Below are 54,264 nucleotides of genomic sequence, written 5' to 3'. Positions count from 1 at the left end.
AGGAAAGCCCGGTACTCGCGGCCATTCAAAAAGGCGTGACGAACAGAATCCTGAGCGAATTCGAAAAGCTCGCCCAAAACGACACCGAACGCTATCTCAAGATCTGGGAGAGCTTCGGGGCCGTTCTGAAGGAAGGGATTTACGAAGATTACGCACGCCGTGAGACTCTGCTCGGTCTCGCACGCTTCAGGTCGACCGCGGGGAGCGATTGGCGCTCGCTCAAGGACTATGTGGCCGGGCTCAAGGAAAACCAGACCGCGATCTATTATGCGGTGGGTGCCGATCTCGATCGCCTGGCCTCCTCCCCGCAACTTGAAGGCTTCCGCGCGCGCGGCATTGAGGTGCTCCTGCTGGCCGATCAGGTCGACAGCTTCTGGGCCTCTTCGGGCGTGGACTACGAAGGCAAGCCCTTCAAGTCGGTGACCCAGGGCCTATCCGACCTCAGTCTCATCCCGCTGCCGGAGGGCGAACAGGCTTCCGACGAAACCTCGAGCGAAGTCGCCTCGTTCATCGACTTCGTAAAAGAGGCGCTCGGCGACGCCGTCTCCGACGTCCGCGCATCGGAGCGTCTGACTGAAAGCGCCGTCTGTCTCGTCGCGCCCGACACCGGTCTGGACCGCCAGCTCGAGCGGTTGCTCGCCAATGCGGGCCAGCTCGGTCAGGCGAGCAAACCCGTGCTTGAGATCAATCCGCGCCACGAACTCGTGACGCGTCTCAGCGCGCTAGCGGAAAGCGACAAGGACTTGCGCGAGGACGCTGCCCACCTTCTGTTTGATGAGGCCCGCGTCGCGGACGGCGAACTCCCGGTCGACCCACGCGCCTTCTCGGCACGGCTTGGCCGCATTCTTCTGCGTGGCATCAGCGGGTAAGCGGTTTGGGGCTGGCAGCATTGATCACCCGCCAGCCCCCCCGTCTAGCGACCGCCTCAGGTCGCCGTGCAATCGGCTAACAGGTCGCGAGACCATTGCTCGATCTGATCCCCGACGAGGAGGCAAAGCCTCTCAATCCGGGCCACCTCATCGCGAGGCGCGCTGTCGGATCTCGCGCGATCGAGTTCGGCCGTGAGACGCGAAAGCTCCTGCCGCAAATATCCCAGGAACGCGTCCGGCATCGTCAGCCCGTCCCGCTGTCGAGATTGCGCAGAGCATCCATGACATCGCTGAGCCGTAGCGGGCGCGAGGCCTCTGGCGGTTGGCGAAGGTCGGGGCGACTCTCGACCGCGTTCGCATCCGATGCCCAGGACGCAAGGATCGCTCGCTTGACCTCAGGCTCGAGCTGTGGATGGCGGACGACGTCGAAGGGACTGTTGAAATGGGAGAGGGTCATGGAAGCATGCCTCCTTTCTTGCATTTCCTCTTCCTGATTGCGATTGGTCGGCCGCAAGGGTGCGACCGCGGATAGGCTTGCCGGTCCGCCGGAAGCGAGATCGGCAAGCCATGGTTTTTTGGGATCAGGCCGCGTCGCGCGCCTTGTCCTTAGGACCCTCGATACGATCATTGGCCGGTCGGCCGCCAATCTCGATGCGCCGCGGCTTCATCGCCTCGGGCACGACACGTTTGAGAGCGATCGTGAGCAACCCGTGCTCAAAGCTCGCCGCTCCGGCCTCGATGAAATCGGCAAGCTGGAAGCGGCGCTCGAAGTCGCGCGTCGCGATACCGCGGTGAAGGTAATCGCCCTCAGGTTCTGCCTCCGAGCGCTTGCCCGCGACCGTGAGCAGGTTCTGCTGAGCAACGATCTCGATCTCATCGGGCCGGAACCCAGCGACCGCGAGGGTGATCCGATAGGTGTCCTCGCCGTCCTTGACGATATCAAAGGGCGGATAGCCCTCGACCGTGTCGGCGCGTGAGCCCGTCTCGAGAAGGTCGAAAAGGCGGTCGAAACCCACCGTGGAACGCCGGTAGGGGGCAAAGTCAAAGTTCGTTCTCATTTCCAAATCCTCCGCTTGAAGCAATTCGGACGTGAGATGCACCGGAACACAGAGCCGGTGCCCTCCATGTCCACCGGACCCGAACGAGGCATCCGGCAGCCGATAGCTAATTTTGATGAGGTGACTTTCAAGATCCGCGATGCAGTCCATCAGCAAAAAATTGCCGGCCGACCGCATTGCCGCTGGCGGCTCTCATCGGACTTCATTCGATCGGAAATCTCCTCCTCAGTTCACCTGCTCGCCAAAGGCCGATCTCGTGCGTCAGAATGTGCTTTGTGAGCGCCGTGCTCCCAAATCCCAATCGGTAGGCGCGCTCCCAATTCGAGCGCCAGCGACACGGAAACTCCAGGTCCTGCCAGGCGTTAGCACTCGTCGCACAGGCAATGGGTGAAACAGAGTGACCGACGTTCGAGATGGGCGGGGCTTGCTGATCCTAGCCATAAAAGATCTCGCGGACGCTGAGGCGGCACAAGTCGAGCGCCTGCCGCGGGTGCGCGAGCATGCTCGGGATCCCGCATTGGTTCAGTTCATCGAACGGGACGAAAGTCGGAGCAAAGATCAGCGGCAAGCTTTAATCTCGATCGCTCGGGAGATGAGCGCGGAAGCAGAGGGCGTTCGCAATATATGGATGCGAGCGATCCTCGACGACGCTGACAATGATGCCAAGACCATCATAACCGGTCCTCTGCTCGACATTGCGCTCGCCGGCGCCCTGCGAAAGGGAAAGCAGTCTGAGCGGGTCAGCTACGAGACGGCTATCGCTTTGGCGAAGACACTGAAGATGAGTAGCTCTGCAGAGGCCCTCACCGCTATCCGTGACGCGGAGAACCAGGCCGATGAGGACCTTTCTGTAATCCTGACGCGCCTCTGCGGTGATCTTTGCAGCAAATAGTCGGGATCGGACAGGCAACGATTTCCAAGGCCGATGGATCAGGCAAACCAAAGCTTTGGGCACGGCGGTCCCACTGGCATGGCGCTCTGCTGGGGCCGCTCTGACGGCGGATAGCAAGCCCTCTCCGCCGGGCTCGGTGGCTTGGATGGGCAATCGCCGAGATTACCCGACACCGCGTGATTGCTTACGAGCATTGGCAACGGCCGCGCAGCCTGCATAGAGCAGGGCGACTTAGCGCACAAAGTCCCGGACATGGGATGAGCGACAGAAAACCTTGATCGCCTGGAGCAGGGCTATGACGCCTTGTCTAGAAGACCTTTGTCGTGCCGCGCTTTGCGATGACGAAGCGCGTCCGCGGTGCGCCTGTCGGTGACGGAGCGCGCCGATTTCTTGCGAGCGCTGTTACTCGCGAACTGAAGCCGCGCCGGCAGCGGGAACGCAAACTCCGTCACCGCCGTTTAGCGAGGCGAAGGATAGCGCCATGACCCGACCGGTGATTTCCAGAAGCATTGCTGCGACCGACTGCGGTGACGAAATGTCCAAGCGAAGATTTGCGCGGCGCCACGGTCTTTCCGCCACCCAGGTCGATGACCTGTGCCGACGCGTCGGCAGCGGGCAAGCGGCGCTCGAAGCGGCTCTGGAACTGATGAAGCTATACACCGCACCAGCGAAGGCATGCGCCTGATCGAGCGGCGCGCGGGAGGCCTTGCCTGATCGTCACGGCCTATGACGTGACCGTCAGGCAAGCTGGCTCTTCTCGTAGACCATGGCAATCTCACGACCATCCCAAACATAAGCGAGATGCCGCTCCTGACGGCAATTTGCCAGTAGGCGGGGTCGGAACACCGCGGCGCATTCGCCCCCACCGTGCCGCACGCTCGCGTAGACGATCCCGTCGGATCCGGCCGCTCGAAGTTCGCAAGCGAGCTCCTGCGAGAGCGCATAGCTCGTCTCGTGATAATAGCCGGGATGGCTTTTTCTCATGACGCGAATGTCGTGGAGATCGGCGGCGAGATCGGCGGCGTAGACGCGCATGTCGAGATCCTGCGCGGGCTCGTCGGTCGCGGCCATGAAGCGTTTTCGATGGAAGCGCGTCTCGGCGATCGCCGTCTCAAGCGAGTCCCCGGCGTAGAACACGCCGTAAGTTCCGTCGGTAAAGCGGTCCCCAACAGGATTGAGATGGGTGAAGGCAGCCATGATTGGCGAGGTTCCAGGACCCGATATACGGTCTTCTGGCGCAACGAGCCCGATGTCACCGGCCTCCTCGCGCAAGCGGTCGTTGGTCATCGCCTCGATGGCGAAGACCGCCTCGAGGTCGGCCGGGTCGGCGACGGCTTCGAATAGGGCGATCGGCGGAAAGCGGCTGGGAATGATCCGATAGCAGGGCCGCCACCGGACGGCCATCACGGGCGGCGTCACGGTCAGCCGCGCTGGGCGTCGACGTACTGGCGCACGACATAGAGGTCGGCGACGTTGCCAGACACCATCCTATCCAGGGCCGAGCGCCCGCCAAACGGCGCGGCCTGGTTGGGCCGGCGCACCCATTCGTCGGCGCTTTGCGGCAGAAGAATGTGCAGCCCCTTATAGATGCCAAAAACGTAGGAAATGCGCTCTATGGCGTCCTTGGGAATGGCCGCGACCGCGCCGCGTTTCCACGACTGGAACGTCGAGCGACTGTCGAGCCCAAGGAGGCGCATCTGTTCGCGCTCCTTCAGGCCCCAGGCCTGCGCAATGCGGAAGAACGTGCGCAGGGCCGGTCCACTCAGATCCCGGCGCTCTGTAGTCGTGACCTTCGAGGCGCTCCCCATAGGTTTACTCCTTGAGCAACAATCTGTTCACTTTGCACTCAAATGTCAATATATGTTCAAAATATAAACAATGACAGGCGTGGCCGAACCTGGAGATTTCGCCCAAAGCGGCCTGCCTGAAGCGCGAGAATTGTCCACACTTGTGGCAACGTTCTTTCGGCTGAGCCCTTGCAGGCGGCAATGGCTTCAAAACCGATTGTCGGGGAACGCTGCCGGCTTCCGAACGATACTGTTGCCATGAAAGCTCAAGAGGAAGCGGCGGACGAGATCAGCGAAGCAGGCGTGATCGTCGATGCGCAGGAGGCCGCCGAAAATGCGGGCCTCTTCTATGTAACCGACGATAGTCCCGGGATCACCCGGCAGACCTTTCGCGGCAAGTTCCGATACCGTGACGCGAAGGGCAATGCCGTTGCGGACGCGAAGACGCTCCAGCGCATTGCGTCGCTCGCCATCCCGCCCGCCTACACCGACGTCTGGATCTGCCCCAAGGCAAATGGCCATATTCAAGCGACCGGACGGGATGCCAAAGGCCGCAAGCAATATCGCTATCACGCCCGGTTCCGCGAGGTGCGCGACAGCACGAAGTACGAACATATGCTCGATTTCGCCAAGGCGCTGCCGGCGGTGCGCGAGCGGATCGACGCCGACTTGAAAAAGCGCGGGCTACCGCGCGAGAAAGTTCTCGCCGCCGTGGTGCATTTGCTTGAGACGACGATGATCCGCATCGGCAATGCAGACTATGCGAGGAAGAACAAGAGTTACGGCCTAACCACGCTCCAGGACCGCCACGTCACCATCGACGGCGCCGAGCTACGCTTCAACTTCAAGGGCAAGAGCGGAAAACGGTGGAAGCTCAAGCTCAAGGATCGACGGATCGCGAAAATCGTGAAGGCGAGCCAAGATCTGCCAGGGCAACATCTCTTCCAGTATCTGGGAGATGACGGCGAGCAGTATGAGGTCACGTCGGGCGATATCAATAGCTACCTCAAGGAGATCTCCGGGACCGACATCACTGCCAAGGACTTCCGTACCTGGAATGGGACGGTGCTCGCCGCCCTCGCCCTGGCTGAGTACGAGAAAGTCGACAGCGAGGCTGCGGCCAAGCGTAATGTCCGTGCAGCCATCGAGGCCGTCGCCTCGCGTCTTGGCAACACGCCGACGGTCTGCCGCAAATGCTATATCCACCCGGAAGTCTTCGAGAGCTACTTGAGCGACGAGCTGGTGCTCGAAGCGAGGGACGCGGTCGAAAAGGAGCTGCGGGAAGACGTCTCACGGCTCCGCCCCGAGGAAGCCATCGTCCTTGCGTTTCTGCAGCGCCGGCTTGAGGACAAGACCAAGGTTCCAGCGCTTTGAATGCCCTAGTTATGCCCTCGCGACAATGATGCGCGAAGTTGCCCCGCTCTCCCCGGGAACGAGACCACATTTCCCGAATTAAGCGACTCTAGCCAAGGAGAAGCGCATGGCTGCCCGCCCCTATTGGAAGGGTCAGATCCGACTGGCCCTGGTATCGATCCCGGTCGAAGTCTATTCCGCGACGAAAAGCGGAGCGACGATCGCCTTCAATCAGATTCACGAGCCTTCGGGCAAGCGGATCAAGTACGAGAAGGTCGTACCCGGCATCGGCCCCGTGGACGTGGACGAGATCGTCAAGGGCTTCGAATATGCCAAGGGCGAATACGTGCTGCTGGACGAGACCGAAATCGAAGGCGTGAAGCTCGAGAGCAGGAAGACGCTGGAGCTCACGCAGTTCGTCGATGCCCAGGACATCGACATGATCTACTTCGAGAAGCCCTATTACGTCGTGCCGGCCGACGACCTCGCAGAAGAAGCCTTCATCGTGCTGCGCGAGGCACTGCGCCGCAGCCGCAAGATCGGTCTTGGCCAGCTCGCGATGCGCGGGCGCGAATATGTCGTGTCGATCAAGGCTTGCGGCCGCGGCCTAGTCATGGAGACGCTGCGCTATGCCGATGAGGTACACAAGGCCGCGAGCTACTTCCGTGATATCGCCGATAGCGACCCCGATGAGGAACTGCTCGACCTTGCGACGACCCTGATCGACAAGAAGACTGGAAAGTTCGACGCGAGCGAATTCCACGACCGCTACGTCGATGCGCTCAAGGAGCTCATCGAGCGCAAGAAGAAGGGCAAGACCCTCAACATCGAGGGAGACGACGGCGAGAAGGAGACGCGCGGTAACAACGTGATCGATCTCATGGCGGCGCTCAAGAATTCGCTCGGTGCCGGCGACAAGGGCAGCGGCGCGAAGAAAACTGCGGCGAAGCAGGCCGCGAAAAGCACCGGCAAGACCGCGGCGAAAAAGCCGGCATCCAAAAGCACCGCTGCCAAGTCGCCCGCCCGGTCCACTGCCCGAAAGCGCGCATGAGGGACGTGAGTTCGGCGAACGATGCAGACGACGACGCGGCTTTCGCAGAAGGGGCCATCACGCTCTGGGGAAATCTCCTGACATTGATCGGACTGCAACTTCTCGAGAGCGGCACGGCGCGCGAAGACGTGCTGGAAATGCTGACGATGCTCCACGAGACGAACCAGGAGACCCTGCGCTCGCCGCGCGCGCGAGCCTCTGCCTCTCGCCACCTCATGTCGGTCTACCGCGCGTTAGCCGAAGCGTGATGTGTTCACGCATTGGGTCCGAAGCGTCGGCGCTCGGGATCCCGGCGGCAGCGGAAGCGACCTTTGATCTGAGTGTTGAAGAAAGCGCCCACGGAAACCGCCTTGCACAAGGCGTCGAAAACTTGCGCCGGAACATCATAGTAGACGTACTTTCCGGTTTGCTTGAACGAGAGGCACAGGCTCTGCGCGTCCTCGTCATAGGCGGCTCTCTCTATCATCGACGATTGCTTGAAACGGCAGGCGCGCATGCCCATGCAGCGAAAAAGCGACTCGAGCGTTCCCGTGCCGAGCGGCCAGCCGAATCGATCTCACGCCCAAACGAGTCGGAGGTGGATGTCGGAGAGCCCGGCCCCGCAAAGGTGACGCATGGCAGATGATATTGCCCAAAGTCTGAAGGAGATGGCGAAGCACCGCGGGTTCAAGCTCGTCAAGTCCCGACGCCGCAAACCCGGGGCGGGCGATTTTGGCAAGTTCGGCCTCACCGACGATAAGGGCAAGGAGCTCATCGGTTTCGGGAGGGAAGGTTTGTTGACCGCCAGCGCCGAGGACATCGAAAGCTATCTGCGGGTGGGCGCCTTGAACACTTGGCAACAATCCGCACGCATCACACCCGACAAACCATCGCCCAGAGCCAAGCGTGACCTCGTCGCCGAGGAAGCGCGGCCTGCGATCCGCCCCCGCGCGAAGCGCGGCACCGCACCCGCCCCGCCCCGCGCCACCGCGGCATCTTCGAGCCAGACGCGCCCGAACGCGAAGTCGGGTACGCCGCGTGGAGGGCACGAGGGGCCGCCGCGCACAAAGCCCAAACTTGAGATCGTCCGCAGTGCCCCGGTGCTGGCTCTCCGTCCCGCCAAACCCAGCGATGCCGCTCAGGTAGCGCGGCTGCTTTCCCAGCTTTCGGGGACCGCTCCCGATGCAAAAACAGTGGCACGCAACTTGGCAAACTTGCGCAAAGCCGGTGGCGATATGCATCTGGCCGAGTTCGGCATCGTTGCCGGCTGCATCGGCTGGTCCGTGATCGTAACGCCGCATCGCGGAAATATCGGCCGCATCACTCTGCTCGTCGTAGACGAGGCTCATCGCCGGCGCGGCTTCGGCGCGAAACTGCTGGGCCTTGCCGAAGCCACACTCGCCAAGAGAGGGTGCATTCTGCTCGAAGCCATGAGCGATATCGACATTCGCAACTCGCATAATTTCTTTCGAGCGCAGAATTTCGACCAGACCAGTTACCGCTTCGCGCGCGCCATAGGAAAGCCGGCCAAGGCGCAAACCGAAAAGGCCTGACCAAGTCCGCGGCGGCGCGAGCGGGAACTGGCGACTTGGCTTGCCGTTCTACCTTGGCAACACAAGGAACGGCACGATGGACCGAGATCCCAGCGAGAACCACCTCGATCCCGTCGAGCGGCAAACGCCCTCCACCGGCGAAAACGACACCGGCGATGTGGGCGATGAAGCCGCGCGGATCATGAACGAACGCCGCGAAAAAGGCACCGAGCCCAAGCAAGCGCACCAACCGGTCCAGACCAAGAAGACGCCGCGCCCCTGAGCAGGGGTCAGTTCCTAGCGGATGAATCCACCACGGAGAAACTATGGGCGGCGATAGCGAGTGCGAGGCCAACGGCACCGGCGATATCACCTGCACCACGCGTACACCCTATCGTCGCTAGCCAGGCAGTCGACAGGTCGCGGCAGAGAGCAGGTCTAGAGCGACGTAGCGGCACTGCGGAGCCGGTGGAAGATCGCCGTCGAACTTTGTTGAAGCGCCGCATGAAGGTGCACCCGACATCGCTTCGACAAGAGACGAGGCCCGCAACGACGCGCATCCTCATGAGGGCTAATGGTTCAAGAGCTGTCGCCGGACCAAGACCATTCGCTAGAGCCTGACGCCGCTGAGCCGCTCAATGCCAGCCAGGCTGGTTGATGCTGAAGTGCATCCTCAGGCGTGCGCCTGGAGCGCTGTTTCGACCGCGTTCAGGAGACTGACCTCGCCGAAGGGTTTGGCGAGAAATATTGTCCCCGGCGCATTGGCGGCGGCTTCGGCCGGCATCCGCCCCGAGGCGACGATAACGCGTTTGGCCGGCCACCGGCGGCGGATTTCCGAGACCAGTCCCAGTCCGTCCAGCGTACCGGGCATGATGACATCGGTGATGACCGTGGCGATATCTTCCCTATGCCGCAGCACGCCCAGTCCCTCGTCGGCCGAGCCGGCCGTGATCACGGGGAAGTCATGGTCACTCAGCATTTCAGACACGGTGATCCGGACCAGCGGGTCGTCCTCAACAACAAGAATGGTCGGCCGAACCGACATTTGCTTCTCTCCCAAGGTCTTATGTCTTCTGAACTCTAGCGTCTTGGACATGGATCCGGATCTAACGGGTGTATGGTTGGAGCGAGACGTGAGACGATGGATAGAGGCGATACACCCAGCAAGCTCATTCCTATTCGCGGACAACGCTCTCGGATCGCCAGCCCGCATCCCGTGCCGGGTCATCAATCTGGTAGCAGCCCGCCCCGCGCTCGTTGCACAGCTGGCGGCTCGGTTGGCGCCCGCAGTCCGTGGAACTCCCCACGTGCGTGGCGCCGGCTGGGCGGAAGTCTTGGGCACCGACGGTCTCAAGGGTCTTGGCGCCCCCTGGTCAGGTGAAGCGGTTGGCGGCCGGTGGATCGCTAGCGGGATAACTTTCATCGCTGGCCTGGTCGACCTTGTCCCATTCGGGAGGGTCGCTTGCCATGGCCTCGGGCCCTGCATTTCGCACTTCCACGGGTCCCGGGGTCGATTCCCCCGCAGCGAAAGCGGCGCGCAGCGGCTCTTTTTCCCGGTTGATGTAGCGGTAGATGCCATAGGCGACGGCAGTTGCGAATGCGATTTTGAACAGGGCCATCGAACCTTCCCATTATCGGTTGTCCTCCCGAAACGCAGTCATGGCCCGAAGGTTCGCGAGAGCGCTCTTTCGCCTGCGACATTTCCTGCTCTCCCGGATGCTGGAACGCTTGCCGCGCTCCCCGGTTCGTAAAGAGCAAAGTGCGCCGATGGAGAACGGTATGGGTCCCGGACGACAAGCCCCAGGAACGAATGTGTCGGCTTCGCCAGACTTTCATTCGCCGTACCGCCACGGGTTCGTTCGTGTTGCCGCTTGCCAACCACTATGCGCGGTCGCGGATCCTGCGTTCAATCTCGCCGAGACGCTGAAGCTTGCCCAAGCGGGCGATGGGCAAGGTGTCGCCCTCATGGTCTTCCCCGAACTGGGGCTCAGCGCCTATGCGATCGATGACCTGTTTCTTCAGCAAGCCTTGCTGGACGACGTCCAGGCCAGGCTCGGCGAACTGATCGAGGCGTCGAGAAATCTCAACCCAGTGCTCCTCGTCGGGGCACCTATCCAGAAAGCTGGACGCGTCTACAATTGCGCTGTCGTCGTTCACCGCGGCACGGTGCTGGGCGTTGTACCCAAATGTCATCTGCCCAATTATCGCGAATTCTACGAAAAGCGCTGGTTCGCCTCGGGCCGCGAGGCCTCGGGAGAAATCAAGGTCGGCGGCAGGCTAGCCCCCTTTGGAATGGACCTCCTCTTTGCCGCCGACAGCCTTGAGGGTTTCGTCTTTCACGTCGAGATCTGCGAAGATTTGTGGGCGCCCGGGCCACCCAGTGATTTCGGAGCGCTCGCGGGCGCGCTCATTCTCACGAACCTCTCCGCGAGCAACATCGTCGTCGGCAAGTCGGACAGCCGCCGGCTCCTGTGCCAGACCCAGTCCGGACGCTGCTGGGCCGCCTATGTCTATGCTGCCGCCGGCTACGGCGAATCCACCACCGATCTTGCCTGGGATGGGCAGGCATGCATTTACGAGCTTGGCGAGAAACTCGCCGAATCGTCTCGCTTTGCGATGACCTCGCAGATGATCGTGGCGGACATCGACACCGAACGCCTGCTTCTCGAGCGCGCGCGTACCGGCACCTTCCATGGTGCCGCGGTGTTCCACGACAATCCCGAGCGGCGCTTCCGCCGGATACCCTTTCACTTCGATGTACCGAATGGGGTCACCGGGCTCGTGCGGGCGCTGGACCGCTTCCCCTTCGTGCCCGACGATCCCGCGCGGCTCGACGAGGACTGCTACGAGGCTTTCAACATTCAGGTCAGCGGTCTCGCCAAGCGTCTCGAAAGCGCCGGCATTGAGCGTGTGTGTATCGGCGTCTCGGGTGGGCTCGATTCGACCCATTCCCTGATCATCGCAGCGCGCGCTTTCGATCTCTTGGGACGCGACCGCACGGATATCCTGGGGTTCACCATGCCCGGCTTTGCCACGGGCGAGCACACCAAAGGCAACGCTCTCGCGCTGATGGATCACCTTGGCATCACCGCCGAGGAGATCGATATTCGGCCGCTCGCGATGGAAATGCTGAAGAGCCTCGGACATCCTTATGCCTCGGGCGAACCCGTTTATGATGTGACGTTCGAGAACGTACAGGCTGGCCTGCGCACCGATCTTTTGTTTCGTGCGGCCAACCAGCGCCAAGGCCTTGTCCTGGGCACCGGTAACATGTCGGAAATCGCTCTGGGCTGGGCCACCTATGGCGTCGGCGACCAGATGAGCCACTACAATGTCAACGCCGCGGTGCCCAAAACGTTGATCCAGCATCTGATGCGCTGGGTGATCGGTCATGACCTTTTCGGCAGTGCGGTAAATCAAACGCTCCAGAGCATCCTCGACACGAAGATCTCGCCCGAACTGGTGCCGCAGGCCGCCGAGGGTCTTCTTCAGAGTACCGAGGACAAGATCGGGCCTTACGAACTGCACGACTTCTCGATCTTCTATCTCACGCGCTTCGGGCTCAGCCCGTCGAAGATCGCGTTCCTGGCGCACCAGGCTTGGCGGGACGCCGCGAACGGAAGTTGGCCGCCGGGTCTTCCCGAGAATCAGCGCCGCGCCCATGGGCTCGGCGCCATACGGAAATGGCTCGAAATCTTTCTCTACCGGTTCTTCACTATCAGCCAGTTCAAGCGATCCGCCATGCCCAACGGCCCGAAGGTTACAACGGGCGGATCGCTTTCACCCCGCGGAGACTGGCGAGCGCCATCCGACGGCAACGCGCGGCTCTGGATCGACGAACTCAAACGCAATGTTCCGTCTGAAGACGGCGACAAGGAATCCGCCGGTGATGCGCCTACCCAAAGCCTTGGCAAGCCAATCGTGCGGTGACGCTTCAATGTACGTGGTCCGCCTAGTGCGCCGGCAGCGCCGGTGATCTAGATAGACACGGGCAGCTCAACCCGACCACCGGACTCCATCAGCTTCCGTTCGCTCGCTGAGTGTCCTCGTCGTTCAGCTCTTTGCGCAACTTGCGGGCACCTTCGTCGGACCGCTTCTTGTCGCGAGCGCTTTGCTTGCGTGTGCGAATCGTCACGAAGATGATCACAGCGAGGAGTATTGCAGGGCCGATTATGTTGAAGGATGCATAGAGCGCTTCCATGATTGTCATCTCCTTTTCCAAAACAAAGATCGGGAAGAGGAGAGCGTTCCCCCACTGCCCGACATGTGTTCGTCACACGGGACGGGCGTTGGGCGTTCGACATCTGGCAGCAGCGCCTTTCGAACGCGTTCGGCGGCTTGACTCGAGGATGAAGGCAGCGAGTTACACCGAGACTGCGGTGTCGCTGCAGGTCACCCTCGTTTCCTATCGATTTGAGGCCGCAACGGCCGCTGCTTGCGACCGGACCGAGATAGCCAGGGGGCATGGCATACCCAAAGCGACGCCTGCATCGTCTCGCTGGCCGCCTATCGCGCCGCCATCAAAGCCCCCAGCCGCTTGCCCCTCGCCCAGTAGAGATGGCACGGCGGTATATTCCACCATTCGTAGCTCGAGCGCAGGCTTGCGAAATGGCGTTTCAGAAGCGGCCGGATAGCCCTGCGCATTTGATAGGCTGCCAAAACACCGGAAGATGACAAGGCCCGGGCTGACTCGCGCATGATCGCGTCTGCCTCGTCCGGCTCGAGGGTCGAGAATGGCAGACCGGTTAGGATGCAGTTGGCCTTCTTGAGACCTTGCTCGGCGAGGTGGCGATTGACGTCTTGCGCCGTACCTCGCACGACGATCAACCGATGATCATCGCAGCTATTGCGAAGCGCCTCGACGAAGCCTTCTCCCGTCTCGATCGCGAGAAGTGTGGCATCGCTGCGCATTCGCTTCAGCGCTTCGAAGGTGAAACGGCCTGTTCCAGGCCCATATTCCACCAGAACCCCGATCCGATGCCAGTCGAGCGGGCCCAGCATGCGCCGAACCATGCGCGCGCTCGCCGGGACGGCCGAACCGACCATGTCCGGACGGCGAACGAACTCCGAAACGGCAACCCAAGCAGAACCCTGCGTCATCGATCTCTCCTTGATAGCAGGATAACGATGCGCATGGTCGGAGGTTCGCGCGGCAAGCGGAGATGATCTCATTTGACCAGGAGAATCCCGCTGCGCGGCCTCGCGGCCCACTTTGCGCGTTCCTACACTCCATCCACGACGTTGTGGCCTTGTCTTGATTGGGAGCAGGCCCGGACATCCATGACGAAGGCGGGGCAGGCTTTGTTCGAATGCAAGAGCTGAAGATCTTTTCGCCCAGGTTCCGTCGCGTGGCGACTGCGTAGTGACATCACGACGGTGATTGCGCGGGATAGCCGCCCTGCTCCTGCGTCATATCGCTTGGCGGTGATTGCCGGCGTGCGCGATCGTTCAAAAATTTACAGTCCGCTGCCCGGGCGCACTTGGGGAACGGCTTGGTCAATTGCCCTCACCACCTTTGGTAGATCTGACGAGGCTGAGACGGCGATATCGCATGTCCGGCAAGATCTCAGAAAAATGGCCGGTCTTGCGCTGGCACGCGATTTTGCGGGATCGCCTGCAGGCGGCGTCCCGACTGCGCAGGCCTGCTCGCACATTGATGCGGATTTCTCCGGCCGAGCCTTGGCACGAAGATCGGTCAGGCTCGTTTTTGTGATGCCAGGCTATGCCAGACCTTAGAAGGACGAAGGTCCCGAATGAATAGGCGAGATGCTGACAGCGAGATGGAGCGAAGGCCATGCAGACCCGAACCGGGGACCAAGACAAGGCGCCGCTGGCGCCTGCACGCGATCACGATTGCGGCCGAAGCGCACTTCTGATCATCGATATGATCAATTGCTTCGACTTTCCTGGCGCTGAGAAAGTTCAAGCCAAGGCGATCTTCGTGGCCGAAGCTATTCTTGGCATCAGGGCGGCTTTCGAGCGGCGCGGACAGCCGGTCATCTACGTGAACGACAATTTCGGAGAATGGCATTCGGAGCGATCGCGTCTTGTCGAAAGAGCTTTGTCACACCCCAACCCCGTGGTGGAAAAGCTTCAGCCGAGGGATGAAGATTACTTCGTGCTCAAGCCGCAATTCTCCGGGTTTTATGCGACGAACCTTCCCGTCCTCCTGCCGAAGCTCGGCGTCGACCGGCTGGTTTTGACCGGCATCGCCACGGATATTTGCGTGCTGTTCACGGCGGCCGATGCGCACATGCGCGACTACCCACTCTGGGTTCCGCGCAATGCCGTTGCCGCAGAAACGGCGAAGCACGACCAATGGGCACTTTCCATTATGGAAAAGAGCATGGCCGCGCAGACGGCATCCACCCAGGACCTCGATGTCGAAACATGGCTCGACAAGGCATGGACGTGACCGAACGGCGGCCCTGGTATGTCGAGATTCGAGCACTCTTCAACAAGCCTCGGCGCTGTTGCCGACCGTGCTGACGGCTTCATCGAGCCGGCTCTTGGCGCCGCTAAAACTTTTTGTCCCATATGCGATCGGCGGGTCTTAGCCGAGCGCAATGCGAAGCAACCTGTGGGGCGCGGGTGCCTAGTCACCATCCATGACAAAAATCTCTTCAGACCCGGTGATCGTGAGGGCAACCTCACTCACAGTTTCAACCGCAGCATCTCCACTAGGGGCCAGGGTGGCACGACAAGTCCCACGCGCGCTGGAACGAGTATCGGCGTGGAGGCATTTCCCCAGGATGAGTGCCGAGAATTCACCGTCCAACGGCCCCAAGCGCCGCCGGGCCGACCGAATTACTGATCGGGGCTCGCGGCCGCCGGCGTTTCGGCCGCCGCAACTCGCATCGCTGGTCGATACCGTTCCCGCCGGAAACCGCTGGCTTCATGAGATGAAGTATGACGGTTATCGCATTCTGCTTGCGGTGGGCGGCGGCGAAGCAAGAGCCTACACACGTTCGGGGCTCGACTGGTCAGACAAATTTTCGGGTTTGATCGAGGCGGCTGAAGACCTCGGCGTTCGTACGGCTTTGATCGACGGCGAGGCGGTCGTCCTCGATCCGGAAGGTCGATCTAATTTCCAGGCTCTGCAAGGGGCGCTGAAGAGCGCCCCGGAAAGCATCGAGTTCTATGCTTTCGACCTCCTCGAACTCGATGGCGAGGATTTGACGCCCTTGCCTCTGGTCGAACGCAAGAAGCGCCTTGCCAAGGTCGTAACCGGGGCGAACAAACGCCTGCGCTATTCCGATCACATCGTCGGCAATGGTGAGAAACTGCTCGCCGGTTTTTGCGAGGCGGGACTGGAAGGCGTTATCTCGAAGCAGGCAGAGGGCCGCTACGTCGGTTCCCGCAATGGTGGATGGCTCAAAACCAAGTGCACCAAGCGCCAGGAATTCGTCATTGTCGGATGGACGCCTTCCGAAACCTCGCGCTTGTTCCGCTCGCTCATCCTGGCGGTGAATGACGAGGGAGAACTCAGGTATGCCGGCAAGGTCGGCACGGGCTTCGGAATAGAAGAGATACAGCGCCTTATGGCCATCATGAAGCCGCTGGAGCAATCTGCCCCGTCGGTGAAGGCGCCGCGGGCCGAAGTTCGCGGCGCCCGTTGGCTTAAGCCGAGACTAGTCGCTGAAGTCGCCTTCACCGAGATGACGAAGGAGGGAACGCTGCGCCATCCGAGCTACCTGGGTCAGCGCGAGGACAAGAAGCCTGAAGCGGTGGTGATCGAAACCGAGGCTCGCACGTCGAGCCTGCGGCCAGCGAGCGCCAGCATCAAGATCAGCAATCGCGATCGGGTCATCTTCCCCGAAAGCCAGATCACCAAGGGTGAACTCGCCGACTACTACGCCGCCGTTGCACCGATCATGCTGCCATGGCTCGGCTCCCGCCCCATGAGCCTTGTTCGCTGCCCGCAAGGTCGGGCAAAGAAATGCTTCTTCCAGAAGCATGATGCAGGCAGTTTTGGCGAGGCCGTAAGGCAAGTTGGCATCGCCGAGAAGGACGGCCACGAAGAGCCCTATCTCTACGTCGACACGCCTGAAGGCCTGCTGACCTGCGTCCAGATGGGCACGATCGAATTTCATGGATGGGGCGCGCGGATCGAGGACGTCGAGAAGGCGGACCGGCTGGTTTTCGATCTCGACCCCGACGAAGGCCTCGACTTCGAGAACGTGCGAAGCGCAGCCTTTCAGTTCCGCGACATTCTCAAGTCGATCGGACTCGAGACCTTTCCCATGATAACGGGCGGCAAGGGCGTGCACGTAATTGCGCCATTGGTGCCAGAGGCGGAGTGGCCTGAGGTCAAGGATTTCGCCCATCGTCTGGCTCAGGCGGTCGCGCAGGCCGATCCTGCCCACTTCACCGCCGCCTTGCCCAAGTCCCAGCGCAAGGGGCGTATCTTCGTCGATTATCTGCGCAATCAGCGCGGGGCCACAGCCGTCATGCCCTATAGTGCGCGTGCGCGAGAGGGCGCGCCAGTAGCGGCCCCGATCAGCTGGAAGGAAATGAAAACTATCGATGCACCCTCGCATTTCCGGGTCGGCGATGAGAAGGAACTGATCAAGCGCGCGGCTTCGAAGGCTCTGTCCGGATGGGGCCGCGCCGACCAGGTTCTTCCGGACCTGTGATCGCGCGTCGATGAAGATCGCCACTTACAACGTGAACGGCGTCAACGGTCGCCTGCCGGTGCTGCTGCGATGGCTCGGCGAGGCGGAGCCCGATATCGTCTGCCTGCAAGAGCTGAAAGCGCCCGACGAGCGTTTTCCCGAGGGGGCACTTCGGGAAGTCGGCTACGATGTGATCTGGCAGGGCCAGAAGAGCTGGAACGGCGTCGCGATCCTCAGCCGCCTAGGCGAGATCCACGAAACACGCCGCGGGTTGCCGGGGGAACCGGAAGACACGCACAGTCGCTACATCGAGGCCGCGGTGAATGGCGTACTGATCGGCGGGCTCTATCTGCCCAATGGCAATCCCCGGCCAGGGCCGAAATTCGAGTACAAGCTGCGGTGGTTCGAGCGGCTGATCTCTCATGCCCGTGAGCTTCTCGATACGGGCCTCCCCGTCATGCTCGCTGGCGATTTCAATGTCATGCCGACCGACTTGGATGTCTACAAACCAGAGCGTTGGCTCGACGACGCGCTTTTCGCCCCCGAGGTCAAGGCCGCCTATGCTCGCTTGCTCAACCAGGGATGGACCGACGCTTTGAGGACTATGCATCCGGACGAGAAAATCTACACGTTCTGGGATTACTTTCGCAATGCTTACGCCCGAGACGCAGGCCTGCGTATCGATCATCTTTTGCTAAGTCCGCCTCTGGCGAAACGTCTCGTGGCGGCCGGCGTCGACAGCCACGTTCGCGGATGGGAGAAGACGAGCGACCATGCACCCGTCTGGATCGAACTTGCCGACAAATCCTCGCGAAAAGGGCGCAAAGCTTGAGATTGAAGTTGCAGGCTGGGGGATACTCACGACCGACATTTTCAAGGATTGCTCCTGTTACGGAACCGCCAAGGCCATCGCTCTGTTGAGTTATCGAAGGAGAGCGAAAATGTCCGACGACAAGACCAAAGCGGGCCGTGACCGGGAATTCGTGGCCGGCGGCGAAGAGTACGAAGTGCGTTACTTCGCGCAAAAGCATGGTATTTCCGTCGAGCAGGCCGAGCGGCTGATCGAACAGCATGGCAACGGCCGCGAGAAGCTCGACGAAGCCGCCCGGGCGCTGAAGTCGTGACCGGCGGCGGCGCCAAGCCCGGCGCGGGCACGAGCGAGGAACCAAAGCCTGCCCCGGCGCAGGCTCCAGCCGAGGGTGATCGCGATGCCCTCCCGGACAGCCTGAAACCTGGCGAGGGCAGATCCGGCGAGACCGACGACAAGTCACAGTAGCCGGTTCGGCGCAAGGGAGCAGTCATGCCAATTTCCGAGCTCACCGCGCTCGAACGGATCGCACGGGTGCTTGCCGCCGAACACCTCAGTGCCAATGCCGAAGGTTACGAGCCTTCTGTTGCCGACGAGGTCGACGCCGAATGGATCAATTATCGCGCGATGGCGCTCGCCGTGCTCAAGACGATGCGCGAACCCGACATCGTCATGGCCAATGCGGGCGACACCGCGATCTGGACGCGCATGATCGAGGCCGCGATCGACGATTACGACGGATCCGGGTCGAATTGAAGCCAGCGGCCGAAAACATTGTCTGAGTCACAAGTTGCTGATTTAAAAAGCAATAGAGGATACCGACAATGGATGACATCGATCGCGTCGTTCGTGACGCACTCACCGATTGGCCTGATGACGACAACTTTTTCGTGGAGTGGCACAGGTTCATTCACGGCCGGCTTGCGCCGGCGAACTGGCTCCAGAGCAAGCCGAACCAGCGGGCGCTGGGCATCAGGCGCCGGCGGCATCGGTAAGGCCCTGGATGATGCTAAGGTCGAAGCGGCAGGCTTGGGCGCGGACTGCCCGCGACGATAGGCTGCGCGGACCAGAAACCAGATGGATGCCAAGCTGTGCCGTCGCCGCACCCCGCCATGCGACGGCCGCTTTTTACGTCTCGCATCATTTCGGCGCTCGCCCCGCGGGATCCTGAACGCCGCCTCACTGGCGAACCTACATGATCGGACATCTTTCGTTACGACACAGCTGCGCCGCGCCTCCGGCGCGTCGCGGGTAGGACGCAAGAAGTACGCTTTCATGCGGACAGCAGCGGATCTCGATCGGCCAAACCAGGCGCCGCTCGATCGCCACGGGCAGCAGTCGCTTGTATGCACGCCGCCTCTGATCTGAAACTCGAGGAGCCTTAAAAAAAGCCCCCGCAAGCGCGGGGGCCAAGGAACAGGGAGACGCTGAGACGGCGGGCGGACACGCCCCCGACATCTAGCGATGGCAACAAGACGCGCGATTGCGCCTTGGGTTCCCGATGCAAAAGGCCTCCGCCCATTCGGGCGAAGGCATTGGTTACGTCGTCATCGCATTAGCGGTTCTGGTCGGACCGCCCATCACCGTCCTGCTGCCCCGGTTGCCCGGATTGCTGGTGCTGCTGGCCCTGGCGATCTGCGCCGGCGCCTTGCTGTCCGGCCTGGGGAGGCGCGAAATTCTCGTCGAATTCATTGGCAAGGCCGGTCTGTTCGCTGCCCTGCCCGGCCTGCTGGTTTTGCTGCCGCGCGTCGACGGCGCCGCCTTGCTGGCCTCCCTTGGTCCCGCCTTCGGGCGCGGCGCCCGGACCCTCCTGAGTGCTGACGCGGTTACCGGCCTGCTGCTGCTGGCCGGCGTTCGATGCGCCGCCCTGCTGGCCCTGGCTCGCCTGCTGGCCCTGGCCCATCTGCTGACCTTCGTCCTGGCGGTTGGGATTGTTTTGCTCGTCCTGCCTCTGTTGCGGCTGGCGGTTCTGCTCGTTCTGGTCGGTCATGTCACTCTCCGAGGGTGCCGCGTGATGCAGCTTCTTCTGAAACGCTCTCAAGGTGACGGATATCCAGGGCTTTCCCGCATTTTAGCGCGACGAGACGCGGCGTTCAACGGAACGCCCCGCCGGGTCGATCAATTCGGGCAAGAGCGCCGCATATTGCGCATGAGCACATGTAGATGAACTGGTCGTGGAAAGATGGACCGTCGGCGCTTTGAACTGCCCAAGAGAGCCTATGTCGATGCCGGATATTCGCCCAATTATCACGTCACCATTGAGGATTTCGATGCCAGGTATCTCACGAGTAAACGCCTTCGAGACATCGTGAACAAGCTTGGCAGAGCGCGGATCCAGCAGACCGCTCGCCCCTATTCGACTCTGCTCATCGGTCCCGCGGCTCAGCTTTGCGCTTGATTTCTCCCCGGCCCTTGAAGACCGGGCGGCGGTGCATCGAGCTCGTCAGGATCGCGGCCGTGGCTGCGGTCGAGAGAACGCATCAGGGGTGTTACGGTCAGTCCGTGGAGAAGGATCGACAGCAGGCAGACGAGGCCCACGATCGCCCAAAGCCGCGAGGCTTCCACCACCTCGGAATGATTGATCGCATAGGCGAGATAATAGAACGATCCCACTCCGCGAATGCCGAAGAAGGCCAGCATGAGCTTTTCACGCAGCGATGCCTGTAAACCCTTCAGCGCGACCATCCCGGCGATCGGCCGGACCACGAGAATGATGGCGGCCGCCGCAAGCCAATCCTCCCAGCGGAGCGGTCGCAGCAGGCCGCCGACGATGGCGCCGCCAAAGAGGATGAGCACGACCATCATAGCCAGCCGCTCGACCTGCTCCGTGATCGCGTGCATTTTGTAGTTGAAGTCGTGATCACGGTGCGATCGGCGAAGCGCAAGCGCGGTGACGAAAACCGCGAGGAAACCGTAACAATTGAGGATCTCGGTGACGCCGTAAGACACGAAGGTCGCTGAGATCGCGATAAGACCGTCCCCGGTCCTGGCTAGCTTGGTTTCGGCGGGGACCTTGAAGGTCAGCCAGCCGAATAGCCTGCCGATGAGCCAACCCAGCCCGACGCCAGCGGCTACTTCCCAGAGCACGCTGTGAAGGACCCATTCCTGCAGCCACGGCTTGCCGCTCGCGGCCGATAGGCCAAGCGCGATCGCGAGGTTGACGAAGGGGAAGGCAAAGCCGTCGTTGAAACCGGCTTCCGACGTCAGGCCGAAGCGGACCTCGTCCTCTTCGCCGGTTCTGGGCGGGCCGACCTGTACGTCGGCGGCGAGGACCGGGTCTGTTGGGGCCAGGCTCGCGCCTAGAAGGAGCGCCGTCGTCCAGGCAAGACCAAGCGCCACACCGCCCAAGAGCGTAATAGCGCCGATGCTGAGCGGCATCGCGATTATCAAGAGCCGCCACGTCACGCCCCAACGGCGCCAGGCGAAAGGACGGTCGAGCTTCAGTCCAGCGCCCATAAGCGCGATGATGACGACGAATTCGGTGAGCCGCTCGGCGACCTGGGGGTAGACCCGCGGCATCGGGCGTAGTGCTACGTCGGTCAGCGAGAAGATGCCGGCGCCGATCGCTATGCATATCATCGGGAGCGAAAGCGGCAGGCGCTTCAAGGCCAGCGGCAGCCATGCGACGAGGGCAATGAGCAGGCCAGCGCCCGTGAGCCAGAGAATGTAGGGCTCGGGCGCAACCAATCCGAGCATGCTCAGCGGTCAGACCTGCGGTGCGGAGCGATAGTAGCTGGTGACGCGGTCCGCGTACGCCTGATCGAAATCGGGCGGATTGCTCGACCAGCTTGGGCCGCCTTCGAGCAGACGTCGGTCGAGCGTCAGCACGTAATCGTCTTCGGGAAGGCCATAGACGAGAACGTGAAACGGCACGGGATAGTAGCTTTTGTTTAGGCCAAGGAAACCGCCAAGGCTGAGCACGGCATAGACCGCTTGCCCGCTCTCCTTGTCTACCAGAAGCGATTTGACATGGCCGAGCTTATCGCCGTCGCGCGAACGGACATTGAGACCTGAGATCTCGGCCTCGGCAAGCTGTCTCGTGGCTTCCGGCATCACTCTCTCCGTTTCTCATCCCGTTTGACGAGGTCCGGACCCAGACGGGCCCGGACCTCGCGGGATCACGCACCCATCGAGTGCTTGAGCGCGCTCATCTCGTCGTGACCGGCCTTGACCGACTGCCAGGCCTCGTCGGCCGCCGTGCGGGCTGCGGGCGAGAGGTCACCTTCGGCCAGGATCGTCTCGAACTTACCCTTGAGATAATCCTCGCCACGCTCGATCTCGGAAACTATCGCCTTGTCATCGCGGCCCATGACCGTTTCCTTCAGGCTCTGAAAAACGCGATGCGCGCCGCCGAGCAGCGTGCCGTCGTCCTCAGGATTTCCGCCTGCTGCCGCTACCGCCGCTTGCAGCTTCGTCACCGCCGACTGGCGTTCGCGGGCGCGCGCGTTGAACTTGTCGGCGAGCGCTTGGTTGTCGATGTCACCGGCGGATTTCTGATAGCCGTCGATGCTATCCAAAAGAGTTGCGATCAGCGTATTGAGCGCCGTCACGTCCTTGTCGTTTGCCGTCATGGGGGTTTCCTCGCTTTTGGGGGAGCCCTTTGAACGCCGAAGAATCGCGCCCGTTCCGCAGGTGCCCGGGAAATGCGTCCAGTTGAACAGCGGACTGAGTCGCGCCTGGATGATTTGGTGACGGAGCAATCAGGCCGCAGCAGCGAACAGCTAATGCAGATGGCTTGGTCGTTTTTTTTGAATAGCCAGCAGTCATGCGAGAACCCCTGCACGAGCGGCTGTCTTGATTGGTCCTTTGGAGCCTAGCGCCGCACCGTTGGGGGGAAGATCGGTCCCCGAGACGGTGATCCCCTGCCTGAGGCAGTGATAAACGGCCCTAGCCCGCTCGAACTCCCTCGCTGTGGCCACAATCCCCCGCCGGCTGACCGATCGACTACCGTACGGACGAGCCGCCCCTCGCGAGCGGTGTGCTGTTCACTTGAAATAGCTGGCGCCATTGTATGAGGCAAATGTCTCACAGATAAGGGCGCGTCGCATCGCGCCCCAACCAAACACCCCCCCATGGCGGTGCGACTCAATAATAGAACCCTAGCAGTATCCTTCACCCCGCATTTTTCGCGGGGTTTTCTTTTTTTAGCGGGAATGGCGGTCATTCGAAAGCCGCAGTTCGCGCTCGCTGCGGCAGATCGATAGCTGGCACGGGCGGGAATGCCTCTGCAGGGGACGACACGTGCTGCTTCCGGGCCGGTAAACCGCGATCGAGTGCCGCCCATTCCGATGATTGAACTTGTTTTCGCGGAACGGCTCTATCCGAGCAGCACAATCATCGTATCCAACGGCCGAAAAGTCGGCAGTCACAGGCCGTCATTGCCTCAGACTGTCGGGTACCAAGCCGCCGTTCTCGGCAAGCTTTTCGATAACCGCGCGGTGCAGCGCGATATTCTGCTCGGCGCTGCCGTCGGTGCCGGCATCCACTCCGAGCTCATCGCCCAAATCCTTGCGCGCCGCCAGGCTGGAATCGAGATCGAGCAGTTTCAGCAGATCGACGATCGACGTCTTGTAGTTGCCCCCGTGATCACTCTTCATCGCGGCCATGGCTTCCAGGACGGCACCGACATCGACAGGCGTGTCCGCAGGTGCGGTTTCCCCAGGCGGCGGTGCGGTCGGCGTGGCTGCTGAGGTTGCTGCGCTCGGCGCGGGCGCAGGGCTCGCCGACACCGCGCTCACGGGAGCGGACTTTGCGCTGTCGTGATGGAAAATCTTGTCGAGGATATTGCCAAAGATGCTCATGTCCGCGCTCCGGAAGATGTCGTGTCGAACTCCCAACGCTCGAGCACCGCAAAAGGGCACGGAACGGGTAAGGGCTGTCGCTCGTTGAGGATTCGACAGCCGCGGGCCCCGCGGCGAGAGGAGCTTCTACGACATGAAGAACACCCTGATATTGGCCGCATCGCTTGCGACCCTCGCGCTTGGCGGCTGCGGCAAGAAGGACGAGACCCCGACCGTCGCCACCGATGGCGCGCCCGACGTAGCGGCGACCGACCCTATGGCCGGCGCAACCGCAACGCCCGCTGCGAGCCCTGCGCAGGCTTTCGTCGACGCTGCGGCCACCAGTGACATGTTCGAAATCGAAACGTCCAAGCTTGCCGCAACCAAGGCGGGCGATGCCAAAGTCAAGACCTTCGCCGAACAGATGATCAAGGCCCATACCGAATCCACCGCCAAGCTCAAGACCGCCGCATCGGCGGCCTCCCCCGCGATCTCACCGATGCCGAGCATGACTGATATTCAGCAGCGGACGCTAGCAGATCTGCAAGGCAAGTCGGGCGCCGAGTTCGACAAGGCCTATGCGGCCGCACAGGTCGACGCCCATCAGATGGCACTCGACGCGCTCAAGGCTTACGCGGCGAGCGGCGAGGTTCCCTCGCTCAAGAGCTTTGCCGGTGAACTGGGGCCGATCGTCACCGCCCACCTAAACATGGCGAAAGCGCTCTAATCCGGCGAGGCTCGGTCACGCTTTGCGCGAGCGTTGTCGGGCGAGCGTTTTGGTACAAGAGGCGTCATGCCCAGGCGCTTCGATATCGCTTTCATCGGTTCGTGTGGTTAGCCCCGCGACGGTGACGCTCATGGTGCTGCCGAGCAATGGATGCAAGCGATGAGCACGGTGCTGGCTAAGCCTGCGACGGGGGATGGCCTAATCTGCAGCGGGGACCACGGCAGCAAGGGGAATGACCGACAGCTTCCGGCGGGTGGCGGATGCCCGCCCGCTACTGTTTCGGTGTTAGCTCTCCAGCTTCTTGGCCTTGCGATCAGCCCAAGTTTTGCCAGCATCGCCGCCCCAGAGTAGCCAAGCGATGAACCCCGCCGAGGGATCGCTGTCGGAATTCCACTCGTGGGTCTTGGTGTCCCTGTCGATCGCATGGCGCGCGAAGAAGCTGCGCATCGATTTGACGTCGGCTTCAGACAGCTCGCGCCGTTCGGCGAGCTGATGCGCGCGGTCGACGCCAACCCGCGTGCCGCCGCGATCGAACTTTACGCGCAGGCGAAGACCCCGTCGCGCGGCAGACGCCATCTTGAGCGTGGGCTTGAAGCTTTGCGAAGCCATAATCAATCTCCTGTCAGACGCCGAATGGATAGGTCTCGGGCATGCCGCGAGGGTGCCCGGGTCCGAGCGGGGTCACAGCACGCGTTTCGTCGAACCAGACGAACGCATCGAACTGCTCGGACAAAATCGACTGGCTGTAGTGGCTCCAGAGCTCAGTCTCGGGCCGATAGATGACGCCGATGAAGCGTTCGAGCAGTGGCTCGCGCAGCCGTCGCCGCACGGCGGGATGGGCCTCTGCGCTCAGGTCGAGCAGAAACCGCTCGACGCCGCTGTCGTGGAACTGGCGTTCATAGCTATCCCGGCGCGAGGGGTTGACGCGTTTCAACTCCATGTCGCCGTCCCAGTCCGTCGCCGCGGCGACGGTGCCACTATGCGTCCCGAAGCCGATCAATGCGACGGCATCCCCCCAGCGCTCACGGGCGAGCTGACCGATATTGAGTTCGCCGCGGCTCATTCCCATGTCGGTATGGCGGGCGTCACCGATATGGCTGTTGTGCGCCCAGACGATCGCCTTGGCGGCTTCCCCTTTAGCTTCGAGCAGATGCGCTAGCGTTTCGAACATGTGCGTATCGCGCAGGTTCCAGCTCTCTGCGCCCCCATAGTACATTATCCGGTAATAGCGCTCCGCGGCGGCGATCAGCCGGGCATTTTGCGCCGCATCGAGGAAATCGTCGCCATCATTGGCCGCATAGTCGAGCCGCCGGCCGAGAAGTTCGCGGCACTGGTCGATCACCGCCTGCTCGCAGGCCGCGTAGCCTCGGCTGAGCGCAGCACGGCCATAGGTAGCCGGGTCACGCTGCCAGGGGGTGAGGCAGCCATAGCGTTCGCGCGCTACTTTCGCCGCGTCGGGATCGATGTCGTCGAGATAGTCGAGCACCGCCTTGATTGACCCCGACATATTGTAGATATCGAGACCGTAGAAGCCGGCCCGCTCCGCGATAGGTCGGTGCGCGTTGCGCGCGCGCAGCCACTCGGTCAGCGCCTGGATGTCGGTGTTACGCCACATCCAGGTCGGGAAGCGCTGGAACGGCAGCTCGGTCGCGACTCCGTTCTCGCGGTGCCGGACATAGCGATCGACTGCCGCGGCATCGGGCCAGTCGGCCTCGACCGCGACGATGTTGAAATCGTGATGCTCGACGAGATGGCGCGTTATAGCGGCGCGCGCGCGATAGAATTCGCTGGTGCCATGGCTCGCTTCGCCCAGCATCACCACGCGCCGGTCAGCAAAGCGATCGAACAACTGGCCAAATGCCGGATCATCGAAGTCCGGCAAGAGTTCGGCGGCTTCAGCGATCGTCTCTGGCAAGCTAAGGCTCTGCGACATGCCCGGCACATGGTTGCTCGCCGCCCGGCTGCCATCCTCGCGCCAACCCTCAGCGCCGATCAGCGGCACGAACCTCACCGCGCCGAGGCTCTCCTCGTCGAACCGGTCGCGGGCCACTCGCGTAACCTTGCAGAGCTTCTGATCGCCAGGATCGCCGACGGGCACCACAAGGATGCCACCTACCTTGAGTTGGCTCTTTAGGGCCTCAGGTACCGTGGGCCCGCCCGCCGCGACCAGGATCGCGTCGAACGGCGCGTCCTCTGGCGCGCCGCGCGTGCCGTCGCCCACCCGCACTTCGACATTGTCATAGCCGAGCCTTGCCATCCGCGCGGCCGCAAGCTTCGCGAGGCTTGAATGGCGCTCGATAGCGATCACCTGCTCGGCGATGCGGCCGAGCACCGCTGCCGCGTAGCCCGAGCCAGCCCCGACCTCGAGCACATGATCGCCCGGCTGTACTTCGGCGGCCTCGATCATGGCGGCGACGATGTAGGGCTGCGAGATAGTCTGCTCCGCCTGGATAGGCAGGGCAGAGTCCTCGTAGGAGAACACTTCGAGACCTTCACGCACGAAACGTTCGCGCGGGATTGCGCGCATGGCGTCCAGCACGCGCGAGTCCCGGATTCCGCGACCGGCAAGGTGCGTGTCGACCATGCGGTCACGCAAGGCCGAGAAGTCAGCCATGACCCTCGCCTTCAACTCACCGTGCGCAGCGCGGCCGGGCTATTGTTCGCGTATCCTCGGCCCATCATAGCGCACAAGGTGGCACCGTGGGCGGTGGTGACCAGCGTTTGGGTGCGATCACCACCGACGTCCGGGTAAAGAGCGGTCGTCTTGTCGATCGACATCAGGCGTTTCCCTGCTTGCGCCGTGTTTCCCAACCCTTCTTCGCCGCCGCCGAGCGCTTCTCGGCGCTTTGACTTGAGCCGCCCTTACGGCCTCCGTTGCGCGAGCTTTCGTGATTTTCTGCCTTGCCGCGACCCGAGCCCGATTTCTTGCCGCCGCCCGATTCCTTGTTCACCGTTGCCCAGGCCCGCCGCTCGGCTTCCTTCTTGCCGACCCCGCGGTCCTCGTAACCTTCCTCGATGTGCTCGGCCTTGCGCTTCTGCTTGTCGGTGTAGCTGGACTTGTCGCCACGAGGCATCGTGCTTCTCCGTTGCCCCCCTATTCTCTCAACGCCGAATAGGCCGCAAAAGTCTCATCGCTTTGCTCACTCCACCGCACCAACCGTTCCGGCCAGGACACTGTCGCAGGTTTTCGACGAAGCCACGCTCAGCCAGCATCGTTCTGATCACCAATAGGCCTGACCGAATGACCCGATGCCCCTCAGGGCCTTCGGCAACACCTTACTTATGCCTGATCTCACCCCAGACCATCAGCAAGCCTGCATCGGCCGATGCGCCCACCAGCCATGGCGCTAGAGCTCTGGTACCGATCCCCGCCCGATTATAATCTGCGGCGCCGCATGCCAGCAGAATTGCAATGTCGTCAGGTTCGGACTCCACCTTTCAATCTCGCGGGACCGTGCTGGAGCGTTGTCAGGACGTGCGCGGCTTGTGGGCCTTGCGGCCGCGTGAAGGAAGAGACGGGGGTATCCTTCTGGCCTCGGCCCGAGCCCGACTTGTTGCCCCCGCCGCGTTCCTTATTGACCGTCGCCCAGGCGCGGCTCTCGGCCTTCCGTCTTCGGCACGCCGCGATCCTATTAGCTTTCCTCGATGTGCGGCGCCTTGCGCTTCTGCTTGTCGGTATAGGCAGCGTTGTCGCCGCGCGGCATCATCTCCTTGCCCCCGGAAACTTACAGCATCAAGGTCGGGTTCGGAAGCGATCACTGCCACGCCCCCGCACGTCGCGATCGCATGCCTATCACCGCGATCCATCGTCAGACGACGCGCGATCGCGAGCGTCCTTGGGTTCGAGCCAACGTTTTTCGATGACGCGCAGCAGCGTCAGCATGATCACTGCAACGAGAACGGCAACCGTAACCAGAGGCCACTGTGCCGCGCCGCAGGCTATGCCGATCATCGCCGCTAGCCACATGTGCACGGCGGTGGTGAGATTATGGACCTTCACCCCGCTGGTGACGATGAGGCCCGCCGCAATGATGCCGACGAAGGCGCCGGTCCCCTCCATGATGCGTAGCGGGTCCATCCGCGATTTCTCGCCCTGCCCCAGCTGCATGTAGAGCCCGAGCACGATGACGGTCATCATCGCCGCGCTGAAACATATGATCCCATGGGTCCGCATACCCGCAGCATGACCGCGTAGCTCGCGGTCCAGCCCCAGCAGCAGGCCGAGGACGGCGGCCATTCCGAGCCGCAGCAAGATTTCCAGATCCAGCGCATGAAGCGGGACGGAAGGGTTGAGCTGCATGATCAGGCGGCCTTCGGTGTCTGGTCTATGCGCTGGAACGGCTCTTGCGCCCAATGACCGCGGCGAACATCCGGCGCAGCGGTACGTGCCTCATGACCCGCCAGGATAGGGCTTCGACTTGAGCAGACCGGCAAGGTGCGCGGCGTTGCCCGCGACCATGGCTGCCGTCTCCTTCACCTTTTTCGGCGTCTGCTTCAGGTCCTTGAAGTCGGTCGATCCCATCGCTTCGCCCACCCAATAGCAGGCCGCGACGGCCGGGATGGTCCAGCCCACGTCGTTCAGCGCCTGGAACAGCTGGGCGGACGAGAAGTGGGCGCCGTCCTCGTTGCCGACGATCGCCGCGACCGCGACCTTGCCGTAGCTCGGCATGCGGCCCTGCGCGTCGGTCTCGCTCAGAAACGCGTCCATGCGCTCGAGCACACGCTTCGCGACCGAGCCGATCTGCCCCATCCAGATCGGACCGCCGAAGATCAGGATGTCGTGCGCGAGAATCTTCTTTCGCAGGGCGGGCCAGCCGTCGCCCTCCCCCTCGTCGGAGGTGACACCCGGCTTGATGTCGAGCGCTGCGACCCTGACGGTCTCGCTGATCGCGACATCGTTATCGCCGAAAGCCTTCGCGAGGACCGCGATCATCGCATCGGTCGAGCTCTCCTCGCCGGCATCCGCCTTGAGCGTGCAATTGAGCGCGAGGGCTTTGAGCGGCATCGATCGTCTCCTTCGGTTTCGGCGGCCGCTGAGATGCGATCCGTATCGTTCCTCATGAGAACTCACCGCGCGCCGATGGGTTCTGGAAAAGATCAACGACGCGCAAATGCGCCCGTCCGATCGAAGAGCCGCGATCCAAACCGCGGCTCGTGCGTTGTCCCCTTGGCAGTGAACGCCGCCGCGTGACCGGACCGCTCCGGCATGACCCGGCGGAACCTCGAAGGACTTCTATGGACGCGCATGACGGTTTTCCAACCTCGCGCCGCACCGTGCTGGTGGGCGGCATGACCTCGGCGGCAGTCGCCACGCTCCCCGCCCAGGTAGACGCGGAAGACCGGACAGGCGGGTCGCCGCCGCCGAAGGCCCGGATTTCGCTGACGGTCAACGACCGACCCCGCGATCTCGAGGTCGACACGCGCACGACGCTGCTCGACCTGCTGCGCGAGCACCTGAGGCTGACCGGCACGAAGAAGGGCTGCGATCACGGCCAGTGCGGCGCCTGCACGGTCCTCGTGAACGGCATGCGGATCAATTCGTGCCTGTCACTCGCGGTGCAGCACGGCGGCGACGAAGTCATCACGATCGAGGGTATCGGCAATCCTGGAAAGCTGCATCCGATGCAGGCCGCCTTCGTCAAGCATGACGGCTATCAGTGCGGCTATTGCACGCCGGGCCAGATCTGCTCGGCCGTCGGGGTGATGCGCGAAATCGAGCTGGGCATTCCGAGCCACGTCCAGACCGACCTCGGCGCAAAACCTGAGATCACCGCTACCGAGATGCGCGAGCGCATGAGCGGCAACCTCTGCCGCTGCGGGGCCTACTCGAACATCCTCGATGCGATGACCGAAGTCGCGGGGATCAAGGCATGAGAGCCTTCACTTACGAAAGGGCTACTTCGCCGGCCCAGGCCGCGGCCGCCGTCGCGCGGCAGCCCGGCGCCAAGTTCCTCGCGGGCGGTACGAACCTGCTCGACTTGATGAAGCTCGAGATCGAGACCCCACGACATCTCGTCGACGTCCAGGACCTGAAGCTCGACACCATCGAGCCGACCGATACCGGCGGCCTGCGGATCGGCGCGCTCGTCACCAACACCGCCCTCGCCGCCGATCCGCGCGTGCGGCGTGATTACGGTGTCCTGACCCGCGCGATCGTCGCGGGTGCCAGCGGCCAGTTACGCAACAAGGCGACGACGGCAGGGAACCTGCTCCAACGCACGCGCTGTCCCTATTTCTACGATACCAACCAGCCCTGCAACAAGCGCAAGCCCGGCTCGGGCTGCGCCGCACTCGGCGGCTATTCGCGACAGCTGGCCGTCATCGGTACCTCGGAGCAATGCATCGCGACCTATCCGGGCGACATGGCGATTGCCCTGCGCGTGCTCGACGCCACGGTCGAGACCGTTGCCGCCGACGGCCGCACGCGACGGATCGCAATCGCCGACTTCCATCGGCTGCCCGGCGACACCCCGCAGCGCGATACCGCGCTCGAGCCCGGCGAGCTTATCACTGCGGTGACCCTGCCCAAGCCGCTCGGCGGCCGCCATGTCTACCGCAAGGTCCGCGATCGCGCGTCCTATGCCTTTGCCCTCGTTTCGGTCGCCGCGGTGATCCAGCGCGACGGCACGGGCCGTGTCGCTTTCGGCGGCGTCGCGCCCAAGCCCTGGCGCGTCGAGGCAGCCGAAGCCACGCTCCCCGAGGGTGCGCGCGGAGTCAGCGCACGCGTCTTCGCCGATGCTCGCCCGACCGAGGACAACCGGTTCAAGATCCCGCTCGCCGAGCGCACGCTCGCCGCGGTGATCGCCCAAGCGAAAGCCTGAACGATGAAATTCGACACCCCCGCCGGTACCAATCCGATCGACCGGCTCCAGGTCGTAGGCCAGCCGACCGATCGCATCGACGGCCCGCTCAAGACCACCGGCACCGCGCCCTATGCCTATGAGCGCCACGACGTCGCGCCGAACCAGGCATACGGTTACATCGTCGGCGCGGGGATCGCGAAAGGCCGCATATCGAGCATGGACACGCGCGAGGCCGAGCGGGCGCCCGGAGTGCTTGCGATCGTTACCACGCTCGAACATGCCAAGCCGCTGCCACTCGGCAAGATGAACGTCGCACACCTGTTCGGCGGTGCCGAGGTTGCACACTACCACCAGGCGATCGCCTTGGTCGTCGCCGAGACCTTCGAGCAGGCACGCGCCGCAGCCGCCCTGATCCGCACCACCTACGCCCGGTCGGATGGCCGGTTCGACCTCGGCAAGGCCGCGCTTTCCGCCCGCTACGAGCCGATCGACGACGAGGCTCCGAACCCGCAGGACGTCGAGCGCGTCGGCGACTTCGCCGCCGCTTTCGCCAAGGCACCGGTCACGATCGACCAGGCCTATACCACGCCCGGCGAGAGCCACGCGATGATGGAGCCTTTCGCGACGATCGCCGCCTGGGAGGGCGAGAAGCTGACCGTCTGGACCGCGAACCAGATGATCGCCTGGTCGAAGGCCTCTCTCGCCAAGATCCTGTCGATCAAGCCCGAGAACCTGCGGATCGATTCCCCGTTCATCGGCGGCGGCTTCGGCGGCAAGCTGTTCGTGCGCGCCGATGCCGTGCTCGCGGCGCTCGGCGCCAAGAAGGCGGGTCGCCCGGTCAAGGTCGCGATGCAGCGCCCGCTGATGATGAACAATTCCACTCACCGTCCCGCGACGATCCAGCACGTCAGGCTCGGGGCGACACGCGACGGCCGGCTGACGGCGATCCATCATTCGAGCACGAGCAGCAACCTGTCCGGCGGCGGCCCCGAGGTCGCGGTGCAACAGACCAAGCTGATCTACGCCGCAGCCAACCGCGAATACTGGCTGAAGCTCGCCGTCACCGACCTGCCCGAGGGCAATGCCATGCGCGCGCCCGGTGAGGCGCCGGGGCTGATGGTGCTCGAAATGGCCATGGACGAACTGGCCGAGAAGCTGGCCATGGATCCGGTCGAGCTGCGGATCGTCAACGACACCCTGGTCGATCCGGCCAAGCCCGAGCGCCGCTTCTCACAGCGCCATCTCGTTGAATGCCTGCGCACCGGCGCCGACCGTTTCGGCTGGTCACGCCGCCAGGCGAAGCCTGCGCAGGTCCGCGACGGCCATTGGCTCATCGGCATGGGCATGGCGGTCGGCTTCCGCAACAATCTGCTCCAGAAGTCGGCAGCGCGGATCAAGCTCGGGCGCGACGGCAAGTTGACGGTCGAGACCGACATGACCGACATCGGCACGGGCACCTACACCATCCTCGCGCAGACCGCGGCCGAGATGCTCGGTGTTCCGATCGGCGACGTCGTGGTCAAGCTCGGCGACAGCGACTTCCCCGCTTCGGCCGGCTCCGGCGGTCAGTGGGGCGCGAACAATTCGACCGCGGGGCTCTATGCGGCCTGCGTCAAGCTGCGCGAGGCCGCGGCGCAAAAGCTCGGCTTCAATGCGCGCGATGCGACCTTCGCTGACGGCCAGGTCAAGGCGGGCAACCGCTCGCTGCCGCTCGCCCAAGCGGGCCCGCTCACGGCCGAGGACGGGATCGAATACGGCACGCTCGACAAGGAGTACCAGCAGTCGACCTTCGCCGGGCATTTCGTCGAGGTCGGCGTCGACATCTATACCGGTGAGACCCGCATCCGCCGGATGCTGGCGGTCTGCGACGCGGGCCGCATCATCAATCCGAAGTCTGCGAGAAGCCAAGTGATCGGCGCGATGACCATGGGCGCAGGCGCAGCGCTGATGGAAGAGCTCGCCGTCGACAAGCGCTTCGGCTTTTTCGTCAACCACGATCTCGCGAGCTACGAAGTGCCGGTTCATGCCGACATCCCCCACCAGGAGGTGATCTTCCTCGACTATCCCGACGACAAGTCGTCGCCGATGAAAGCCAAGGGCGTGGGCGAACTCGGCATTTGCGGCGTCGGCGCGGCGATCGCCAACGCGGTCTACAACGCGACCGGCGTGCGCGTGCGCGACTATCCGATCACGCTCGACAAACACCTGGAGGAACTGCCGGCGATAGCCTGACCGGATCGAGCCAATCCGGCGTCGGTCTATTGCATGACGGCAAGAACGCGTTTGCCGCCTGGGTGCTCCTGCTTCGCACCGCGAGCCGCGCCCTCGATACCCATTACTGCAGCTGGCACGACAATTTCTCCGAGGCGCAGCTGTTCGCAAGAGATCTCTTTGCCGCCGGGCGCGGCAAGCAGATCCGCTTGCTGCTCGACGATGACGGGCATCTCTACCTCGATGCGCGGCTTAGCGCGCTTGCCGAACTCGAAAATGTCGCCTTTCGCCTGTTCAACCCATTTCCGATCCGCCGGCCCAAGGCTCTGAGCTGGCTCCTCGCCTTTCGCAAGGTTCAATCGCCGCATGCTCGCCAAGAGCCTCGCCGCGCCCGGCCTGGCTCAACACCGAAGTGGGAATCGTGATCGACAGCACCGATCTCGGCGGACGCGTGTCCGATGCCTTCAAGGTAGCGGCGGACAACAGCTAACGCCTCGCGATCAATGCTCAGCAACGGCTTAGCTGGACCGACGAACGAGATGACGGTCCGGACCCGGAGTTCTTGGAACCCGCGACCACACGCTTCGGCCGGCCTTCTCGACGGATTTCTGTCTGGTTTGCGAATCGAGCGCCACCTATAGGCCGCGACGCGAGGGTGCTATCGTAGGACCTGTGCCGCCAGCGAACGGCAGTCGGCATCGCCTGCAACGGGCCCTTGTTTGCCCGCAAGCGCCCGGCCCACGGCCTTCAGAACATTACCGAGTGATTTGACGTCTCGGGGAAGGATGATCGACGGTTCTCGGATAGAGCCCAATACCGACACGGAACCGGGCAGCCTGAGCACGGAGTTCCGCTTAGGCCCGCCGGTGAGCGTAAGGGCAATCCGTTCTTCGGGAAAAGTGACGGAGCCGGTTGCCCGGGTCTGGCTTTCGCTGGTGTCGACGATCGCAAGGGAAGCCGTCCCGACACCGCGGCGCATCTCGAGGCGGATGGCAGCGCAGCGCAACCTGGCTTGCTGGTTCTCGCCCGTGAAAAGTCCCTTGCCGACATCGAAGCCGAGAAGCCGGGCCAGCTTGGTTGGAAGAACCCCATCATGCGCGACCACGCCGATCGTGCCGTCCGATCGTCCTACGGCCTCGCGTAGGGTGCTTCCCGCACCTTCAAGGCGTAGACGACCATCGACCCCCGCATCGACGGCTCCCTCTCCCCCGGCAAGAGCATCGATGCTGCTGTCGCGTAGATCGAGGGCGATCCAGACTTTCGGCTCAGCCTGCGCCTTGCGCTGATCGACGCGGATCTCTCCGCTCAAGGTGCCCCGGTTAAGATGCAAAGTGAGCGGCTTGGCGATTAGGAATTGGTGATCCATCGTCAGAACACCTTCAACGCTCCGCAGTCCCGAGCCTCCGGCGCCGATGATGTTGTCGATACGAACCGCAATACGGCCGTCGGTATTCTTGATCTTGCCTATGTTGATGCGAGTGGCGGGAACAATCTTGGGACCTTCGGCACGGACGAGCGCCGCGGCTTTCGCCTGCCCGGCGTCGGTCGAGAGATCCGCAAAGTCCAGGCGCACGAAACGCAGGTCGCCGTCGAGCTTCGATCGGCCGCTGCTCTTGTCGACGGTCAGGTTGCCGGCGAGCTGGCTTTTGCCGATCGTGCCCGCCAATTCCCGGATGGTCCAGCGCTTGTTCCGGTGGCTCACGTTGGCGGTGACGTTGACGGGCTGCGTCCCGAAAAGGCCCGCCTCCACTACCCGATCGACGAGCTTCAGATCGTTCGCGCGCGCCGACATACGCAAGGTCATGTCGGAGGTGTTGAACGGCCCCGTGGTCGATCCCGAGGCGCGCATATCGATCGCAGGGCCGACGATACTCACTTCGAACGGCCAGGCTTCATGTTTCGCCCTGATCGGCCCCTTCAGTGATAGCGCCACGGGATTTCCTTCGATCTCGCCGTGGCCGGTCGCCTGCAGTCCGCGGCGCGGGTCGATCGTGATGGCGAGCGACATCGAGCGCTTCTGCAAAGCGTCGCGATAGTGCACATGGGCATCGACGCGGTCGATCGCCGACAGAGAAATCCCCTCGCCCTGCCCACGATCCGCAGAATCTCCATCGCGCCAGTTTACGCGCCGGTTCGCGTCGCGCACGAAGTCCAGCCTTACGCCCTGGGCAGATAGAAGTTCAGCATTCACCTTTCCCACGATGACGGGAAGGATGGCAATCCGGATCCGGAGAGTATCAATTGACGCAAGCTTGCCCGGCCCCGCCCATTTCGCCTGCGGTACCTCCAATCCGCTGACCTGAAAGACCGGAGCGAACGAGAAGGCGCTCTCCCGGCTTACAGAGCCTATGGTGACGGGCCTGCCGATGCGATCGCTCAGCTCACGCTCGGCGATGCCTTTCACCCACTCGGCCGGGAAGGCGGCGAGGCCTATGAACAAGGTACCGAATACGACGACGCAGATTCCTATCGCGACTTTCGCGCGCCGCCCGATGTTGGTCATCGCGTGAAAATGCCCGGACGATCGGAACGTTCCTGAGCAAAGACGATATAACCTGGTATTGAGAAGCGGAACGACCACCCTGAACGATCGGGGGTTCCACGACCAAACGCCGGTATAAGTGTGACGCACTCTTCGCGAAATCGTCAAAATTGTAGGTCAGGCCGCTCACCGGATTGATCGAGAAGCGGGCCGCAGGCTCGATCACTCCAGTGCACCAGCGCCCGTGGGCGACCCGGTTGGACTTTAGGCACGGCTTGGGGTTGATCGTAAACGCCGAGCTCGTGGCAACGATCGCTTTATCGAGTTCGCCGGGCAGAATTCGCAATCGATGGTGTCGTCTTCAGCGTCGTGCACCTCTGCCGGTGTCGCGCTAGGATGACAGCGTGATCCGGCGTCGAACCGTGCTAGAACGCAGCATCAGCGTCCGCCCGCGCGGGAAAAAGAAACCCGAGACGGACGCGACCTCGACCCGACGCCCGGAAGCGTCGAGCTAATCCAGCATAATCGCACAACCGTTGCCGATACGACGCCGAGTGCCTTGGCATCGGCGCACTGTAAGGCGGGCACACGGTGCTTGATACGAAACCGGTTGCGCCCCCGGCCGCCATCGCGCTTTGCCGGCAAACGCGATGGAGATCGTCTGTGGCCTGATCGTCGAGCGCGCTGACGAATTCATCCGATTGCGCGAAGCGCGCCGCGACGAGGTCTATTTCCACCTTTGCCTAGACTGCAGCAGGCAGCGAATGCCGGTGGGGCAGACCTGTGGCGAGGGCTTCGAGCCGGAGCTTGCGAGCGGCCTGCCGGATTACCCAGCCGGACTCGCCGCTGGAGGATCTTGCTTGAACAGCCTTTCTGCCCCTCTGCATAGCTCGGCTTCAAAATCACAACTTCGCAAGCTGGCGCATGTTTCGATCTGGGGCTCTCGATTGCTAAACTAGCAAGCGCACGATCACCGTCATTTCAGCTTGGGAAGCAGTTCGTTCTCGGCGAACTGAAGGAACCCCGCCTGGTCGGGTCCGATACCCAGCAAGGCGATATGGTCGAAACCTGCATCAATGTATTTGCCGATCGCCTTGAGGTGCATTTCAGGATCGGGACCGGCAGGGATTGTCTCAGCCAGGTCTTCCTCGCGCACGTACTTTGTCGCGGCCTCGAAGCCTTCGACCGAGGGCAGCTCGGAATTCACCTTCCAGCCCAGTGCAGAAAAGGCGAAGCGGTCCTTAGCAAGCTTCCGACCTTCCTCCTCGCTCGGCGCATAGGCCAACGAAACTTCGCCGTATATCGGTCCTTTCTTGGTGAAGCTTTGAACCAGCTCCTTGTTCGGCTCGGTTGCCATGATCCCGTCGCCATGTTGGTGTGCCAGGGCGACCGACTTTCCCCCACTCACACCGACGATTACCGGGATTGGCTTTTTCGGCAGGTCGAAAAGCTCGGCGTGGTCGAGCACGAAATAGTCACCTTCATAGGCGCGGGCTCCCCCGTCCCAGAGCTCGCGGAAAATTTCGATCGCCTCGCCCAGCATAGCGTGGCGCTCGGCGACCGATGGCCAGGGCTGCCCGCCGACATGCTCGTTGAGCCGTTCGCCGGCGCCGACCGCAAGAGTAAAGCGGTCCTCGCTCATCACAGCGATCGTCGCAGCCGCCTGGGCGATTATCGCCGGGTGATAGCGAATGATCGGACATGTAAGACCGGTGGCTATGCCAATTGTCTTCGTCGCGTGGGCGATTGCCCCCAACACGCTCCAAGCGAAAGGTGCGTGGCCTTGCGCGCGAACCCAAGGGTGGAAGTGATCGGAAATGCCGACGAAGTCGAAACCCGCCTTCTCCGCAGCAACCGCATTGTCGACCAGCGCCGAAGGGCCATGCTCCTCGGTCATCAACTTGTACCCGAACTTCGCCATTTCGATCTCCTCTGCCCCCTTGAAATCAAGGCGGCAGAAGATCGTTCCCTCCGTTAGGACGAGGATGACCGCCCTCGGAAGCCCCGAACATCATCTTTGCGCACGTGATACCCAGACCATAGGCTCCGCCCCACTTGGCATCGATGCCGGTGGTCAGGCCGTAGGTCTCGCCGCGCGCCCAGTCGCGCTGCAGTTCGAGCAGGTACTGGAGCGAGGTGATCGGCCGGGCGCCCGCCTGGATCATCCGCTCGACCGCCCGCTCGTGGGCTTCCTCGGAGATGTCGCCGCTGGCGTCGGTGATGACGTAGACCTCGAAGCCCTGTTCGATCGCCGAGAGTACGGGACCGACCATGCAGACCGAGGTCCACAGGCCGGCGAAGACCAGTCGGTCCTGGCCGATGCGGTTCACTTCCTCGATCACCGCGGTGTCTTCCCAGGGGTTCATCGAGGTACGATCGAGCAGCGGCTGGCCCGGAAAGGCATCGGTGATCTCGGCGAACATCGGACCCGAGAAGCTCTTCTCGGCGACCGTGGCGGGGATCGTCGGGACCGCGAAACCGGCGGCAGCGTTCGACACGAGCGCGGCATTGTTGCGCAGCAGTTCGGGCGCGATCGACCTCGTGGCGAAGGCCATCTGCGGCTGGAAGTCGATGAGGACGAGCGCGTGGTTCGTCGGCGAAAGCAGGCCCTTGGCGGGGGTCGGGGTAGCGGTGATGGGCATCGTGTGAACTCCTTCCTGATCTTGCGAAGCCCGATGCGCTCGTCTTGGGACGAGGTTTAGGGCGAGGCCACTTGGCTAAACAGTCAGATAAATCTAAGCGACTGTTCAGAAATTCAGAACAAATGCCTATATTGCCCGATCCACTTGGCCACTATTGGCTTGAATTTCAGAAAACTGCGGAAGCGAGCAGCGATCACTTCGACAAGCGCCTCGAGGGGCAAAACGACGGGCAAGTAGCAGGTGCGCCGACGGCTTTCAGGCCCCGGTCAACGGCCGATGGGGCTTGGCCAGGCATGCGGTTTTCATCGTCACCCAGGCGAACGTCATTGCACGAGCCATTCGTGGCCGCGTCTTCAAGGAACCGCGGGAAATGTGCTCGGCGACCTGCCTTTCGGCTCGGCCGTACGGCGACGTGCTAGGTAAACTTCACGTATTAATACATATGCTGCTTCGCTCGACTGCTGCGTTTTTGGTAAGGGCGCGCCGCAGGTGAGCGGGGGGCCGATCGCCTGACTGTGCGAATTTCGCCATGGAGGCGTGGGATGAAGGGCTTTGTGCTGCGCAGGCTGCAGCCGCATGCGGGTGTGATCAAGCAGAGGTATGCCGAGGGCGAATCATTCGCCGATCTGGCCGAGCATTTCGATTGTGGCTGGGGAACGATCCGTCGTTTCCTGATCAGCCACGACGTGCCGCTGCGTCAGGAGCCGCGCAAGCGCAAGCTCGACGCCGTGGGCCCCGACGTGCTGGCGGCGTTTCGCGGCGGTACCGACATCAGCCTGATCGCGGCGCGCTACGAAGTGCAGTTGCAGACCGTGCGCAACTATCTGGTCGAACGCGGGGCACTGGTCGCGGCCAATTTCGGCCGAGGATCTCGACGCGGCCTAATCCGCGTCGTTGCCTAGTCTGCGTCGCCCAGCGTTCCATGCTGGCGCGAATCGCGCATGGTCACCGCGGTGACCAGCGCCAGCGCGCTCATGCCTGCCGCATACCAGTAGAACAGGCTCTCGCTGCCCGCCGCCTTGAAGGCGAGCGCGACATATTCGGCCGAGCCGCCGAACACCGCATTGGCCACGGCATAGGAAAAGCCGACGCCGAGTGCGCGCACCTCGATCGGGAACAGCTCGGCTTTGAACAGGCCCGAGATCGAGGTGTAGAAGGACTGGATCAGCATCGCCGCCGTGATAGGCGCTGAGGCCCGTCATGGTGTTGCTGACCCAGGAAAGGCGCTCGAACATGACTTCGAGCGCCTCCCGTCAGTCTCTGTTGAGGGGGTGAACCATAGGGCGGATCGCCAGGGCGTCTCCAACCTAGGTTAACCGTGCGAACAAAAGCCTCCACCGCCGAGATTGTGGATGCGGTGTCAAAAAGAAGCCCCCGCCAAAGCGGGGGCAAGTCTATCGGGAGAGACCGCGCGAGCGGGTGAGCGTGGAGTGGGTCGCGGTCAACGAATCCACTACGCTGCTCGCAGCGGATTGGTTCCACCTGATCAAACAAGTCTTCTAAATTGCCCACGCGGGTCCTGTCGGAGCGCGACCGTGTTCAGTCCTGACCAAGCTCGCACTTAGCGCATGCCTGAGGGGATAGCAGGCTCCTAGGCATTTTCGGGTTCGGTTTCTTCGTCTCCGCTTGGCGGCAAGCTCGGTCAGACGAGAGCGTTCAGCCCGCCCAGTCGCATCGCACCCGCTACTGATCAGCGAGGAAGAGAGGTCGGCGGCATCGCTCTTGCGTTTGGCTACGACTGGAGCGAGCGCGATAGCGGCGAGCTGGGTTTGACGCCTCTCGGCGATCGCTTCAGGCATGAAAATGAAGTGCAGATCCATGCCTCCGTCGGCGGCGGCGGCTCTGTTCTGAAACGCGGCGTCGGGAGCGGCAGACCTTCCTCTGCGGTCAGAGGCATCCTGATCGACCTCGCCCGCGCCTTTGCGTGACTTTCAAAGTCGCCGTGCCGCTTATCCGCCCGCGATATGCGATGCTGGCACAGGAATCCCGGGAAAGAATTTAGTCTGGTCGGAGCTTTCTGACCCAGCACAGTGTTTGCCGAGCCTCAAGTCCGGTCCCCACCATAATGAAAGGAGCCCCGGGTGATGGCTCGGGGCTCCTGTGTCCATCCACGCGAGCTTCCCCGTCCTGGCGAACTACAATCCAACGTCGGATTCGGTGCTGGAGTTCCCGCACGTGCGAGGAAATTCACGTGCAGACAACCGATGAGCGGTCGAGGCCAACCGACTGAATGGGGGCATACGAGGAGTTAGTGGATGCAGAGCCTGGCATGCCGCCCCTGCCGCTCGAACTGGTGTCTTCCCCGATAGTTACACTCGCAAGCTCGACATGCTCGTAGGCGGTCCACCTGCTGGTCAAGGTCGGGCGTTAGCTGAGCGCCCACAATCGCGCGAGCGTGGAACCGCCCCTTCGCATTTCGGTTGACGGTGAAAAACATATCTCAAAGGAATGACAGTGCACCGCGAACACAGTAAAGTGCCAGAGCAAGCGGATAGCGAATTGAGCGACTTCTTCGAGCTGTGGCGCGAATTCACGAACGGGCCATTGTCGCAGGCATCCGACTTTCCTGCTGCATGTCCTATGCGAACGCTCGGGCTGCCGAGGCACCGTGACGACCGTTGGGGCGTTTCAAGATCCTAGTAATGACGCAGGCTGAGACTTAGGAAATCCGCGCGCCACCCGTACTTCAATGAGGTTGAAAAGGTCCTGACGCCGTCGGAGGATTGTCCGACCTCGGGGCCGACCGAGCCATGCGGGAAGGCATGTCCACGATAAAGTCGCCGCCGTGAGCCACCAAACCAACAGCCCATCGCCTGCACGCTTCAACCCAACTGTTACCGGAAGCGTTGCACGGTGCTGACAGCGCCACCTTAACATAAGTTCGTGCGTCGGTGAAAAATCACGCTCAACATGATCAATTCCTCGACGGGAAATCTCCGATGAGAAATCGCTGAATTCCTGGCCGAAATCCACCTCGCGGGGGGGAATTGCGAAATGCAGGAGGAAGGAGACAATGGCCACCCAACCCGGATTCAAGCCCGACACGATTGAACCACAATCGCCTCCCGAAACGCCGGCTCACCCGGCCGTAGAGCCTGGCTTCGAGCCCGTTTCGCCAGTCGAGGCGCCCCCGGTTGCACCGGATCAGGACAAGCCCGATCCTGGCCCGGATGAAACGCCGCCCCCTTGTTAATGCCTCGTTCCGCTTATAAAGAAGGGCGGAATTCGGGAGGCCCAACCCCGGGGCTCGTCGCTGAGCTCATTTTAGGTAGTTGGATGACACCATTTTCACGCTCCCAGGAGCTCGTGCGCAACATTCTGGCTTTGTCTGGTGTCGAAATCTCGGCGGAGCTGGCGGAGCAGCTCGTTCGGGCGGTTCTCACCGCACATCGAGAGGCAACGATCTCCATGTTGGAGGCCGGCCTGTCGTCCGCCGAGCGAGAAGCCCAACGCCTTAAGCTATCCGCCTGCCAGGGAATCTGGCGCGCCATGCTGAATGCTGCCCTGGACGAGACATGAATTTCGAGAATCCCGTCGAGCGAGCCTTTGAAATCGCGCGGTAGGGAAGCTGCGTCAGCGTGACGGAGATAAAGTCGCAGCTGAAACGAGAAGGATACCTGCGCATCGAGGAGCATTTCGACAGCCGAAGCCTGCGCCGACAGCTCCTTGCTTCGATTGGGCAGCGCCTCGCAGGTCATGAGGATGGCGCCGTGGACTGATTGAAACCCGCCTATACTGAAGGATTTCAACCTCGTATCGATCGTCTCGATCGCCGTCGCCACCGAGGCGGCGATCACCTTGCCCACCTCGTCGAAAGCTCGCTGGGACACGGGAGCCACTCTTTGCTGACATCAGCCAGGCATTCCGGTTCGCAGGTCTTGCCCCAACTTTCGATCGGCCGGAACCATACGAATGCTGGCATCCCCACCAGAGGCCCGAAACCGACGAGATGAGCAACTACAAGCCGGCAAACCTCGTTGGGCAGGCATTGCCAGAAAGCTACCCGAACATGCGCAACGAAATCGCCAGATCTGGCATCTGAGAAAATCGACCGCACGATCTTTTGAAGACATCGGCCGTGAATTCGGGATTTCGGAATCTTGGGCGAGATCGATCTTCGAGCGAGAGGATCGCCGCGTGGTTGCTCGTGCGGCACGGCAAGAAACCAGCAAAACTTCCGGCTGATCGGCAGCACGATGGCCGCGCGGAAGCGCCCCTCACCTTGCCGAAGGACGGAACAAAGGCTGACGCCTTCGGTTATCTCGTGATCAGGCCGCCTGGCACAAGTCCCATGGTGCTCTCAACTTGCACCGGGACCGTTTTTGAAGGGGAACGACATGAGCTTCCGGAAAATTGTATTTGCAGCCTCTATCGCTGCTCTCAGCCTCGGCCTCGCAGCTTGCGACAGCAAGAAGGAAAATGCCGCGGAAGATCAGGCTGAAGCAGTACGCGCGTCAGCCGAAGCGACCGCAGACGCGATGGAAGCGACTGCGGACAACAAGGACCCCGTGACCGATGGAAAGGATTCTGCGGCCGAGAACGCGCAGGAGGACAAGGCCGCAGCGGTTCGCGCGTCTGGCGAGGCTAAGGCAGACGCGATGGAAGACAAAGCCGATAAGGCCCACTAATTCACCCAGCGAGTGGACGGAAGGGCGGCTTCGGCCGCCCTTTTTGCTGCTTTCGCCGGCAACACCGCGGGTGGATCTTCGCCCAAATGGCGGGCACACCCTGAATCGAATTGGCAGGACAAGACGCCGGCGATGTCGATCGATCGAGAAATAACACCATCCGGTAAGGATGATGTCCTCCACATTAGCCATGACCATGGCCGCTATTTGGAAGAGCCGGCCGCGCCCCGCGAAGCCGTCCTTGTCGTCAACGCTCATTCCCGAAGGGGTGAGAAGTTGTTCAAACTGGCCCACGACAAGATTGTCGCCGCGGGTATCACATTGACGCAGGCGTGTGCCGTCGACGATCCCGACGACCTCATTCCCACCGTTCGGCGCGCAATCGTCGATGGCGCGCCCATGGTCATCGTTGGCGGCGGCGACGGCTCGCTTTCCAGCACCATCGACGAGTTCGTCGGCAGGCAGAGCGTGTTCGCGCTGCTTCCTCTCGGTACGGCCAACAGCTTCGCGCGCACCCTGGGAATTCCTCTCGACCTCGACGGTGCCGTCCATACCATCGCAAGCGGAAAATGCCGGCGTCTCGACCTCGGCGTGATCAACGGTGACTACTTTGCGAATGCAGCGGCGCTGGGTCTCTCCCCGCTGATCGGCAATACGGTGCCGCGCAAGCTCAAGCGCTATCTCGGGCGCCTCGCTTATCTGGTATGGGGAATTTGGTGCCTCACACATTTTCGCCCTTTCCGGCTGCATGTGGGCGAGGGAGACGAGCAACGATCTTTCTGGGCCACCGAAGTGCGGGTGTTCAACGGCCGGTTCCATGGCGGCGTGGAGATGCTCGAAGACGAGGCGCTCGATGATGGAAAGATTGTCGTTCAGGCGGTGACCGGTCGCAGCGTCTGGCGCCTCGGCTGGGACTGGTTGCTTCGCTTTTTCAAGCTGTCTCGCCGCGCCGAAGCGGTGCACGAGTTTCGCGGCAGCAGAATCGTTCTGGACACAAGGCCGTGTCTCAATATTTCCATAGATGGGGAAGTCGTAACGAAGACACCCGCCGTGATCGAAAGCGCCCACCGTGTGATCAGCGTGGTCGTCCCCAGTTCGCCAGTCATGTGAAAGAATTTGCCAGTCGGAATGCTTCGAACTTACCGCCGGGGAATGCGCCATTGTGGGCGGGAGGCCGGAGCTTGCCAGCTCAGTTCGCCATCCAGGAACGCGCGAGCGCATTGAAGGGCGTTTTTGCCGAGCGGCCGCGCGGCCGTTACGAGGCGCATCGCAGTCAGTACCGCTCACGCCGCTCGTGGGCCTCACGGTAGTGCTGGCTGCGAGTTGTCCTTAGCCCCTGAAAGCCGGCACGATCTATTGCCCTTTGCCAGGCGACGAGCTCTTCCAGCGTGAGCGCATATCGCTCGCAGGCCTCGTCGGTGCTAAGCAGGCCCCCATTCACGGCTGCCACGACTTCCGCCTTGCGGCGAACGACCCAACGGGTCGTCGCTGGATCGGGCAGAGTGTCGAGCGTGAGCAATTCTCCTAAAGGGCCTATGACCGCGGCGGGGCGGACTGAACCGATGGTGCTCATGACTACTTCCTCCCGCCTGAAGATATGCATCGTTGGAAGCACGCGCCAATAAGGTCGGCAGGTTAAGGCAGCGTGCACACGCGACGCGGGATGCGATGAGCCGTGCCTGGTTAACGGCCCTTCACCATCAATCTCAGAGCGAAGTTTACCACGTCTGACTTAGCACTGCCCCACGGGTGGTGGATCGGGTTGACACAATTTCAGGAAGATAGAGTGGGTCTGATCGGCCTTGGCGTGACCTATTTTGCGGTCGCGGCGATCACGATCAATTTCAGCCTGTACCATGGCGGCGTGGCGCTCGTCTGGGTCGCGACGGCGGTCCTTGTCGCGCATCTCGTGAACCGGCCACGCTCATACTGGCCCAAGGCCGCGCTCGTCTGCGCTGTCCTCGGCGCCGCCGCGACAACGATGTTCGGTCTGGGCTTCAAGGCCGCCGTTCCTTTTGCCTTGATCAACGTCGTTGAAGCTGTGGGGGCCGCAGCCCTTCTCCGCCGACTTCATCCAGGGCAATCTCGCTTTGAATCGCTGCGCGAGATCGCGATCTTCATCGGGGTGGCGGGAGTGGTCATGCCGGCGGTTTGCGGTTTGTCCGCAGGCATGGTCATCCACTGGCTGATGGACGGATCGTTTTTTTGGGAAACTGGCGCGATTTCTTCACCGGACACGCCCTGGGTGCCATAGCCTTCACGCCGCTGTTCATGCTGATCTCGAGCGGAAGTTTGGGGGCTTGGGCCTCTGCCGCCGATCGACGCGAATGGTTGGGGGCGAGCACCTGTTTCGCCGCCATCATTGTCGCGACACTGGCAGCATTTCTACAAAGCACAGTACCACTTCTATTCCTGCCCTCGCTGCCCACCGTTATAGCGGTCTTCCGGATCGGCCGGCTCGGGGCAGCCCTCGGAACGGCCTTGATCGCCGTGATCGCCATTGCGTGCACGATGGGCGGCTATGGCCCGATCGACGCGATGGAGGCGGACCGGGGTGTAAAAGCTCAATTCCTCCAAGCCTACCTTGCCTGCGTCGTGCTGACGGCACTGCCCACGGCCGCAGAGCTGAAACAGCGCAAGACATCCTTCGCCGAGCTGCAAAGCACCTCGACGGTCGCACGGCTCGTGCTGGATCGTTCCGGCGACGTCATCATGCACCTGGCCATCGATGGTTTGATCCAGTTCGTTTCTCCATCGGTGCGTGCGATCGCTGGCTATGAACCGGAAGACCTCATGGGCCGAAGGCCGCACGATTTTATCCACAACGAGGATATCGAGGAGGTTATTCGAATTCATCGTCGGGCGCTGACCAATCCGAATGACACCCTGATCGTTGAATACCGCGCGCAGCGCGCGAACGGCGATTGGGCCTGGTACGAAGTCCATACCCGAGCAACGCTGGGCGAAAACGGCGCATCGACCGGCGTCATCAACATCAGCCATGACATAACCTCGCGCAAACGAGCTGAGAGCCGCCTTGTTAAGGAAGCGCAGACGGATCCGCTCACCGGTTTGCTAAATCGCCGTGCGCTCGACCTCGCGCTTGAAGAGCGGAGCGCCGCCCGATCGCCCTTCTCCATTGCGCTATTCGACCTCGATCACTTCAAGGCGGTGAACGACACCTATGGCCACGATACGGGCGATCTGGTGCTCAGGAGCTTCGCCGAGCACCTTAGCAATGCCTTTCGGAAGAGCGACATAGTGGCTCGCCTGGGCGGCGAGGAATTCATCGTCGTTCTCGATGACACAAATTCTGCCGAAGCCCGGGAAATCTGCGAGCGCCTGCGCGAGGACTTTGCGAGCAAGTCCCTTCGGGCAGAGGACGGGCGCTGCGTGCGCGTCACTGTCAGTGGCGGCATTGCCTCATGGCGCGACGAGAGCGATCTATGGCAGCTCGTCGCTGAAGCCGATGCTGCGCTTTATCAGGCCAAACATCAGGGACGAAACAGGCTAGCGCTGGCGGCATGAGCCGAAGGTTGCGCAGGCTGAACATGGTATTGTTCCAGCCAGCACTGATCAGCCATCTCCGGGCGGTCTGAAAGCTGCAAGCCCATAACAACCCGCTTGCCCACTTTGGGGCCGCACAGCTCCCTCAACTTCATCGGCTCACTGTGCCTCAAGCGTCCGGCCACAGCTTGGCTGTCCTCGCCAATCTCGATGATAATCAAGGCTTGGTGCTTTGGGTATCGTTCGAATTGCCCTCCGAACCTGGTGAGCCGCTTGCTGAACTCATCGCCCCGGCGCGTGCGGCCGTGGCCGGTTCTTGCCCACCAGCAGCGCCCTGACCTTCGCTAGCGCCGGCCGCCCCCTTTGGCCCTGTCGAACTTGTAAGAGTTCCCGGTGAGGCCTGACCCGCTTCGGTGCCTGCGGTCACAGGATAGACGCCGCCGCCCTCCATGGCAGCATCGCTGCCAGTCTGATCTGGGTTCGGATCATTGGTTGCCGCCGAGTTGCATCCTGCCAGCCCCAAAGAAAGACAGGCTAAGCCCATCGTCATCGTCAACTTTGTCATAGTCGTCTGTCCCTAGATTTTTGGCGAAACCCTGCCGCGCGCTGTGACGGGCACCTTCTGGTAACGGCCGACTGTTCCAACGGTTGCAGAAATCGACCTAGGCCAGGTCTTCACGGCGGGACGGCCGACAACGAGACAATTCAGCCATCCGCGCAATAAATTGCGCAGCGAGTTTACTCGGTGAGCAATCGCTCAGAGATGCAGCGCCTTGCGCTTCTACTTGTTGTAATAGCTACTCTTGTCGCCACGGGGCATGAGGTCGGTCCCTGCAAAATGGGGATGCGGGATCAACCAGCCTCGCCAGCCGATGGTCCCCGTCGCGCAAGGTCCTCGCCCATGTGTATCTCCCGCTGAGGAAACCCGACCGTGACAAATCAATGACCGCGCTCAGGCGCGGAAAGATGGCACCTAATGCTCAGAAGATCGGCGTTTGCGCCGAAACTGATTGTAGCCGCCGCACGGTATCTAACGGGAACGCATACGAAGCCGAGGCGTTGCTCGGCCGCAATGAAAGCAACGCTGCCAGGATCGATGCTCTTCGCGCTCGCGCTGCTCCAGGGCTGCTCGGCCTACCCGCGCGATATCGAAGGAACGAGCGAGCGGATCGCGCAGAGCCACGAGCTACACGTCGGCTACGGCAAGCTCGCACCGCCGCTGCGCGCGCGGGCTGAGCGCTTCGTCCAGGCCGTGGCTGCGACTTGCGACGCCCGCGTAGTCGCCGAGGATGGCCAGTCGAACGAGGCTATGTTCGCACTCCTCGATGACAACAAACTCGACCTCGTCATGACCGAGGTAGCCGCCGACAGTCCGTGGCTGAGCGAAGTCGCGGTCATCGAGCCGCTGGCGCGGCGCCAAATCGGGAATCGTGAGCTGGGTCTCAGTGCGGTTGCTCGCAACGGCGAGAACCGCTGGATCGTGCGGCTTGAAAGTCAGGTCCGCGCCGGAGGCGGCGCATGACCGAAGCGATCGGCCATCCTGCGCAGATCGAACAAGACATCCGTGCCGTCCGCCGACTGGAATGGTGGAACATCGCCTGGTCGGTTTCGATCGTGACCGTGATGGGATTGGCCATGGGATCGAGCCAGGCGATGAAGACGGCTTGGGTGGAAGACACGCTGGGATTGGTCCCGCCGATCGTGATTCTTATCGCCACCAGCTACGAGGCCCGCTCGGCCGACGCGCGTTTCCACTATGGCTATGACCGGGTCAACAGCCTCGGCTTCCTGGTGGCGGCGGTCGCCCTTGGGGGCGTGGGTCTTTTTCTCCTGCGGGATTCGGTTGTCGCGCTTTGGGAGCAGGAGCACGTCACGGTGGGCTCGGTGCGGATGCTTGGGCACGACATCTGGCTCGGCTGGTTCATGCTCGCCGCCCAGGCCTATGCGACCATACCACCGCTGATCATCGGCCGGCGCGAGCTGCCGCTGGCCGAGAGACTGCGAGACAAGCTGGTCCATACCGATGCGTTGATGAACAAGGCAAACTGGCAGACTGGCGTTGCCGGTCTGCTGGGCGTCGGCGGACTGGGTTTCGGTCTTTGGTGGGCAGATCCGATCGCGGCCATCGCGATTTCCGGCTCGATCGTCTGGGATGCGTGGAACGCGCTGAAAATTGCCACGGCCGAACTGGTCGACGGCATTCCGCGCGAACTCGGTAATTCGAAGCTGTCTCCCGAGGCGCAGGCGCTGGCACGCGCGCTCGAGGAGCAGTTCCCCCTGGCCGAAAAGGTTCTGTTGCGCGAGACCGGACGCTACATTCGGGCCGAAGTGGTTGGTGTCCGGCCGCCCGAGGACTTCGCGCTCGATAACCTCGATGTCGCAGGCTGCGATCGTTGGCGGATCGACAGTGTCTCGTTTCGACCTACTGCGAACCGCACCGCACCCTCGGAATAGCGAGCATCCTAGCCAGACGCTGTTCCCCGCTGATTTCTCTGTCTGATTAAGTCGCCCCAGTCGGACAGGAGGTCTTATGACGGTTGTGAAAGGAACCAAATCAGGATCGCTCCGAACGCGTCTGACTCATGTTTTTTCGGGCGCGGCTTCTTCAAGCACTCGAAAAGCGCAGGGCCGCCGGCGAGGTCCTATCCGACCTTTGAAGCGAAATTCGTGACGATCGCGACCTAAGTGTGAACGAGGTCAACGCGGGCCTGCCCGTCTTGCTGCGCTGGCTAGCCCAGTGGCGCGGGATGTCGTGAGCCTCCAGGAAGGCTCCAGAAAAGTGTTCCCGAAGAACCCCATTCGCGGTCTTGGCCACCATGCTATCTGGCAGGAGCACAAAAAGCCGGACGACAGAGGCAGCCCTGCCAGCAACGAGCATGCCGCCCCCGTCAGTCGGAAAATCTACGGCTTCAGCGCAATCAATCTCTGCACGAGCAGTGATAAGACCCAGGCTGCAGTACGGCAACCGTGCACGACGCTGGCGGCCTAGCGGGCGTTGCCGTTCGTGCCGACCCGCGTCGCTGAAAATCAGTCGTCAGTCAGGCCAAAGCCGATCTTCAGCATGACCTGGTATCGATCGATCCTGCCGCCGTCGAGCGCCCCCCGAATCTCGGTAACGTGGAACCACTGGAGGTTGTCCACTGTCTTGCTGGCACGTTGGATCGCCCCAGAGATAGCGTCCTCGATGCTTTCGTCCGACGTGCCGATGACCTCGATTACCTTGGCTACATCGTTCATTTCATCCTCCTGATTGTGGCGTCAAAGTCCAACGGTTCCCTTACCCTTCGCGCTGAACGCTCATTTCCAGAGATGGGCGCGGTAGCGCTCGAAACAGCGTGCGCCGCAAAGAAGCCGCATGAGCGCGCCCTCCGCAATTGCGACGGCGCGGCGCGGATCTTCGGCCACGAGCGGCTTGAGCGCGTGCTCGTTCCAATCCTCGCTGTGCTTGACATCGAGCACTGCATGGAGATCGAAATAGCGCCGCTCCTTGTCGGTGAGACCGATGCGACGAAGCCCTTTCGCGACCATCGCCGAGCGATCGGGAGCTGTAAGCTCTATGACTCCAAGCGCGCCAACCGAATGCCAGGCATAGTGGCGATTGGTTGCCATGGCCGTCATGGCATTTGCCAGGGCAAGGCTTTCCCAAACGGTCGATGCGATGCTCGGCGTTACGTCAAGAGTACGGGCGAGGTCCGCAAGCATGGGGCCATGCATGCCGCGCGGGTTGCCGCGCCCCATCTCATCCCAGTAGTTGCGGGCAAATTCGAGTTTTGCTGCAGCCGGCATTTGGATCTGCGTATAGGCCACCAGATCATCAAAACCCGCTTCGCCCGCTGCCTCTTGCTCGAAGAACCATCGAAGCTGCTCGCGGCTCGCTTCTTTTGCCAGCCAGGGAAACAGAGGGTCGCCCTGGCCATGACCGGTATGCTTCAAGGCCTCGAACCAAGCGATAAAGTCATTTGCATCTCGCGGCGCGGATGACGCTTCATGGCTCACGACGGTGCGAAGTTCCTCGAGGAAGGCGGCCTCGAGCCGCCGCATGCGCAGGTCACGCTCGAAAAGCAGGTCACTGGCTTCATGCGGAAATTGCGGAGCGAGACGCTCGCGGTTCCAATGCGCGAGACCTCTTTGAAAGCTGTCGGTGAGAAATTGAGAGGACTGTGGGCTCGGTATAGAAGGTGCTGTTGCCATGATGGCCCAACCCCGGACCCCTGCGCCGAGTTCCCAACAAGGGAACGCAAACTGACCCTCAGTATTTTGATTAACCTAAGTTATATTGATTACCCACCGCATAGACCTGACGGGCGATCATCGCCATTGGGTCAATTGATCGTGAAAACCGAACGTCAGCTCCATCACCGGCTGGCGAAGAATGGATGTTCTTCACCACAATTGCGCTGGTTCGACCGCAAAGGTGAATAATGAGCCCTCGGGAGCAAGCCTCACCTTGCTTCTAAAGCGCCAAGCGCCCGAACGAGGTACATGAGCCGCACGACGCCAGCCAATGCTCATGTTACCTTATACAGACAAACAGGCGCCGCGGAATCCGTTAGCGCTCTGGCGAATTCAGGCGCTCGTCAAGAAAGAGGCGGACTCCACCGCGATGTGCGGGCGGGCCCAACTCCGGCACGCCAGCAGTGCACGCAATTTGGCAAGCGAGCCAAGAGAAAAGACGCCCGCAAAACTCTGCGCGGCAGGGCTCGCTCGCGCAAACAACATCCGGGCGGCCTGTGGCGCTGAGGTAACAGGACCGATCATTTGTGCAGGTTCATCGCGCCTCTTGTGGAACGAGCCTTGATGGCGGTCGTTTGGGATCGCGTTCAAATGGAGGAAAGCATGCGCAAATTTGCCACGGCGATTATCTTGAGCCTGGTTGCGACAACACCGGCGCTCGCTCAAGAGGGTTACCGGCACGAGACATATGCCGGCGTGATCGGCGGATGGGATCGGGCCAGGATCAACTACCCGGGGGCCTCTGCCAGCGACGATGGCGTCGTCTACGGCGGCGTGATCGGCATCCAGACCAGCCAGGAACGCTCATTCATGTTCGGCGTCGAAGGTGAGGTGACGGGTTCGACCACGAAGGAAACCGTCGATGACGTGTTCACACCGGGCGACACGGCGAGGGTGAAAATGGGACGCGATCTGTTCATCGGCGCGCGTGCCGGCATCCGACCCTCCCGCGGCCTGCTGATCTATGGCAAGGTCGGCTACACGAATGCGAGAATGACGGCGGAATATACTGGGCCGGCCACGAACCTCGAGCTCAGCGACAATCTCGAGGGGTATCGCGTCGGCGGCGGTGTCGAATTCGGTGAAGGCGCGCTTCGTTTCAGAGGTGAGTATCGATATTCGAACTACGGCGACGTTCGCCTGAACGGCGTCGCCACTGGTATCAATCCGCAAAGGCACCAGGTTGTTGCCGGTGCACTCTTCGCATTCTGATCGGCACACAGGTCGACAATGTCAGAGCCCTCCGCCTGCGAGAGGGCTCTGATAGCGAAGTTGGGTATCAAGTGCCGAGCTTCGCATTGATTTGCCTTGCCCTACGGATCGCGACCGCAAAGGTCTGTTCGGCCCAGGCGTGGCAGGCGAAGTCTGGTTAGACCAGACAGTCGCGATCGACCGCGCACGACGCCTCTTCGAAATCGCCGCCGTCGATGTTGACGGAACTGGTCGCGACCAGGCGCTGAGACTTTTCCCCGGTCCGAGCGTTTCAGTATCGAACCACATGCGCTTTTGCGGAATCTCCCATGCTCAACGGTCAGCGGATACTCGTGCTCGAAGAGCAACCTTTGATAAGTCAATTGTTTGTCGGCATGCTCGACGACATGAACTGCCGCGTCATTGGGCCGGCGTCACGCGTTCCAGAGGCGCTGGCGCTACTTGTGGAGAATGACGTGGATGCTGCAATCCTGGACGTGAAGATCGAAGGACAGTCCACCGCGCCGATCGCTGAGGAACTAATTCGTCGCGCCATCCCCTGGGCCTTCGCGAGTTCGAACGAAACTGAGGAAATCGGACGTCGCTATCCGGACGTTCCCATCATAGTGAAACCCTTCACCTCCGATCACCTGCAGTCGGTGTTGAACTCCTTGTTGGCCTTATGACATTTGCCATGTCGACGGTGCGCACGAGCAGTGAACAGCCATTGGGACCTTGCGCTCATGAGCAGGTTTGAAGACTCCAGACAAATTTCACGCGCCTCACAGGCTGGGCTGCTGGGGCTCGTTCGAGCGCGAGACGCGGTCGGAGCCCCTTTGGCCGCCAGACATCTGGCTGCAGATTGCCGGGTATGGGTTCGGATGGAACCTTCGCTCTGCTCGCCATCGTCACCGATCTCGGCAGCGCGCTCCTAGCTAATTCAGACAGGAACGGGCCAAGCTTTCAGCGGTTATTGGTCCGAAAGGATTTCACGTGTCATTCAGTCAACTCGATCCGCCCATCCCTGTTTTCGTCATTGGCAAGGGACGAGGTTCGGCTTTCGCCGTCATCGACTACGGTCCTGAGCACAATCTCATCTGGGTCACTGCCATGGACGAGACGGGCGAAATCTGGTGCGCGCCTAACCCGACCGTGCGCATGCAGGCGAACTGGACGATGGGGAGGCTCAAGTCGCGAGCCGAACACCATGCGATGACTGCTGTCGCGCCGTGCTCTTGTGGAAAGGAGACTATCGAAGTTCCGCCGACCGTCTCTTCGCCGACAGGATAGAAACCATATGGTCGATAACGCCGGGACGTTCGGCGATCATTGTTTCGATCATTCAGGCCAGATCATTCGCCAGTCCCGAAAACCGGGACCTAACTCCAGCGCGTTGCGTATTTGAAGGACGAGAGGGACGAGACGATCAAGATTTCGCGAAGCTGACCTCGAACCGCCAGCAACATTCAAGCCGCCGCACCATCTGCCAAACCGGCCGGATTGACGAAGCCGACCTCATAGGCGCCGTGTCCCTCGGCCACTTTGCCGTCGCGCAACCGTAGCACTTCGCTCACCAGGGCGGATCGCTGATTGCGATATTGGATGACGACCGTGTCCACGCCGCCAAAGACCCGCTCGACCGTGAAGCGAAGGTCCGAGATACGCCGCAGCCCCTCCTCCCAGTAACCTCGTAGCGCGGCCTTGCCGATGAGACGGCCGCTCGTCTCGGGCATGAGCTGCCCGGCTACTGGGGAGGTAAACACGACGTCGTCGGCAAAATGCGACAACACGCGATCGAGATCGTGGACGTTCCAGTCCTCGCACCATCGGCGAGCAAAGGTGTTCCAGTCGGTCAGCGAGTTCATGGCCCAACATAGCCGCTTACTTATTGGTTCGCGATGAGAGTTCGGCGGCTTCAGGCCTCGCGCGTCCTGAGAGCCTAATCAAACCGCCCGGGGAAGGTGCTTGCCCCATGTTCGCTTGTTACCTGACGGTAAGCGGAGCCTGAGCCCCACCTTGCGGGTGTGAACCGCGTAGCCGAGTTTCACCGCCTTTGATCAGGCGGAGGTCGTTAGTGCTATGACGATGTCATGTGACGATGCTGGCACTAGCGGGG

The 54,264-nt window shown here is 62.0% G+C and carries 61 protein-coding genes and 2 pseudogenes (1 of these 63 only partly in view); 34 read left to right on the top strand and 29 right to left on the bottom strand.

Annotated elements, in window-relative coordinates:
- Positions 1-869, top strand: partial view of a molecular chaperone HtpG gene (gene htpG / locus OLX23_RS24170; protein ID WP_264447902.1) — the 3' portion only. The gene continues 1,018 nt to the left of window position 1, outside the view; the window shows 869 of its 1,887 coding nt (coding positions 1,019-1,887); its start codon lies off the left edge, out of view; the stop codon is at positions 867-869.
- 244 nt (positions 870-1,113) lie between these two features.
- Here the strand turns inward: htpG and OLX23_RS24165 are convergent, their stop codons facing one another.
- Together OLX23_RS24165 and OLX23_RS24160 are read right to left on the bottom strand one after the other, a co-directional pair.
- Positions 1,114-1,326 (bottom strand): hypothetical protein, encoded by a 213-nt coding sequence (locus OLX23_RS24165; protein ID WP_264447901.1) that lies wholly within the window; start codon positions 1,324-1,326, stop codon positions 1,114-1,116.
- A 124-nt stretch (positions 1,327-1,450) separates the two neighbouring features.
- Positions 1,451-1,927 (bottom strand): Hsp20 family protein, encoded by a 477-nt coding sequence (locus OLX23_RS24160; RefSeq protein ID WP_264447946.1) that lies wholly within the window; start codon positions 1,925-1,927, stop codon positions 1,451-1,453.
- Positions 1,928-2,324: 397 nt separating this feature from the next.
- Between OLX23_RS24160 and OLX23_RS24155 the strand changes: the two genes are divergently transcribed.
- Together OLX23_RS24155 and OLX23_RS24150 are read left to right on the top strand one after the other, a co-directional pair.
- On the top strand, positions 2,325-2,819 hold the full coding sequence (locus OLX23_RS24155; protein ID WP_264447900.1) for a DUF892 family protein: 495 nt from the start codon (positions 2,325-2,327) through the stop codon (positions 2,817-2,819).
- Between the two features lie 481 nt (positions 2,820-3,300).
- Complete coding sequence (locus OLX23_RS24150; protein WP_264447899.1) at positions 3,301-3,504, top strand: hypothetical protein; 204 nt, start codon at positions 3,301-3,303, stop codon at positions 3,502-3,504.
- A 53-nt stretch (positions 3,505-3,557) separates the two neighbouring features.
- Here OLX23_RS24150 and OLX23_RS24145 read toward each other — a convergent pair whose 3' ends face one another.
- Together OLX23_RS24145 and OLX23_RS24140 are read right to left on the bottom strand one after the other, a co-directional pair.
- Entirely contained in the window at positions 3,558-4,223 is a 666-nt protein-coding gene (locus tag OLX23_RS24145) for an RES family NAD+ phosphorylase (protein ID WP_264447945.1), read from the bottom strand.
- Positions 4,224-4,240: 17 nt separating this feature from the next.
- Positions 4,241-4,627: an MbcA/ParS/Xre antitoxin family protein gene (locus OLX23_RS24140; RefSeq protein WP_264447898.1), complete on the bottom strand. Its 387-nt coding sequence runs from the start codon at positions 4,625-4,627 to the stop codon at positions 4,241-4,243.
- A gap of 237 nt (positions 4,628-4,864) precedes the next feature.
- Between OLX23_RS24140 and OLX23_RS24135 the strand changes: the two genes are divergently transcribed.
- The 3 genes from OLX23_RS24135 (at position 4,865) to OLX23_RS24125 (ending at position 7,258) form a co-directional block, all read left to right on the top strand.
- Positions 4,865-5,980: a DNA topoisomerase IB gene (locus tag OLX23_RS24135; RefSeq protein WP_264447897.1), complete on the top strand. Its 1,116-nt coding sequence runs from the start codon at positions 4,865-4,867 to the stop codon at positions 5,978-5,980.
- Between the two features lie 106 nt (positions 5,981-6,086).
- Complete coding sequence (locus OLX23_RS24130; protein WP_264447896.1) at positions 6,087-7,010, top strand: Ku protein; 924 nt, start codon at positions 6,087-6,089, stop codon at positions 7,008-7,010.
- Positions 7,007-7,258: a hypothetical protein gene (locus OLX23_RS24125; RefSeq protein ID WP_264447895.1), complete on the top strand. Its 252-nt coding sequence runs from the start codon at positions 7,007-7,009 to the stop codon at positions 7,256-7,258. Before OLX23_RS24130 ends, OLX23_RS24125 begins: the two co-directional genes overlap by 4 nt.
- A 5-nt stretch (positions 7,259-7,263) precedes the next feature.
- Here the strand turns inward: OLX23_RS24125 and OLX23_RS24120 are convergent, their stop codons facing one another.
- Positions 7,264-7,512 carry a KTSC domain-containing protein gene (locus tag OLX23_RS24120; protein WP_264447894.1) on the bottom strand — a complete coding sequence of 83 codons (249 nt, stop codon included), beginning with the start codon at positions 7,510-7,512 and terminating at the stop codon, positions 7,264-7,266.
- Between the two features lie 112 nt (positions 7,513-7,624).
- On the opposite strand from OLX23_RS24120, the gene OLX23_RS24115 reads away from it, so the two are divergent.
- Together OLX23_RS24115 and OLX23_RS24110 are read left to right on the top strand one after the other, a co-directional pair.
- Positions 7,625-8,542: a GNAT family N-acetyltransferase gene (locus OLX23_RS24115; RefSeq protein ID WP_264447893.1), complete on the top strand. Its 918-nt coding sequence runs from the start codon at positions 7,625-7,627 to the stop codon at positions 8,540-8,542.
- Between the two features lie 76 nt (positions 8,543-8,618).
- On the top strand, positions 8,619-8,804 hold the full coding sequence (locus OLX23_RS24110; RefSeq protein ID WP_264447892.1) for a hypothetical protein: 186 nt from the start codon (positions 8,619-8,621) through the stop codon (positions 8,802-8,804).
- Between the two features lie 390 nt (positions 8,805-9,194).
- On the opposite strand, the gene OLX23_RS24105 is transcribed toward OLX23_RS24110, so the two are convergent.
- Positions 9,195-9,617 carry a response regulator gene (locus tag OLX23_RS24105; protein ID WP_264447890.1) on the bottom strand — a complete coding sequence of 141 codons (423 nt, stop codon included), beginning with the start codon at positions 9,615-9,617 and terminating at the stop codon, positions 9,195-9,197.
- A 277-nt stretch (positions 9,618-9,894) separates the two neighbouring features.
- Positions 9,895-10,140 carry a hypothetical protein gene (locus OLX23_RS24100; protein WP_264447888.1) on the bottom strand — a complete coding sequence of 82 codons (246 nt, stop codon included), beginning with the start codon at positions 10,138-10,140 and terminating at the stop codon, positions 9,895-9,897.
- Positions 10,141-10,333: 193 nt separating this feature from the next.
- Here OLX23_RS24100 and OLX23_RS24095 point away from each other — a divergent pair, with 193 nt between their 5' ends.
- Positions 10,334-12,451 (top strand): NAD(+) synthase, encoded by a 2,118-nt coding sequence (locus OLX23_RS24095; RefSeq protein WP_264447886.1) that lies wholly within the window; start codon positions 10,334-10,336, stop codon positions 12,449-12,451.
- 88 nt (positions 12,452-12,539) lie between these two features.
- Here the strand turns inward: OLX23_RS24095 and OLX23_RS24090 are convergent, their stop codons facing one another.
- Both OLX23_RS24090 and OLX23_RS24085 read right to left on the bottom strand, forming a co-directional pair.
- Positions 12,540-12,722, bottom strand: coding sequence for a hypothetical protein (locus tag OLX23_RS24090; protein WP_264447885.1), 183 nt, complete (start codon positions 12,720-12,722; stop codon positions 12,540-12,542).
- 305 nt (positions 12,723-13,027) lie between these two features.
- Entirely contained in the window at positions 13,028-13,621 is a 594-nt protein-coding gene (locus tag OLX23_RS24085; protein ID WP_264447883.1) for a class I SAM-dependent methyltransferase, read from the bottom strand.
- A 451-nt stretch (positions 13,622-14,072) separates the two neighbouring features.
- Between OLX23_RS24085 and OLX23_RS24080 the strand changes: the two genes are divergently transcribed.
- The 8 genes from OLX23_RS24080 (at position 14,073) to OLX23_RS24045 (ending at position 20,111) form a co-directional block, all read left to right on the top strand.
- The gene (locus OLX23_RS24080) at positions 14,073-14,234 is read left to right on the top strand and encodes a hypothetical protein (RefSeq protein WP_264447881.1); all 162 of its coding nucleotides are present in this window, start codon (positions 14,073-14,075) and stop codon (positions 14,232-14,234) included.
- An 81-nt stretch (positions 14,235-14,315) separates the two neighbouring features.
- Positions 14,316-14,936 (top strand): cysteine hydrolase family protein, encoded by a 621-nt coding sequence (locus tag OLX23_RS24075; RefSeq protein WP_264447879.1) that lies wholly within the window; start codon positions 14,316-14,318, stop codon positions 14,934-14,936.
- 337 nt (positions 14,937-15,273) lie between these two features.
- Positions 15,274-17,157 (top strand): DNA ligase D, encoded by a 1,884-nt coding sequence (ligD, locus tag OLX23_RS24070; protein WP_264447878.1) that lies wholly within the window; start codon positions 15,274-15,276, stop codon positions 17,155-17,157.
- A 10-nt stretch (positions 17,158-17,167) separates the two neighbouring features.
- Positions 17,168-17,968, top strand: a complete 801-nt coding sequence (gene xth / locus OLX23_RS24065) for an exodeoxyribonuclease III (RefSeq protein WP_264447877.1) — start codon at positions 17,168-17,170, stop codon at positions 17,966-17,968.
- A 109-nt stretch (positions 17,969-18,077) separates the two neighbouring features.
- A complete protein-coding gene (locus tag OLX23_RS24060) occupies positions 18,078-18,260 on the top strand; it encodes a DUF3606 domain-containing protein (RefSeq protein WP_264447876.1) in 183 nt (60 codons plus the stop codon).
- 176 nt (positions 18,261-18,436) lie between these two features.
- On the top strand, positions 18,437-18,700 hold the full coding sequence (locus tag OLX23_RS24055) for a hypothetical protein (protein ID WP_264447874.1): 264 nt from the start codon (positions 18,437-18,439) through the stop codon (positions 18,698-18,700).
- Between the two features lie 68 nt (positions 18,701-18,768).
- On the top strand, positions 18,769-18,939 hold the full coding sequence (locus OLX23_RS24050; protein WP_264447872.1) for a hypothetical protein: 171 nt from the start codon (positions 18,769-18,771) through the stop codon (positions 18,937-18,939).
- Positions 18,940-19,445: 506 nt separating this feature from the next.
- On the top strand, positions 19,446-20,111 hold the full coding sequence (locus OLX23_RS24045; RefSeq protein ID WP_264447870.1) for a hypothetical protein: 666 nt from the start codon (positions 19,446-19,448) through the stop codon (positions 20,109-20,111).
- 215 nt (positions 20,112-20,326) lie between these two features.
- Here the strand turns inward: OLX23_RS24045 and OLX23_RS24040 are convergent, their stop codons facing one another.
- The 4 genes from OLX23_RS24040 to OLX23_RS24025 all read right to left on the bottom strand — a co-directional run bounded on the left by OLX23_RS24040 (position 20,327) and on the right by OLX23_RS24025 (position 23,745).
- Positions 20,327-21,640: a cation:proton antiporter gene (locus OLX23_RS24040; protein WP_264447869.1), complete on the bottom strand. Its 1,314-nt coding sequence runs from the start codon at positions 21,638-21,640 to the stop codon at positions 20,327-20,329.
- Positions 21,641-21,649: 9 nt separating this feature from the next.
- Positions 21,650-21,997 (bottom strand): PRC-barrel domain-containing protein, encoded by a 348-nt coding sequence (locus tag OLX23_RS24035; protein ID WP_264447867.1) that lies wholly within the window; start codon positions 21,995-21,997, stop codon positions 21,650-21,652.
- 65 nt (positions 21,998-22,062) lie between these two features.
- Positions 22,063-22,515 carry a PA2169 family four-helix-bundle protein gene (locus tag OLX23_RS24030; protein ID WP_264447865.1) on the bottom strand — a complete coding sequence of 151 codons (453 nt, stop codon included), beginning with the start codon at positions 22,513-22,515 and terminating at the stop codon, positions 22,063-22,065.
- 804 nt (positions 22,516-23,319) lie between these two features.
- On the bottom strand, positions 23,320-23,745 hold the full coding sequence (locus tag OLX23_RS24025) for a DUF3597 domain-containing protein (RefSeq protein WP_264447863.1): 426 nt from the start codon (positions 23,743-23,745) through the stop codon (positions 23,320-23,322).
- A gap of 133 nt (positions 23,746-23,878) precedes the next feature.
- Here OLX23_RS24025 and OLX23_RS24020 point away from each other — a divergent pair, with 133 nt between their 5' ends.
- Positions 23,879-24,451 carry a DUF4142 domain-containing protein gene (locus OLX23_RS24020; protein WP_264447861.1) on the top strand — a complete coding sequence of 191 codons (573 nt, stop codon included), beginning with the start codon at positions 23,879-23,881 and terminating at the stop codon, positions 24,449-24,451.
- Between the two features lie 285 nt (positions 24,452-24,736).
- Here the strand turns inward: OLX23_RS24020 and OLX23_RS24015 are convergent, their stop codons facing one another.
- The 7 genes and pseudogenes from OLX23_RS24015 to OLX23_RS23985 form a co-directional block, all read right to left on the bottom strand.
- Positions 24,737-25,060, bottom strand: a complete 324-nt coding sequence (locus OLX23_RS24015) for a hypothetical protein (RefSeq protein WP_264447859.1) — start codon at positions 25,058-25,060, stop codon at positions 24,737-24,739.
- A 13-nt stretch (positions 25,061-25,073) separates the two neighbouring features.
- Positions 25,074-27,065, bottom strand: coding sequence for a protein-L-isoaspartate(D-aspartate) O-methyltransferase (locus OLX23_RS24010; RefSeq protein ID WP_264447857.1), 1,992 nt, complete (start codon positions 27,063-27,065; stop codon positions 25,074-25,076).
- Positions 27,066-27,076: 11 nt separating this feature from the next.
- Positions 27,077-27,229 (bottom strand): hypothetical protein, encoded by a 153-nt coding sequence (locus OLX23_RS24005; protein WP_264447856.1) that lies wholly within the window; start codon positions 27,227-27,229, stop codon positions 27,077-27,079.
- Positions 27,229-27,525 (bottom strand): plasmid stabilization protein, encoded by a 297-nt coding sequence (locus tag OLX23_RS24000; RefSeq protein ID WP_264447855.1) that lies wholly within the window; start codon positions 27,523-27,525, stop codon positions 27,229-27,231. The genes OLX23_RS24005 and OLX23_RS24000 overlap by 1 nt, the downstream gene beginning before the upstream one ends.
- Before the next feature lie 434 nt (positions 27,526-27,959).
- A pseudogene (locus OLX23_RS23995) lies at positions 27,960-28,155 on the bottom strand (plasmid stabilization protein); the annotation flags it as partial.
- An 89-nt stretch (positions 28,156-28,244) separates the two neighbouring features.
- On the bottom strand, positions 28,245-28,751 hold the full coding sequence (locus OLX23_RS23990; RefSeq protein ID WP_264447854.1) for an MgtC/SapB family protein: 507 nt from the start codon (positions 28,749-28,751) through the stop codon (positions 28,245-28,247).
- A gap of 90 nt (positions 28,752-28,841) precedes the next feature.
- The gene (locus OLX23_RS23985) at positions 28,842-29,456 is read right to left on the bottom strand and encodes a flavodoxin family protein (protein ID WP_264447853.1); all 615 of its coding nucleotides are present in this window, start codon (positions 29,454-29,456) and stop codon (positions 28,842-28,844) included.
- Between the two features lie 230 nt (positions 29,457-29,686).
- Here OLX23_RS23985 and paoA point away from each other — a divergent pair, with 230 nt between their 5' ends.
- From paoA to OLX23_RS23965, 4 genes are read left to right on the top strand one after another with little or no spacing between them, the layout of a single operon-like run.
- Entirely contained in the window at positions 29,687-30,325 is a 639-nt protein-coding gene (paoA, locus tag OLX23_RS23980) for an aldehyde dehydrogenase iron-sulfur subunit PaoA (protein ID WP_264447852.1), read from the top strand.
- On the top strand, positions 30,322-31,272 hold the full coding sequence (locus OLX23_RS23975) for an FAD binding domain-containing protein (RefSeq protein WP_264447850.1): 951 nt from the start codon (positions 30,322-30,324) through the stop codon (positions 31,270-31,272). The genes paoA and OLX23_RS23975 overlap by 4 nt, the downstream gene beginning before the upstream one ends.
- A gap of 3 nt (positions 31,273-31,275) precedes the next feature.
- On the top strand, positions 31,276-33,486 hold the full coding sequence (paoC, locus tag OLX23_RS23970; protein WP_264447848.1) for an aldehyde oxidoreductase molybdenum-binding subunit PaoC: 2,211 nt from the start codon (positions 31,276-31,278) through the stop codon (positions 33,484-33,486).
- 29 nt (positions 33,487-33,515) lie between these two features.
- On the top strand, positions 33,516-33,890 hold the full coding sequence (locus OLX23_RS23965) for a hypothetical protein (protein WP_264447846.1): 375 nt from the start codon (positions 33,516-33,518) through the stop codon (positions 33,888-33,890).
- A 233-nt stretch (positions 33,891-34,123) separates the two neighbouring features.
- On the opposite strand, the gene OLX23_RS23960 is transcribed toward OLX23_RS23965, so the two are convergent.
- Positions 34,124-35,968 (bottom strand): asmA family protein, encoded by a 1,845-nt coding sequence (locus tag OLX23_RS23960; protein WP_264447844.1) that lies wholly within the window; start codon positions 35,966-35,968, stop codon positions 34,124-34,126.
- Between the two features lie 629 nt (positions 35,969-36,597).
- On the opposite strand from OLX23_RS23960, the gene OLX23_RS23955 reads away from it, so the two are divergent.
- On the top strand, positions 36,598-36,906 hold the full coding sequence (locus OLX23_RS23955; protein ID WP_264447842.1) for a hypothetical protein: 309 nt from the start codon (positions 36,598-36,600) through the stop codon (positions 36,904-36,906).
- A 17-nt stretch (positions 36,907-36,923) separates the two neighbouring features.
- Here the strand turns inward: OLX23_RS23955 and OLX23_RS23950 are convergent, their stop codons facing one another.
- The gene (locus tag OLX23_RS23950; RefSeq protein ID WP_264447841.1) at positions 36,924-37,868 is read right to left on the bottom strand and encodes a TIGR03557 family F420-dependent LLM class oxidoreductase; all 945 of its coding nucleotides are present in this window, start codon (positions 37,866-37,868) and stop codon (positions 36,924-36,926) included.
- A 25-nt stretch (positions 37,869-37,893) separates the two neighbouring features.
- Positions 37,894-38,589, bottom strand: a complete 696-nt coding sequence (locus OLX23_RS23945; protein ID WP_264447840.1) for a hydrolase — start codon at positions 38,587-38,589, stop codon at positions 37,894-37,896.
- Positions 38,590-39,131: 542 nt separating this feature from the next.
- Between OLX23_RS23945 and OLX23_RS23940 the strand changes: the two genes are divergently transcribed.
- Positions 39,132-39,491, top strand: a complete 360-nt coding sequence (locus tag OLX23_RS23940) for a hypothetical protein (protein ID WP_264447839.1) — start codon at positions 39,132-39,134, stop codon at positions 39,489-39,491.
- Here the strand turns inward: OLX23_RS23940 and OLX23_RS23935 are convergent.
- Both OLX23_RS23935 and OLX23_RS23925 read right to left on the bottom strand, forming a co-directional pair.
- Entirely contained in the window at positions 39,488-39,760 is a 273-nt protein-coding gene (locus OLX23_RS23935; protein WP_319641348.1) for a hypothetical protein, read from the bottom strand. The genes OLX23_RS23940 and OLX23_RS23935 overlap by 4 nt on opposite strands.
- A 2,035-nt stretch (positions 39,761-41,795) precedes the next feature.
- Entirely contained in the window at positions 41,796-42,419 is a 624-nt protein-coding gene (locus OLX23_RS23925; protein ID WP_264447835.1) for a hypothetical protein, read from the bottom strand.
- 82 nt (positions 42,420-42,501) lie between these two features.
- On the opposite strand from OLX23_RS23925, the gene OLX23_RS23920 reads away from it, so the two are divergent.
- The 3 genes from OLX23_RS23920 (at position 42,502) to OLX23_RS23910 (ending at position 44,327) form a co-directional block, all read left to right on the top strand.
- Positions 42,502-42,774, top strand: a complete 273-nt coding sequence (locus tag OLX23_RS23920; RefSeq protein ID WP_264447833.1) for a hypothetical protein — start codon at positions 42,502-42,504, stop codon at positions 42,772-42,774.
- A 152-nt stretch (positions 42,775-42,926) separates the two neighbouring features.
- Positions 42,927-43,217: a hypothetical protein gene (locus tag OLX23_RS23915; RefSeq protein ID WP_264447831.1), complete on the top strand. Its 291-nt coding sequence runs from the start codon at positions 42,927-42,929 to the stop codon at positions 43,215-43,217.
- A 207-nt stretch (positions 43,218-43,424) separates the two neighbouring features.
- On the top strand, positions 43,425-44,327 hold the full coding sequence (locus OLX23_RS23910; RefSeq protein ID WP_413629937.1) for a diacylglycerol/lipid kinase family protein: 903 nt from the start codon (positions 43,425-43,427) through the stop codon (positions 44,325-44,327).
- A 163-nt stretch (positions 44,328-44,490) separates the two neighbouring features.
- Here the strand turns inward: OLX23_RS23910 and OLX23_RS23905 are convergent, their stop codons facing one another.
- Positions 44,491-44,790, bottom strand: a complete 300-nt coding sequence (locus tag OLX23_RS23905) for a DUF1153 domain-containing protein (protein WP_264447827.1) — start codon at positions 44,788-44,790, stop codon at positions 44,491-44,493.
- A gap of 213 nt (positions 44,791-45,003) precedes the next feature.
- Here OLX23_RS23905 and OLX23_RS25890 point away from each other — a divergent pair.
- The 4 genes and pseudogenes from OLX23_RS25890 to OLX23_RS23885 form a co-directional block, all read left to right on the top strand.
- Positions 45,004-45,773: pseudogene (locus OLX23_RS25890) on the top strand (MASE1 domain-containing protein); the annotation flags it as partial.
- Positions 45,756-46,745: a diguanylate cyclase gene (locus OLX23_RS23895; protein WP_413629936.1), complete on the top strand. Its 990-nt coding sequence runs from the start codon at positions 45,756-45,758 to the stop codon at positions 46,743-46,745. The pseudogene OLX23_RS25890 and the gene OLX23_RS23895, both read left to right, overlap by 18 nt.
- A gap of 1,075 nt (positions 46,746-47,820) precedes the next feature.
- Positions 47,821-48,246: a hypothetical protein gene (locus OLX23_RS23890; protein ID WP_264447821.1), complete on the top strand. Its 426-nt coding sequence runs from the start codon at positions 47,821-47,823 to the stop codon at positions 48,244-48,246.
- Entirely contained in the window at positions 48,243-49,178 is a 936-nt protein-coding gene (locus OLX23_RS23885; RefSeq protein ID WP_264447819.1) for a cation transporter, read from the top strand. The genes OLX23_RS23890 and OLX23_RS23885 overlap by 4 nt, the downstream gene beginning before the upstream one ends.
- Positions 49,179-49,751: 573 nt before the next feature.
- Here OLX23_RS23885 and OLX23_RS23880 read toward each other — a convergent pair.
- The gene (locus OLX23_RS23880) at positions 49,752-49,961 is read right to left on the bottom strand and encodes a dodecin (RefSeq protein WP_264447817.1); all 210 of its coding nucleotides are present in this window, start codon (positions 49,959-49,961) and stop codon (positions 49,752-49,754) included.
- Positions 49,962-50,021: 60 nt separating this feature from the next.
- Complete coding sequence (locus OLX23_RS23875) at positions 50,022-50,915, bottom strand: iron-containing redox enzyme family protein (protein ID WP_264447815.1); 894 nt, start codon at positions 50,913-50,915, stop codon at positions 50,022-50,024.
- 606 nt (positions 50,916-51,521) lie between these two features.
- Here OLX23_RS23875 and OLX23_RS23870 point away from each other — a divergent pair.
- The 3 genes from OLX23_RS23870 (at position 51,522) to OLX23_RS23860 (ending at position 53,438) form a co-directional block, all read left to right on the top strand.
- A complete protein-coding gene (locus OLX23_RS23870) occupies positions 51,522-52,169 on the top strand; it encodes an outer membrane protein (protein ID WP_264447813.1) in 648 nt (215 codons plus the stop codon).
- A gap of 308 nt (positions 52,170-52,477) precedes the next feature.
- On the top strand, positions 52,478-52,834 hold the full coding sequence (locus OLX23_RS23865; RefSeq protein WP_264447811.1) for a response regulator: 357 nt from the start codon (positions 52,478-52,480) through the stop codon (positions 52,832-52,834).
- Between the two features lie 307 nt (positions 52,835-53,141).
- A complete protein-coding gene (locus OLX23_RS23860) occupies positions 53,142-53,438 on the top strand; it encodes a hypothetical protein (RefSeq protein WP_264447810.1) in 297 nt (98 codons plus the stop codon).
- A 176-nt stretch (positions 53,439-53,614) separates the two neighbouring features.
- Here the strand turns inward: OLX23_RS23860 and OLX23_RS23855 are convergent, their stop codons facing one another.
- Positions 53,615-54,013, bottom strand: coding sequence for a nuclear transport factor 2 family protein (locus tag OLX23_RS23855; protein WP_264447808.1), 399 nt, complete (start codon positions 54,011-54,013; stop codon positions 53,615-53,617).
- Positions 54,014-54,264: the final 251 nt, after the last annotated feature.

This window comes from Novosphingobium sp. JCM 18896 (genome assembly GCF_025938095.1).
Taxonomy (GTDB): domain Bacteria; phylum Pseudomonadota; class Alphaproteobacteria; order Sphingomonadales; family Sphingomonadaceae; genus Novosphingobium.
Note: the sequence above shows the minus strand (reverse complement) of the source record. Positions and strands in the feature narration are given on the sequence as shown.

Bases quoted from the DNA above. Each gene is read 5' to 3' on its own strand.
- OLX23_RS24165 (WP_264447901.1), bottom strand. From the start codon at position 1,326: ATGACCCTCTCCCATTTCAACAGTCCCTTCGACGTCGTCCGCCATCCA.
- OLX23_RS24160 (WP_264447946.1), bottom strand. From the start codon at position 1,927: ATGAGAACGAACTTTGACTTTGCCCCCTACCGGCGTTCCACGGTGGGT.
- OLX23_RS24150 (WP_264447899.1), top strand. From the start codon at position 3,301: ATGACCCGACCGGTGATTTCCAGAAGCATTGCTGCGACCGACTGCGGT.
- OLX23_RS24145 (WP_264447945.1), bottom strand. From the start codon at position 4,223: ATGGCCGTCCGGTGGCGGCCCTGCTATCGGATCATTCCCAGCCGCTTT.
- OLX23_RS24140 (WP_264447898.1), bottom strand. From the start codon at position 4,627: ATGGGGAGCGCCTCGAAGGTCACGACTACAGAGCGCCGGGATCTGAGT.
- OLX23_RS24135 (WP_264447897.1), top strand. From the start codon at position 4,865: ATGAAAGCTCAAGAGGAAGCGGCGGACGAGATCAGCGAAGCAGGCGTG.
- OLX23_RS24130 (WP_264447896.1), top strand. From the start codon at position 6,087: ATGGCTGCCCGCCCCTATTGGAAGGGTCAGATCCGACTGGCCCTGGTA.
- OLX23_RS24125 (WP_264447895.1), top strand. From the start codon at position 7,007: ATGAGGGACGTGAGTTCGGCGAACGATGCAGACGACGACGCGGCTTTC.
- OLX23_RS24120 (WP_264447894.1), bottom strand. From the start codon at position 7,512: ATGGGCATGCGCGCCTGCCGTTTCAAGCAATCGTCGATGATAGAGAGA.
- OLX23_RS24115 (WP_264447893.1), top strand. From the start codon at position 7,625: ATGGCAGATGATATTGCCCAAAGTCTGAAGGAGATGGCGAAGCACCGC.
- OLX23_RS24110 (WP_264447892.1), top strand. From the start codon at position 8,619: ATGGACCGAGATCCCAGCGAGAACCACCTCGATCCCGTCGAGCGGCAA.
- OLX23_RS24105 (WP_264447890.1), bottom strand. From the start codon at position 9,617: ATGTCCAAGACGCTAGAGTTCAGAAGACATAAGACCTTGGGAGAGAAG.
- OLX23_RS24100 (WP_264447888.1), bottom strand. From the start codon at position 10,140: ATGGCCCTGTTCAAAATCGCATTCGCAACTGCCGTCGCCTATGGCATC.
- OLX23_RS24090 (WP_264447885.1), bottom strand. From the start codon at position 12,722: ATGGAAGCGCTCTATGCATCCTTCAACATAATCGGCCCTGCAATACTC.
- OLX23_RS24085 (WP_264447883.1), bottom strand. From the start codon at position 13,621: ATGACGCAGGGTTCTGCTTGGGTTGCCGTTTCGGAGTTCGTTCGCCGT.
- OLX23_RS24080 (WP_264447881.1), top strand. From the start codon at position 14,073: ATGTCCGGCAAGATCTCAGAAAAATGGCCGGTCTTGCGCTGGCACGCG.
- OLX23_RS24075 (WP_264447879.1), top strand. From the start codon at position 14,316: ATGCAGACCCGAACCGGGGACCAAGACAAGGCGCCGCTGGCGCCTGCA.
- ligD (WP_264447878.1), top strand. From the start codon at position 15,274: ATGAGTGCCGAGAATTCACCGTCCAACGGCCCCAAGCGCCGCCGGGCC.
- xth (WP_264447877.1), top strand. From the start codon at position 17,168: ATGAAGATCGCCACTTACAACGTGAACGGCGTCAACGGTCGCCTGCCG.
- OLX23_RS24060 (WP_264447876.1), top strand. From the start codon at position 18,078: ATGTCCGACGACAAGACCAAAGCGGGCCGTGACCGGGAATTCGTGGCC.
- OLX23_RS24055 (WP_264447874.1), top strand. From the start codon at position 18,437: ATGCCAATTTCCGAGCTCACCGCGCTCGAACGGATCGCACGGGTGCTT.
- OLX23_RS24050 (WP_264447872.1), top strand. From the start codon at position 18,769: ATGGATGACATCGATCGCGTCGTTCGTGACGCACTCACCGATTGGCCT.
- OLX23_RS24045 (WP_264447870.1), top strand. From the start codon at position 19,446: ATGCAAAAGGCCTCCGCCCATTCGGGCGAAGGCATTGGTTACGTCGTC.
- OLX23_RS24040 (WP_264447869.1), bottom strand. From the start codon at position 21,640: ATGCTCGGATTGGTTGCGCCCGAGCCCTACATTCTCTGGCTCACGGGC.
- OLX23_RS24035 (WP_264447867.1), bottom strand. From the start codon at position 21,997: ATGCCGGAAGCCACGAGACAGCTTGCCGAGGCCGAGATCTCAGGTCTC.
- OLX23_RS24030 (WP_264447865.1), bottom strand. From the start codon at position 22,515: ATGACGGCAAACGACAAGGACGTGACGGCGCTCAATACGCTGATCGCA.
- OLX23_RS24025 (WP_264447863.1), bottom strand. From the start codon at position 23,745: ATGAGCATCTTTGGCAATATCCTCGACAAGATTTTCCATCACGACAGC.
- OLX23_RS24020 (WP_264447861.1), top strand. From the start codon at position 23,879: ATGAAGAACACCCTGATATTGGCCGCATCGCTTGCGACCCTCGCGCTT.
- OLX23_RS24015 (WP_264447859.1), bottom strand. From the start codon at position 25,060: ATGGCTTCGCAAAGCTTCAAGCCCACGCTCAAGATGGCGTCTGCCGCG.
- OLX23_RS24010 (WP_264447857.1), bottom strand. From the start codon at position 27,065: ATGGCTGACTTCTCGGCCTTGCGTGACCGCATGGTCGACACGCACCTT.
- OLX23_RS24005 (WP_264447856.1), bottom strand. From the start codon at position 27,229: ATGTCGATCGACAAGACGACCGCTCTTTACCCGGACGTCGGTGGTGAT.
- OLX23_RS24000 (WP_264447855.1), bottom strand. From the start codon at position 27,525: ATGCCTCGTGGCGACAAGTCCAGCTACACCGACAAGCAGAAGCGCAAG.
- OLX23_RS23990 (WP_264447854.1), bottom strand. From the start codon at position 28,751: ATGCAGCTCAACCCTTCCGTCCCGCTTCATGCGCTGGATCTGGAAATC.
- OLX23_RS23985 (WP_264447853.1), bottom strand. From the start codon at position 29,456: ATGCCGCTCAAAGCCCTCGCGCTCAATTGCACGCTCAAGGCGGATGCC.
- paoA (WP_264447852.1), top strand. From the start codon at position 29,687: ATGGACGCGCATGACGGTTTTCCAACCTCGCGCCGCACCGTGCTGGTG.
- OLX23_RS23975 (WP_264447850.1), top strand. From the start codon at position 30,322: ATGAGAGCCTTCACTTACGAAAGGGCTACTTCGCCGGCCCAGGCCGCG.
- paoC (WP_264447848.1), top strand. From the start codon at position 31,276: ATGAAATTCGACACCCCCGCCGGTACCAATCCGATCGACCGGCTCCAG.
- OLX23_RS23960 (WP_264447844.1), bottom strand. From the start codon at position 35,968: ATGACCAACATCGGGCGGCGCGCGAAAGTCGCGATAGGAATCTGCGTC.
- OLX23_RS23955 (WP_264447842.1), top strand. From the start codon at position 36,598: ATGGAGATCGTCTGTGGCCTGATCGTCGAGCGCGCTGACGAATTCATC.
- OLX23_RS23950 (WP_264447841.1), bottom strand. From the start codon at position 37,868: ATGGCGAAGTTCGGGTACAAGTTGATGACCGAGGAGCATGGCCCTTCG.
- OLX23_RS23945 (WP_264447840.1), bottom strand. From the start codon at position 38,589: ATGCCCATCACCGCTACCCCGACCCCCGCCAAGGGCCTGCTTTCGCCG.
- OLX23_RS23940 (WP_264447839.1), top strand. From the start codon at position 39,132: ATGAAGGGCTTTGTGCTGCGCAGGCTGCAGCCGCATGCGGGTGTGATC.
- OLX23_RS23935 (WP_319641348.1), bottom strand. From the start codon at position 39,760: ATGCTGATCCAGTCCTTCTACACCTCGATCTCGGGCCTGTTCAAAGCC.
- OLX23_RS23920 (WP_264447833.1), top strand. From the start codon at position 42,502: ATGCTGGCATCCCCACCAGAGGCCCGAAACCGACGAGATGAGCAACTA.
- OLX23_RS23915 (WP_264447831.1), top strand. From the start codon at position 42,927: ATGAGCTTCCGGAAAATTGTATTTGCAGCCTCTATCGCTGCTCTCAGC.
- OLX23_RS23905 (WP_264447827.1), bottom strand. From the start codon at position 44,790: ATGAGCACCATCGGTTCAGTCCGCCCCGCCGCGGTCATAGGCCCTTTA.
- OLX23_RS23895 (WP_413629936.1), top strand. From the start codon at position 45,756: ATGGAGGCGGACCGGGGTGTAAAAGCTCAATTCCTCCAAGCCTACCTT.
- OLX23_RS23890 (WP_264447821.1), top strand. From the start codon at position 47,821: ATGCTCTTCGCGCTCGCGCTGCTCCAGGGCTGCTCGGCCTACCCGCGC.
- OLX23_RS23885 (WP_264447819.1), top strand. From the start codon at position 48,243: ATGACCGAAGCGATCGGCCATCCTGCGCAGATCGAACAAGACATCCGT.
- OLX23_RS23880 (WP_264447817.1), bottom strand. From the start codon at position 49,961: ATGAACGATGTAGCCAAGGTAATCGAGGTCATCGGCACGTCGGACGAA.
- OLX23_RS23875 (WP_264447815.1), bottom strand. From the start codon at position 50,915: ATGGCAACAGCACCTTCTATACCGAGCCCACAGTCCTCTCAATTTCTC.
- OLX23_RS23870 (WP_264447813.1), top strand. From the start codon at position 51,522: ATGGCGGTCGTTTGGGATCGCGTTCAAATGGAGGAAAGCATGCGCAAA.
- OLX23_RS23865 (WP_264447811.1), top strand. From the start codon at position 52,478: ATGCTCAACGGTCAGCGGATACTCGTGCTCGAAGAGCAACCTTTGATA.
- OLX23_RS23855 (WP_264447808.1), bottom strand. From the start codon at position 54,013: ATGAACTCGCTGACCGACTGGAACACCTTTGCTCGCCGATGGTGCGAG.